Genomic DNA, 55,638 nt, shown 5'->3' on the forward strand with positions numbered 1-55,638 from the left:
GGCCGGATGCAGGAGCAAGCGGTTTTGCCTACTTTTCCCAAGAGAAAAGTAGGCCGCCGTAAAGGCGGAAGGGGCCGACAGCGTCGCCACATGGAATGGATAAGCTCGCAAGTCCAAGGACCATAGCCTCCCCAGGATTCCGTGAAGAACCAAAAAAAACCCTCCGCAGCTGGGGCTGCGAAGGGTTTGAAAATCCGCCGCATGGCGGGATGGGAAGTTGTGTCAGTGGGTGCTAAGGCCTGCAGCGCTCATGAACAGGCGCATCAACCAGGCCACCACCCCCAGGGCCACCACGCTGCCGCCCCAGATCAGGACCAACCAGCCCAGCCGTTGCCAGAGCGGTTTTTTCTCTTCATCGACACTGTGTTTGCCAGTCATGATCGGCCCTCCTAGTGGTAGCCATCTTCATGGGTCACCTTGCCGCGGAACACGTAGTAGCTCCAGAAGGTGTAGCCGAGGATGAACGGGATGATGAACAACGTCCCGACCAGCATGAAGCCCTGGCTTTGTGGCGGCGCGGCCGCCTCCCAGATCGACACCGAAGGCGGAATGATGTTCGGCCACAGGCTGATGCCCAGGCCGCTGTAGCCCAGGAAGATCAGCACCAGGGTCAGCAGGAACGGGGTGTAGTGGGCATTACGCGCCACCGCCCGGAGCAAGCCGTACAAGGTCACCAGTACCAGGATCGGCACCGGCAGGAACCAGAACAGGTTGGGCAGGGTGAACCAGCGCTCGGCGATTTCCGGATGGGCCAGCGGCGTCCAGATACTGACGATACCGGTCACCGCCAGCAGCACCAGCGCCAGCGGACGGGCCAGGTCATGCATCTGCAACTGCAGCTTGCCCTCGGTCTTCATGATCAGCCAGGTGCAGCCGAGCAAGGCGTAGGCGACGATCAGGCCCAGGCCGCAGAACAGGCTGAACGGCGTCAGCCAGTCCAGGGTGCCACCGACAAAGTTGCGGTCGACCACCTTGAAGCCTTCGATGAAGGCGCCCAGGGCCACACCCTGGAAGAAGGTGGCCGCCAGCGAACCGCCGATGAAGGCCTTGTCCCAGAGGTGACGCTTGTCGGCCTTGGCCTTGAAGCGGAATTCGAAGGCCACGCCGCGGAAAATCAGGCCCACCAGCATCAGCATCAACGGCAGGTACAGCGCCGAGAGCACCACCGCATAGGCCATCGGGAAGGCGCCGAACAAGGCCGCGCCACCCAGCACCAGCCAGGTTTCGTTACCGTCCCAGACCGGGGCGACGGTGTTCATCATGACATCGCGGTCCTGCTCGCCCTTGACGAAGGGGAAGAGAATGCCGATCCCCAGGTCGAAACCGTCCATGACCACGTACATCATGATGCCGAAGATAATGATCACGGCCCAGATCAGTGGAAGATCAATACCCATGACTCAGTTCCCCTTGCTCAGGCTGGCGTGTTCGCCGTCTTCAGGATGGTCGTCGGCAGCGGACAGCGGCCGTGCCGGGGTGCGTTTCTGGCCAGGACCACCGGGGTTGGTTTCCTCGCCTTCGCCGGTCTTCGGCCCTTTGCGCACCAGGCGCATCATGTAGCCGATGCCCGCACCGAACAGGGCGAAATAGACCACCACGAACATCACCAGGGTCACCCCCAGCTGGGTATAGCTATGGTTGGAGACACCGTCGGCGGTGCGCATCAGGCCATAGACCACCCAGGGCTGACGGCCGACTTCGGTGGTGAACCAGCCCGCCAGGATCGCGATCAGGCCGGAGGGGCCCATCCACAGGGTCAGGTACAGGAACGGGCGCGAGCTGTAGAGCTTGTCGCGCTTGCGCAGCCACAGGCTCCAGAGGCCGACCAGGATCATCAGCATGCCCAGGCCGACCATGATGCGAAACGACCAGAACACCACGGTGGAGTTGGGCCGGTCTTCCTTCGGGAACTCCTTCATCGCCGGGACCTGCTTGTCCAGGCTGTGGGTCAGGATGAGGCTGCCCAGGGCCGGAATTTCCAGCTTGAAGTGGGTGGTCTCGGCCTGCATGTCGGGGATGCCGAAGAGGATCAGCGGCGTCGGCTCGTCACCGACATTCTCCCAGTGGCCTTCGATGGCGGCGATTTTCACCGGCTGGTGCTTGAGGGTGTTCAGGCCATGGAAGTCACCGATCACAGCCTGGATCGGGGCGACGATCAGGGCCATCCACATAGCCATCGACAGCATCTTGCGGATCGCCGGGTTGTCACGCCCGCGCAGCAGGTGCCAGGCCGCCGAGGCGCCGACGAAGAACGCCGTGGCGACGAACGCGGCCGTGGCCATGTGCATCAGGCGGTACGGGAAGGACGGGTTGAAGATCACCGCGAACCAGTCCACCGGGACCACGACGCCGTTGACGATCTCGTAGCCCTGGGGTGTCTGCATCCAGCTGTTGGAGGCCAGGATCCAGAAGGTCGAAATGATCGTGCCGATGGCCACCATGACCGTGGCGAAGAAGTGCAGGCCGCGGCCGACACGGTTCCAGCCAAAGAGCATGACGCCGAGGAAACCGGCCTCCAGGAAGAACGCGGTGAGCACTTCATAGGTCAGCAGCGGCCCGGTGATGGAGCCGGCGAAATCGGAGAAGCGGCTCCAGTTGGTGCCGAACTGATAGGCCATGACCAGGCCGGAAACCACCCCCATGCCGAAGTTGACGGCAAAGATTTTCGACCAGAAATGGTAAAGGTCACGGTAGACACTGTTGTTGGTCTTGAGCCACAGCCCTTCGAGTACCGCCAGGTAACTCGCGAGGCCAATGGTGATGGCCGGGAACAGGATGTGAAAGGACACGGTAAACGCGAACTGAATTCGGGCGAGATCAAGGGCCTCTAATCCGAACATAGTGCTTCCTCTGTCAGGTAATCCGGCGTCAGGCCCTGGGCCTTGGCGCCAACTGCCCCCACGGTAGTCGAGTGCGGCTGATTGGAATTGTTCTGGAAACGTCACAGCGCAGGGAATTCGGCCGCATGGCCATACCGTTGCAAATGAAACTATTGATCCAGATCAACGGCTGCTTGAAAGGATAGTCCTGAAAGGCCCGCGCAGTTGTGTGGTTGATTGCCGCAGATCAGTTGTCGCCGATTTTAAGTGCCCCAAAACAGTGCGTTTACCGCACAACGGACAATCCCCCCTGCAACCTGTTGTTACAAGTTGATGATAATCTGCCTCGCCATCCCTTCGCCGAGGCTCTGTTGCGCCGATGTCAGACCAATCGCCGTTGCTGCTGCGCCACCACCGTCCCTTCCTCGCCTTCTGGCTCGCGCGGGTGTGTACCGCCAGCGGCTTCCAGATGCTGACCGTGGCCATCGGCTGGCACCTGTATCAGTTGACCGGCAATGTGCTCGACCTCGGTTTGGTGGGCCTGGTGGAGTTCGCCCCACGGGTGCTGTTCATGCTGCACACCGGCCACGTCGCCGACCGCTTCGACCGCCGCCGTGTCGCCGCCCTGTGCCAGAGCGCCCAGGCGCTGATCGCCGTGGCCCTGGTGGTCGGCAGCAGCACCGACAACGTCACGCGCGAGCTGATCTTCGTCCTCGCCTTCCTGCTCGGCAGCGCCCGCTCCTTTGAAATGCCGGCCACCCAGGCGCTGTTGCCCAACGTGGTGCCGTCCGAGCTGTTTCCCCGGGCCGTGGCCGCGTCGGCGTCGGCGATGCAGGCGGCAACCATCGTCGCTCCGGCCGTGGGCGGCTTTCTCTATGCCTTCGGCAGTACCTGGGTGTATGGCCTGACCGTGCTGCTGTACGTCTGCGCCTGCCTGCTGACCCTCAGCCTCAGCGTGCGCGCCCAGCGCCCGCAGCAGGGCCGCGCCAGCCTGGAGTCGCTACTGGCCGGCATCCGCTTCATCCGCAGCCGACCGGACATCCTCGGTGCGATTTCCCTGGACCTGTTCGCCGTGCTGCTGGGCGGTGCCACGGCCCTGCTGCCGGTGTTCGCCAAGGACATCCTGCTGACCGGCCCCTGGGGTCTGGGCCTGCTGCGCTCGGCACCGGCCGTGGGTGCGCTGCTGATGTCGGTGTGGCTGGCGCGCTTCCCGGTGGAGCGCAAGGTGGGACGAGTGATGTTCACCGCCGTGGGCATCTTCGGCGTGGCGACCATTGCCTTCGGCCTGTCGACCTCGTTCTGGTTTTCCCTGGCGGTGCTGGCAGTGCTCGGCGCGGCCGACATGATCAGCATGGTGATACGCGGTGCCTTCGTGCAGCTGGAGACCCCGGATGAAATGCGCGGCCGGGTCAGCGCGGTGAACGGGCTGTTCATCGGTGCCTCCAACCAGCTCGGCGAATTCGAGTCGGGGCTGACCGCGCACTGGTTCGGCACGGTGCCGGCGGTGGTACTGGGCGGGGTCGGCACCTTGGTGGTGACCGGGGTGTGGATCAAGCTGTTCCCGACCCTGGCGGCGCGGGATCATATGCACAGCAAGCCCCGGGGCTGACCTTCAGGGCGATCGGTGGGAGCGGGCTTGCCCCGCGATGCAAATGAAATCGCAGCACCGCATCGCGGGGCAAGCCCGCTCCCACAACTGCGGTCGGTCAAACCCGCAACGGCCCCGCCACCTGCGCCCTGGCCGCCTTGCCGGCCAATTGCTCCACCAGCGTCAGGGCAAAGTCCAGCGCAGCGCCCGAAGCCTGGGCGGTGATGCAGTTACCATCCACCACCACCGGCTGGTCGACATAATTGCACCCGGACAGGTGCTGGCTGACATCGGGATGGCAGGTCATGCGCCGCTGGCGCAACACACCAAAGGCCTGCAACGCCAAGGCCGGCGCCTCGGCAATGCCGGCAAACAGCTTCCCGGCCCGGGCCTGCTCGACCATCCGCTGCTGCAAGGGCTGGTGCGCGGCCATGTGCTTGGCACCGATGACACCGCCAGGCAGCACGATCAGCTCAAACGGCTGGGCGAGGATATCCACCAGCATGCCGTCGGCGGTCAGGCGCGTCCCGCGGGCGCAGGTGAGCATCCGTCGCCCTTCGATGCTGCCCACCACCACCTCTACCTTGGCGCGGCGCAACACGTCGATCAGGGTCACGCATTGCAGGTCGTCAACGCCTTCGGCAACTACGATCAGGGCTCTATGGCTCATGGGCGTTCTCCTGTGGCTGTCTTTCAAGCGTAGTTGATCGGGAAAAACGCCCTGAAACTGCGCACATCTTCTGTGTATCGAGACATTGATTACCCCTTGGCGAGCATGCTGGTATGATGCGCGGCTTTTTTCCGGCCCAATCAACTTGCACACCCACCGGTACGGTCTGTGCTTTGCTGAGGGGGTCGATACATTCACGGCGCCGGGGCGCGCCACGGGGAGCAGGCATGCTGGAAAGGCTGTTTCAACTAAAAGCACACGACACCAACGTGCGCACCGAGATTCTCGCGGGCGTCACGACCTTCCTGGCCATGGCCTACATTCTGTTCGTCAACCCGAGCATCCTCGGCGAGACCGGCATGGACAAGGGCGCGCTGTTCGTCGCCACCTGCCTGGCCGCGGCCATCGGCTCGACCACCATGGGCCTGATCGCCAACTACCCGATCGCCCTGGCACCGGGCATGGGCCTGAACGCCTTCTTCACCTACACCGTGGTCCTGCACATGGGCCACACCTGGCAGGTGGCCCTGGGCGCGGTGTTCATCTCGGCGGTGTGCTTCTTCCTGCTGTCGATCTTTCGCATCCGGGAGTGGATCGTCAACAGCATCCCGCTGCCGCTGCGCTCGGCGATTGCCGCCGGTATCGGCCTGTTCCTGGCGCTGATCGCCCTGCACAACGCAGGTATCGTCGTCGATAACAAGGCCACCCTGGTGGGCCTGGGCGACCTCAAGCAACCGGCACCGATCCTCGCCACCCTGGGCTTCTTCCTGATCGTCGCCCTGGAGTCGCTGAAGGTCCGTGGCGCCGTGCTGATCGGCATCCTGGCCGTCACTGGCGCTTCGATCGGCCTGGGCGTCACGCCGTTCGCCGGCGTGGTGTCGATGCCACCTTCGCTGGCCCCGACCTTCCTCGAACTGGACATCAAGGGTGCCCTGGATATCGGCCTGATCAGCGTGATCTTCGCCTTCCTGTTCGTCGACCTGTTCGACAACTCCGGCACCCTGATCGGCGTTGCCAAGCGCGCCGGCCTGATGCGCAAGGACGGCCACATGCCGAAAATGGGCCGGGCCCTGATCGCCGACAGTACCGCGGCCATGGCCGGTTCCCTGCTGGGTACCTCGACCACCACCAGCTATATCGAATCGGCGGCTGGCGTCAGTGCTGGCGGCCGTACCGGCCTGACTGCCATCGTGGTCGCCATCCTGTTCCTGCTGGCGCTGTTCTTCGCTCCACTGGCCGGCAGCGTACCCGCCTTCGCCACTGCACCGGCGCTGCTGTTCGTCGCCGTGCTGATGGCCTCGGGCCTGGCGGAAATAAACTGGGACGACATCACCGAAGCGGCCCCCGTCGTGGTGACCGCCCTGGCCATGCCGCTGACCTATTCGATCGCCAACGGCATCGCTTTCGGTTTCATTACCTGGACCGCGATCAAACTGATCTCCGGCCGTGGCCGTGACCTGAACGCGGCGCTGGTGATCCTGTCTGTCCTGTTCGTCATCAAGCTGGGCTGGTTCAACGCATGAGTGCTGTCTTCGACCCTTCGACCTACACCCAGCAACTCGACGCCAAGGCCGCGCGCCTGCGCGAGCTGCTGGCGCCTTTCGATGCCCCGGAACCTGCGCTGTTCGACTCGCCGCGCGAGCACTATCGCCTGCGCGCCGAGTTCCGCCTGTGGCGCGAGAACGAGCAACGCTTCTACGCAATGTTCGCGCCCGGCGAGAAGTACACGCCGATTCTGATCGAAGACTTCCCCATCGCCAGCCTGCGCATCAACGAACTGATGCCGCGCCTGAAGGCGGCCTGGCAGGCCAGTGCGGCGCTGAGCTTCAAGCTGTTCCAGGTGGAGTTCCTGACCACCCTGGCGGGCGATGCGATGATCACCCTGTGCTACCACCGTCCACTGGACGAGCACTGGGAAGCTGCCGCGCAGCAACTGGCCAGCGACCTGGGGGTCAGCGTCATCGGTCGCTCCAAGGGCAAGCGCGTGGTGATCGGCCGCGACTACGCGGTAGAAGAGCTACAAGTCGCCGGACGCAGCTTCCGCTACCGCCAGCCCGAAGGCGCCTTCACCCAGCCCAACGGCACGGTGAACCAGAAGATGCTCAACTGGGCCTATGAGGCGCTGGGCGAGCGCCAGGACGACCTGCTGGAGCTGTACTGCGGCAACGGCAACTTCACCCTGCCGCTGGCCACCCGGGTGCGCAAGGTGCTGGCCACCGAGATCAGCAAGACCTCGGTCAATGCCGCGCTGCACAACCTGGCCGACAACAACGTGGACAACGTGCGCCTGGTACGCCTGTCGGCCGAGGAACTGACCGAGGCGCTCAACGAGGTGCGGCCGTTCCGCCGCCTGGAAGACATCGACCTCAAGAGCTACCAGTTCGGCAGCGTCTTCGTCGACCCGCCCCGTGCCGGCATGGACCCGGACACCTGCGAGCTGACCCGGCGTTTCGACAACATCCTGTACATCTCCTGCAATCCGGAAACCCTGGCGGCCAACATCGCCCAGTTGCACGACACGCACCGTATCGAGCGCTGCGCGTTGTTCGACCAGTTCCCGTATACGCACCACATGGAGAGTGGGGTGTTGCTGGTTCGGCGGTAATCCCATCGCGGGGCAAGTCGAATCGTCGCACCGCCGCTCCTACACCCTGTAGGAGCGGGCTTGCCCCGCGATCGTCAGCAACGGCACCACCTGATCCTCATCGGTCAACGCCCCATGGTGTCCACGCCACTGGCTGGCATGCTTCTCCACCTCGCTGCGAATGATCCCGCCAGCACCGGTCGGCACCACGATCAAATCGCCAATCCGCGCCTCGGCCTGGCTCAACAGCACATCGCCAAACAACCCGGCGGCAATGGCCTGGGCCTTGGACAGCACCCGGTAGTCGTCACCCAAATGATTCTGCCAGCGCTCATGCACGCGATCCTGCTGCGTCGGCACATACAGATAGCGCGCGCGGATATCGCCAGCGATGGCGCGCACCCCCTCCTGCAACACCGGATCGAGATCGAAGTCGCGCACCCGGGCGCTGTCCAGCGCCAGCATGCCGTGATCGGCGATCACCATCAGTTGCACCTGCTCCGGTAGGCGGCAGGCAATGCTCTGGGCCAGTTGGTCGGCGATCTGCAGTTGCTTGATCCAGCCGTCCGAGCCCGGCCCGAACAGATGCCCGGCGAAATCCAGGTCGCCGAAATAGGCAAAACAGAAGGCCGGCCCCGAGCCCGTCAGCGCTGCGTTGATCAATTCGGGATAGGCGTCGTAGGCCGGCGCCGGAAGTATCCGTCCGGCCTTGTAGATCGCCTGGCTGAACGCGGAGCCGGCGTAGCGGCCGAGCATCACCGTGCTAATGGCGATGCCCTGTTTGCTGGCCACACTCCAGGCATCGGGAGGCACGATGAACGCGCCCGGCGCCGGTGCCGCGACCGGTTCTGCATCGGTCGCAAGCGCTGCCGTGGTCCAGGACAGCGGCGACAGTTCGCTGTGTGCATCCAGGGCAAAACTGCACCCGACAATACCATGGGCGCCACTGCCCAGGCCCGAGGCCACGGAGGCCAGGCTGGTGGCGGTGGTCGCCGGGAAGCCCACACGAAAATGTGAGTCCGGCTGCATCAACGAAGCCAGAAACGGCGCGTGCCGGGCATGGGCCTGCAACAGGTTCCAGCCCAGGCCATCGATCAGCAGCAGGCAGGTGGCCTGCGAGCGGTCGAGGTGGAAACTGTTGCGAAAACCCTGGCCACCGAGGGCAGCGAGGATCGACTGAGTGAGGCTGGCCAGGCCTGGCCAGGTTTCCCCCATCAACTGCGAATCGTTGAACGGCAATGCCATGTCTTGCTCCGTGATCAGGTGCCGAGCAACAGGTTTAGCACAGGGTGTGCGATCAGCGCACAGAAAAGCAGCACGAGCCCCCTGCGCCGATTGACCAAATTAACCAAACGGTACATTTTCATCTAAGGCTTCCTTTCAAGAACAACACTGGAGTTATCCGATGAACCCGGCCCCCTCCCCCGGCATCCTCGCCGGCCTGATCGGCGCAGGCATCCAGGCCTCCCGCACCCCGGCACTGCATGAACACGAAGGCCGTGCCCAGGGCCTGAACTACCTGTACCGGTTGATCGACCTGGACCAGCTCAAGCTCGACAGCAGCGCCCTGGAACAACTGCTCACCGCTGCCGAGACCATGGGCTACACCGGCCTGAACATCACTTTCCCGTGCAAGCAGGCGATCCTGCCGCTACTCGACGAGCTCTCGGACGAAGCCCGGGGCATTGGTGCGGTCAATACCGTGGTGCTCAAGGACGGCAAGCGCGTCGGCCACAACACCGACTGCCTGGGCTTTGCCGAAGGCTTTCGCCGGGGGCTGAGCGACGCGCCACGCAACCAGGTGGTGCAGATGGGCGCCGGCGGCGCCGGGGCGGCGGTGGCCCATGCGCTGCTGGCCGAAGGGGTTGGCCAACTGACCGTGTTCGATGTCGAACTGGCCCGCGCCCAGGCGCTGGTGGACAACCTCAACGCCCACTTCGAGGGCAGCCGCGCCCGCGTCGGCCATGAGCTGCAAAGCGCCCTGGCCAGCGCCGACGGCCTGGTCAACACCACGCCCATGGGCATGGCCAAACTGCCGGGGATGCCGGTGCCCAAGGCCTTGCTGCGGGCGCAGCTGTGGGTCGCGGAGATCGTCTACTTTCCGCTGGAAACCGAGTTGCTGCGTGAAGCCCGGGCACTGGGCTGCCGTACCTTGGATGGCTCGAACATGGCGGTGTTCCAGGCGGTGAAGGCGTTTGAACTGTTCAGCGGGCGCGAGGCGGATGCGGCGCGGATGCTGGCGCATTTCGGGCGCATGGGCAGCTGAAAAGCATCGCAGGGCTTATGGGAGCAACTGCCTTTGTGGGAGCTGGCGCAGCCTGCGATCGACTGCACAGCAGTCGCAATCCGGCCACCTCATTGAGTCAGATGCACTGAGGCGGTCTGGTTTTACGGCCGCTTCGCGCCCGATCGCAGCCTATCGGCAGCTCCCACAAAGTCCGAGGGCAATTTCAGGCCTGCAGATAGCGCAACACCGACTCGCAGATCATCTCCCGATGGCGGTCCTTGATCGCCTTGTCCTCGAACTCCACCTGGAAGATCTCGCCAAAGGTGTGCCGGTTCGAGACCCGATAGAAACAGAACGAACTGATCAACAGGTGCACATCCAGCGCCTCCAGGCCCTGGCGGAACACGCCCTCGTCGGCGCCACGCTTGAGCAACTCATCCAGCGCCATCAACACGGTCTTGTTCATCGAACGAATGGCCGAGGAGCGCTTCACATACTCGCCATGGTGCATGTTCTCGTTGCAGACGATGCGCACGAAATCGACATTGCGGTCATGGTGGTCGAAGGTGAATTCCACCAGCCGGCGTATGCCCTGGCGCGGCTCGAGCTCGGCCAGGTGCAGGCTGCTTTCGGTGCTGCGGATATCCCCGTAGAGCTTCTCCAGCACCTCTACATACAACTGCTCCTTGCTGTTGAAGTAGTAGTAGATCATGCGCTTGGAGGTGTGGGTGCGCTCGGCGATGGCATCGACCCGGGCACCGGCCAGGCCCTGCTGGACGAATTCGCTGATCGCCGCCTGCAGGATGTTCTCGCGGGTCTTTTCCGGGTTGTTCTTGCGGCCCTTGCGCAGCGCCGGTCCGGGCGCTGCGCCAAGTGCTGGGGTAGTCGTCATACGGGACTCTTGGCCAACGGTTAACCCGGTGATTATGAGCCCCGGGACTTGAGGAAGAAAGCCTGACTACAAACGCGCCGGCGCCGGCGACCCGCCCCGCGCCTTGGCCATGGCGGCCAGACGCACGGCCACGTTGGCCGCACCATAACCGCTGTAGCCATTGCGCCGCTGGATGATCTCGAAGAAGAAGCGCTCCTCGAACGGCTCGGTGTACACGTGGAACAGCTCGCCGCCCTGGGCATCGCGGTCGTAGAGCACGTTGTAGTAGGCCAGTTCGCTCAAGAACTCGTCGTTGAAATCGAAGCGCGCCGCCAGGTCATCGTAGTAGTTCAGCGGGATGTCCAGCAGGGCCACGCCGGACTCCTTGGCCTGCTTGACCGCGGCGAAGATGTCGGCGCAATCGAAGGCGATATGGTGCACGCCCGAGCCGCGATAGTGCGACAGCGCGTGGGCGATGGCGGTGTTGCGGTTCTCCGAGATATTCAGTGGCAGGCGGATCGAGCTGCAACGACTGCGCAGCGCCCGGCTCTTGACCAGGCCATAGGGGTCGGGCAGCACCACTTCGTCGTCGGCGGTGAAATCCAGCACGCTCTTGTAGAACAGCGCCCAGCTGTCCAGGCCGTCGGCCGGCAAGGCCAGGGCCATGTGGTCGATGCGCGTCAGCCCCAGGCTGTTGGCCGGTTGCTGCTGCAGGCTGAAGTCGGTGTCATAGATGGTCCGGCCTTCGGCGTCCTGGTCGACCAGGTAGATCAGGCTGCCGTCCGGTGCCCGCACCGCCGCCAGTTCACGCTCGTTGGGCCCGACCAGACCGCGGTAGGGTTGCCCCTGGTAGGCCACTGCCCGGGCCAGGGCCTGGGCGCTGTCCTTGACCCGGATGGCCGTGGCACACAGCGAAGGCCCATGGCTTTCGAAGAAGTTGTGGGCGAAGGAATAGGGTTCGGCATTGAGGATCAGGTTGATGTCACCCTGGCGCAGCAGGCTGACGTTCTTCGAGCGGTGTACGCCGGCACGGGCGAAGCCCAGGCGCTCCAGCCAGTTACCCAGCTTGGCGCCCAGGGCGTCGTCCACGGCGAATTCGAGAAACTCGATGCCATCGTAGGCGCTGGCTGCCGGTGGTGCGAACAGCAGTTCATCCTGCGCCAGCGGCACGCTCTGCTGGGCGAGGCGCTGGCGGGTCTTTTCCTCCAGGTACAGCAGCGAACGCAGGCCGTCAGCGGCATTGGCCCGGGGCGGCGCGGCGCGGAAGCCGTCGTTGAAGATCTCCAGCGACAGGGGCCCGTCATAGCCGCTGGCCAGGATCGGCGCAAGAAAGCCCGCCAGGTCGAATTCGCCCTGCCCCGGGAAGCAGCGGAAATGCCGGCTCCACTCCAGCACATCCATGGCCAGCAGGGGCGCGTCGGCCATCTGCACGAAGAAGATCTTGTCGCCAGGGACCTGGGCGATGCCCCGTGGGTCGCCCTTGAGCGACAAGGTGTGGAAGCTGTCGAGAATCATCCCGAGGCTGCGGTGGTCGGCGGCCTGGACGATGTCCCAGACCTGCTCCCAGGTGTTCACATGCCGGCCCCAGGCCAGGGCCTCGTAGCCGATGCGCAGGTCGCGGGCGCCGGCGCGCTCGGCCAGCAGACGCAGGTCGTCGACCAGCACCTGGCGCTCGCCGATGGCGTCGGCGGCGACGTTGCTGCACACCAGCACCAGATCGGTGCCCAGCTCCTGCATCAGGTCGAACTTGCGCTCGGCGCGGTCGAGGTTGCGGGCCAGGCGATCGCGGCGACAGCCCTCGAAGTCGCGAAACGGCTGGAACAGGGTGATTGCCAGGCCCAGGTCGGCGCAACGCTGGCGGATTTCCCGCGGGCTGCCGGCGTAGTACAGCAAGTCATTCTCGAAGATCTCGACACCCTCGAAGCCTGCGGCGGCAATGGCTTCGAGTTTTTCAGGCAGGGTACCGCTCAAGGACACGGTGGCAATCGAACGCTGCATTTTTCTGGCTCCGATGGGCAGGCAATTCCCGGATGCTGTGATTATTGGCGGCGAACAAAATTTGCTCAATTGAAAAGGTACTAACTGGTTAGTTTTGTGTTCGATTATCGCCCATAATAGCGCTCAACGAATTGACCCTTTTTTGACCACAGGCGCACCATTTCGACACCGGGCAGTGTTGCTCGAACGGCCAAAAGCCATTCGACCCCTGCCATTCACACGACAGCCGACACCCCGGCGTCCTGAGCGTTGCGTGACCCAAGGCTCGACCCATAAACATAAAAACGGGTACTCCTCCCATGATCCATTCGCACAGCACCCGCATGGCCCAGCCGCAGGCCAGCACCCCGCATGCCGGCATCGGCGACAAGATCCGTGGCGCCATGGCTGTCGGCAAGACCCGCTGGGTCATGCTGGCCCTGGTGTTCTTCGCCACCACCCTGAACTACATCGACCGCGCCGCCCTGGGCGTCATGCAGCCGATCCTGGCCAAGGAAATGAGCTGGACGGCGATGGATTACGCCAACATCAACTTCTGGTTCCAGGTCGGCTACGCCATCGGCTTCGTCCTCCAGGGCCGGTTGATCGACCGCATCGGCGTCAAGCGCGTGTTCTTCTGCGCCGTGCTGCTCTGGAGCCTGGCCACCGGCGCTCATGGCCTGGCCACCTCGGCGGTGGGCTTCATGGTCTGCCGCTTCATCCTCGGCCTGACCGAAGCAGCCAACTACCCGGCCTGCGTCAAGACCACCCGCCTGTGGTTCCCGGCCGGCGAGCGCGCGGTGGCCACCGGTATCTTCAATGCCGGCACCAACGTCGGCGCCATGTTCACCCCTATGCTGCTGCCACTGGTGCTGACGATCTGGGGCTGGCAGGCCGCGTTCCTCGGCATGGCGATGCTGGGCCTGGTGTGGGTGGTGTTCTGGGGCCTGAAGTACTTCAACCCCGAGAACCATCCGACGGTGAGCAAGGAAGAACTGGCCTACGTACAGAGTGAAGTGGAACCGGAACAGGCCCGCGTGCCGTTCTCGCGAATCCTGCGCATGCGCGGGACCTGGGCCTTCGCCCTGGCCTATTCGATCACCGCGCCGGTGTTCTGGTTCTACCTGTACTGGCTGCCACCGTTCCTCAACCAGCAATACAGCCTGGGCATCAGCGTCACCCAGATGGGCATTCCGCTGATCGTCATCTACGTCTGTGCCGACTTCGGCAGCGTCGGGGGCGGCATACTCTCGTCGTTCCTGATCGGCCGCGGCATGGCCCCGGTCAAGGCGCGCCTGTTGTCGATGCTGCTGTTCGCCTCGACCATCATCAGCGTGATCTTCGCCGCCGGCGCCAGCAGCCTGTGGGTCGCGGTACTGGCCATCTCCCTGGCGATCGCCGCGCACCAGGCCTGGACTGCCAATATCTGGAGCCTGGTGATGGACTACACGCCCAAGCACATGATGAGCACGGTGTTCGGCTTCGGCGGCATGTGCGCGGCCATTGGCGGGATGTTCATGACCCAGCTGGTCGGCTACATCCTGACCACCACCAATAACAACTACGCCTTGCTGTTCACCCTGATCCCGGCCATGTACTTCATTGCCCTGGTGTGGATGTACCTGATGGCCCCGCGCAAGGTACCTGAAGTCAAAGCCTAGGGCTTGCGCTGCAACCAGGCAGCGCCCAGCCCGCTGAGGCAGATCAGTGCAATACCGACCAGCCCGGCCATGTCCGGGCTGTGTCCGAACAGCACCAGGCCGAGTATCCCGGCAAACACGATCTGGCAGTAACTGAACGGCGCCAGCATGGCCGGCGGGGCATGGCGGAACGCCTGGGTCAGGAACAGGTGCGCGGTCATCCCGCAGGTGCCCAGCGCCACCGCCATCAGGCCGTGCACCAGCGTCGGGGTCTGCCAGAACATCGGCACGATGGCGCTCATCACCAAGGTGTTGAGCAGGCCGGTGAAAAAGTTGCTGGTGGTCGGGCTGTCGGTGCCACTGAGCTTGCGGGTCAGCAACTGGTAGAAGCAGAAGCACAGCGCCGAACCGAAGGGCAGCAACACCGCCGGTTTGAACAGCGCACCGCCGGGATGGATGATCACCGTCACCCCGACGAAACTCACCAGCACCGCCACCCACTGGCCACGGGTCACCTTCTCGCCCAATAGCGGCAGCGACAGCGCCGTCACCAGCAAGGGCGCGAGGAAGTTGACCGCCGTGGCTTCGGCCAATGGAATGTACTGCAAGGCCGTGGTGAACAGCAGGCTGGTGCCCAGCAGGCACAACGCACGCAACGCCTGCAGGCCGGGCCGGCGGGTACGCAGCACGCGCAAGCCCGACTGCGGCAGGAAGATCGCCATCATCAGCAGGGTATGCACCAGGTAACGGGCCCAGACCACCCAGAGAATCGGATAGAACCCGGCCAGGTACTTGGACAGGGCATCGTGGCTGGCGAATAGGAAGGTCGCCAGCACCACCAGCAGAATGCCCCGCAGTGGCTGGCTGGATTGGGTAAGCGCTGTGGGACGGGGCATGCAATCGGCTCGCGAGTTAGTGCTGCAGGAGCAGCTGACGGGTCTTATCAAGGGCCATCCGGGCCCGCTGCAGGGCGCTGACGCCCTGTTCATACAGGTGTCGCGTGGGGATTTCCAGGCTCAAGGGGATCGACGCCGGCAGGCTGCTCAGCAATCCTGCCAGGTCGCAATCGCCGTCACCGGGAAAACGCCGCTCGTTACGGGCCTGACGCAAGATCTCGGCCATGTCGTCGGGCCGCGGCCCGGCCACATCGCACAACTGAGCATACCGCAGGCGCGAAGGCGCGACCTGGCGCAGTTCCTCCAGCGACGAGGCCGAACGGTCGAAGTGGAAGGCATCGACCAGCACGCAGCCGTTGTCGCGCCCGGCGGCCTCGACGATGCGCAGGGCCTGGGTGAGGTTCCTGGCGTCGGTCCAGGGCATGAATTCCAGGTGCGGATGCAGGCCGTACTGCCCGGCCAGGTCGCACAGGGCGGTGAAGTTCTCGGTCAGGCGCTGCTCGTCGGGGTCATTGCCGGCCACCAGCAATTCACTTGCGCCGAATTCGGCGCCCACGGCCAGCAGCGCCTCGAAGTCGGCGACACGGGTTTCGGCCTTCAGGCGCAGGATCTCCACATCCAGCACCCGGATCCCGGTGTCGCGCAGGCGCGCGGCGGTACGCCGGCGCAGGTCGGCATCGCTCACCAGAGGGAAGTGATGCTCCTCGGGCGTGGCCGGCTCCAGGCGCAGGCCGACATGGCTGTAGCCGGCGCGGGCGGCGACTTCGACCATCTCTTCGGGAGAGAGCTCGAGGACGGTCAGGGCGGCCAGGGACAAGACGGGTTGACTCATGGGGATGATCTCAGCTTGTTTTTTATTATTTAGAACCTAGTTCCAATTTCAACGCAAGCTAAAAAATACCCCTCCCTGTAGGAGCGGGCTTGCCCCGCGATTGCGCTGTGTCAGTCACATCGAATCGCGGGGCAAGCCCGCTCCTACAGATTCAATCAGGAGAACAGTTCAGAAGCCGGGCTCGCCGCCGACAGCTCCGCCGCTGCCGCCAGCAGCACCGGCGCCAGCTCGTGCATGCGCGCCTCGCTCATCCGCGCACTGGGTCCGGCCACGCTGAGCACGCCGACCGCATGCCCGTCCAGCGGATGACGAACCACCGCCGCCAGTGCCGAAGTACCCACCGCCGAGCTTTCCACCACCCAGGCATAGCCGTGCTCGCGGGCCAGACGCAGGCGTTCGAGCAGTTCGGCATTGGAGGCCGGGGCGTTGGGGCCGAAGTCTTCGCGCCGGGCGATACCCTGGCGCTCCACCAGCACCAGGGCCTGGGCATCGCTCAGGCTCGACAGCCAGGCATGCCCGGAGGCGGTGTAGAACAGCGGCGCATCGCGGCCCATGTCGGGGTCGTAGCGCAGCCCCGAGCGGGCGCCCTGGGCCTTGGCGATCCAGGTCTGGCGATCGCCTTCGATCACCCCCAGGCGCACCAGCTCGCCGGTCTGCTGGGCCAACTGGTCGAGGATCGGCTGGACAATGTCGGCACCACTGCTGGCCAGGTAGCGAAAACCCATGGCCACCAGCCGGGTGCTCAAGTGGTAGCGGCTGCTTTCCGGGTTTTGCCGCACGTAGCCCAGGCGCATCAGCTCGGCGAGCATGCGATGGGTCGCGCTCTTGGGAATCTGCAGCTCTTCGGCCAGGGTCTGCAGGGCAACGCCCCGGGGCTCGCTGGTAAGGCGTTCAACGAGGTTGAACGCACGTTCTATCTGACTGCCGGCCATGGTCACGGTCCCTGAAAATTTTGCCGATTCTAAAGAGCCACGGGCAAAGCGCAAATCACTGTCCGATCTTCGCCCACTTTGTCGCCTGGCCGCTTGGCCCGGATGCGCCTCGAATCATAGAATATGGAATCTGGTTCCAGAATATAACAAAACCCATCGTTCGAGGAGACTGCGCCCATGGCTGCCGATACCCCTACGCCCTCCCCCCTGGACTGCGATGTCCTGGTCATCGGTTCCGGCGCTGCCGGCCTGTCCGCGGCAGTGACCGCCGCCTGGCACGGGCAAAAGGTCATCGTCGTGGAAAAGGATGCGCTGTTCGGCGGCGCCACGGCCTGGTCCGGCGGCTGGATGTGGGTGCCCTGCAATCCCCTGGCGCAACGGGCCGGGATCATCGAAGAACGCTCGGCGCCACGCACCTACCTGGAGCATGAACTGGGCGAGCGCTTCGACGCGCCGATGATCGATGCCTTTCTGCAGGCGGCGCCGCGCATGGTGTCGTTCTTCGAACGGCACACCGCGCTGCAGTTCGCCGATGGCAATGGCATTGCCGACATCCATGGCGACACCCCGGGTGCCGGCACCGGTGGACGCTCGGTGATCGCCGCGCCCTACGACGGTCGCCAAGCCGGCAAGCTGCTCAAGCGCCTGCGCAAGACCCTGCGCGAAACCTCGTTCATGGGCATGCCGATCATGGCCGGCAGCGACCTCACCGCCTTCCTCACCCTGACCCGCTCCTGGCGCTCGCTGCTGCATGTGGGCAAGCGCTTCAGCCGCCACCTGCTGGACCTGGCCATTCATGGCCGGGCCATGCAACTGGTCAATGGCGTGGCTCTGGTGGCGCGCCTGGCCAAATCGGCCGAGGATCTGGGCGTGCTGTTGTGGGAATCGGCACCGGCCAGGTCGCTGATCGAAGAACAAGGGCGTGTGTGTGGCGCCGTCATCGACACCGCCCGCGGCCCGGTGAGCATCCGTGCGCACAAGGCCGTGGTCCTGGCGGCGGGCGGTTTTGCCAACGACATCGAACGGCGCAAGGCGCTGTTCCCGCGTACGCCCACCGGCCATGAACACCTGGCCCTGCCGCCGCTGGGGGTCAACGGTGATGGCCTGCGCCTGGGCGAGAGCGTCGGCGGCCAGGTGGCCGACGACCTGCACAGCCCGGTGGCCTGGGCGCCTGTCTCGCGGGTGCCGCACCGTGACGGCAGCGTGGGCCATTTCCCGCACATCATCGAGCGCGGCAAGCCCGGCATCATCGGCGTGCTGGCCAACGGCAAGCGCTTCGTCAATGAAGCCAACGGATACTTCGACTATGTCAGCGCCATGGTGGCCCAGGCGCCGGGCAACAAGGTCGAGTCGTGGTTGATCTGCAGCCACGCCTTCCAGCGTCGCTACGGCCTGGGCATGTCCCGTCCGTTCCCGCTGCCGCTGCAGCCGTTCGTCAAATCCGGCTACTTGAAGACCGGCGCCACTATCGAAGCCCTGGCCCAGGCCTGCGGCATCGACCCGCAAGGGTTGAGCGCAACGCTCAGCGAATACAACCGGCACGCCCGCAACGGCGAAGACCCGCTGTTCGGACGCGGCTCAACGCCGTACAACCGCAAACAGGGCGACGCCCTGCACGGGCCCAACCCCTGTGTGGCACCGATCGAGCAGGGACCGTTCTATGCAGTGAAAGTCGAGCCGGGGTGCTTTGGCACCTTCGCCGGGCTGCGCACCAACGAGCATGCGCAGGTGCTCGACAGCCAGCGCCAGCCCATTGCCGGGCTGTATGCGGCAGGCACCGACATGGCCAGCATCATGGGCGGGTATTACCCGGCGGGTGGGATCAATCTGGGGCCGGCGGCGACCTTTGGCTACATCGCCGGGCGGCATATTGCCGGGGTGACGGATTACGAATGATCGCGGGGCAAGCCCGCTCCCACAGACCTGTAGGAGCGGGCTTGCCCCGCGATGGCCACACTACGATCAGAAGTCGAAGAACACTGTCTCGCCTTCACCCTGGATACGGATGTCAAAGCGATAGGCCAGCTTGCCGTCCACCTCGCACCGGGTCGCCACCAGGGTCTCGCGCCGCTGCGGCTGCTCGATCAGGTTGAGCACCGGGCACTGGGCATTTGCCTGGGCCTCGTCATCGAAATACAGGCGGGTCTGCAGGTGGATATTGATGCCACGGGCAAACAGGCTGACATTGATGTGCGGCGCCATCGGCACACCCGCGGCGTTGCGCACCACACCCGGCTTGACCGTGTGCAGGGTCCACTCACCGCTGTCGAAGGTGGTGGCCGTGCGGCCGAAGCTGTTGAACGGCCGCTCCAGGTCGAAGTCGCTCTGGTACTGGCCCTCGTGGTCGGCCTGCCAGAACTCCAGGAACGAATCGCGCACCAGGTGGCCGTTGCCGTCATAGACGTTGCCGAACACCAGGATGTGCTCGCCCGGCGCATCTTGGCGGGCCAGGCGGTTCCAGATTTCCTGGTCGCGGGTCGGGTTGCCGGCGGCCTCCAGGGCCAGGCCGATATGCACGTAGGGGCCGGCGGTCTGCGAAGGGGTTTCCGGCAGCAGTTGAATAGGCATGGTCACCTCCTCAGCGGTTTTCGAAGTGGGTCTTGCGCTGGCCGCGCAGCACGATGTCGAAGCGATAGGCCAGGCAGTCCATGGGGTTGGCGTTGCTCATGTCCAGGCGGGCGATCAGGCTCTGGATCGCCTCGGGGTTGGCAATCGACTTGACGATCGGGCACATCGGAATCAGCGGGTCGCCTTCGAAATACAGCTGGGTGATCAGGCGCGTGGCAATCGACGGACCGCTGATCGACACATGGATATGCGCCGGACGCCAGTCGTTCGGGCCATTGCGCCATGGGTATGGGCCCGGCTTGATGGTGCGGAAGCTGTAGAAGCCTTCGCTGTCGGTCAGGGCCCGGCCCACGCCGCCGAAGTTGGGGTCCAGCGGTGCCAGGTAGCGGTCGTTCTTGTGCCGGTAGCGACCACCGGCATTGGCCTGCCAGATTTCCACCAGGGTGTGCGGGATCGGCTTGCCGTACTGGTCGCAGACGCGGCCGGCAACGATGATCCGCTCACCGATGGGCAGCCCGCCGTTGTTGAAGTTGAGCAGCAGGTCGTGGTCGTTGGCGCCGAACTTCAAATGGGAAAAATCCGGGCCGGTGCTTTCGCTGATCGACTGCGGAATGCTCACCAGCGCCTGGCGCGGGGAACGGGCGATGGAGGTTTTGTAATCCGGGGTAAAGGCCTTGGGGTGCCAGTTGCGATCACGGATAGCGAAGCGACTGGTGTCTTGTGCAGACATGCCGTTCTCCTGTCTTGGAATTATGGGTGAACCTGGTCGTGGCAGGTGTGCTTGCAGTTTCGGGTATGCAGGCCCCGGTGAATATTGAAAAGAAACCACCAATACATAACCAAACGGTTATCCAGGCTTCAGTAATCTGACAGAGCGTCCCTGGCTGAACTAATCTTTTAGCTCACGTTTCCAGGCTTGGGAGAGCGCTCATGCAATGGCGAAAAGGCAGGCGTAGCGACAATGTGGTCGATGCCCGTGGCGAGGGCGGTGGCGGCATGCGCTTCGGCGGCGGCAAGGGCCTGAGCATCGGTGCGATCCTGTTGATCGTCGGCATCGGCTGGATCACCGGCCAGGACCCGTTGCAGATCCTCGGCCAGCTGGCCGGGCAGATGGGCCAGCAAAGCGCGCCGGTCAGCACCGGCACCGGCACCGGCAAGGCGCCACCGGTCAACGATGAACAGGCCGAATTCGTCGCCTCGATCCTGGGCGACACCGAGGACACCTGGCGGGCGATCTTCGCCCAGGGCGGGCGCCAGTACAAAGATCCGACCCTGACCCTGTTCAGCGGCCAGATCAATTCGGCTTGCGGCTTTGCCTCCTCGGCGGTGGGCCCCTTCTATTGCCCGGCCGACCAGAAGGTCTACCTGGACATGACCTTCTTCCGCGAAATGGAGCAACGTTTCGCCGCCGCCGGCGACTTCGCCCAGGCCTATGTCATCGCCCACGAAGTCGGCCACCACGTACAGACCCTGCTCGGCGTCTCGGCCAAGGTCCAGGCCGCACGCCAGCGCGGCGAACGCATGGAGGGCGACAACGGCCTGCTGGTGCGCCAGGAATTGCAGGCCGACTGCCTGGCCGGGGTCTGGGCCTACCAGGCGCAACAACGCCTGAACTGGCTGGAACCGGGCGACATCGAAGAAGCCCTGAACGCCGCCAACGCCATCGGCGATGACCGATTGCAACAGCAAGGCCAGGGCCGGGTAGTGCCCGACTCCTTCACCCACGGCACCTCGCAGCAGCGTGTGCGCTGGTTCAAGACCGGCTTTGCCAAGGGCGACATCAACCAGTGCGACACATTCACCGCCCGCGCCTTGTAATCCCTCCTGCCCGCCCACGGCAGCCCTGGTGGCCTGCCGTGGAAAAACCCGGTTACGACCGCTGATCATTTTTTGCTGAAAAAGCGTTTCAGCTACGGGCCGGGCCGCCGATAACCCGTGCTCACGTACATCGGCTGGCCATCAAGAACAACAATCTTCCAGCGATATGGATAACGACGCACTACGTTCCTGGAGGATTGCATGAACAGCTGGTTTGCCAACATCAGCGTCAACCTGAAACTCGGCCTGGGCTTCGGCCTGGTGCTGCTGCTCACCGGCCTGCTGGCCCTCACCGGCTGGAACAGCATGAGTGGCCTGATCGATCGCAGTAACTGGATGAGCGACATCACCCAGCTCAACAGTGACCTGACCAACCTGCGCATTACCCGCCTGCAGTACATGCTGACCAACGGCGACGATGCCACCGCCGGCACCGTGCAGGTCAAGCTCAACGCCTTCAGCGAACAGCAGCAGAAGCTGCTCAAGAGCTTCAAGAGCCCGGAAAACGTCAAGTTGCTCCAGGAACTGGGCCAGGTCATCGACGCCTACCAGGTGTCGATCAACAAGATGCGCAGCGGCTACAAGGCCAGCCTCGCCGCCCGCGACGGGATGAACCTGGCCGCCGCGCGCGCCATCGAACTGATCGAGGCGATCAACCGCGACATCCTCGCCCTGCCCGAAGGCAGCGCCAGCCGCCTGGAGCAGTTCCGCAGCGTCACCCAGGCCAAGGAGCAACTGTTGCTGGTGCGCCTGGCGGTGCGCAGCTACATCGCCGATATCAGCAGCGAATCCGAACAACTGGCGCTGCGCCAGCTCGATGCCGCCCTGGCCGAAATCGCCAGCCTCAATCGCCAGATGCCGGGCGAAGCGGCGCGCATCCAGCAGTTCGAAAGCGCCGTGCTGGCCTACCGCGATGCCGTGCGCCAGTTCCGCGATGCCACCGCCGACATCGCCGTCGCCCGCCAAGAGATGACCGTACAGGGAGCCAGCATCGTCAAGATCAGTGACACGCTGTACACCATCCAGCTCGAACGTCGCGACAGCGAAAGTGTCCAGGCCCGTACCCTGCAACTGACCGCCACCCTGCTGGCGCTGCTGGTCGGCGTGCTGGCCGCGGTGATCATCACCCGGCAGATCACCCGTCCGCTGCGCGAGACCCTGGCGGTGGTGGAGAAGATCGCCGCCGGCGACCTGACCCACGACCTGCGCGTCACCCGCCGCGATGAACTGGGCGTGCTGCAGCAAGGCATCCAGCGCATGGGCTCGACCCTGCGCGACCTGATCAGCGGCATCCGCGATGGCGTCACCCAGATCGCCAGCGCCGCCGAGGAACTGTCGGCGGTGACCGAGGAAACCAGCGCCGGGGTCAACAGCCAGAAAGTCGAGACCGACCAGGTCGCCACCGCCATGCACGAAATGGCCGCCACCGTGCAGGAAGTCGCGCGCAATGCCGAGCACGCCTCTGCGGCCGCCACCGATGCCGACACCCAGGCCCGTGCCGGTGATCAGGTAGTAGCCGAGGCGATCAGCCAGATCGAACGCCTGGCCGAAGAAGTGCACCGCTCCACCGAGGCCATGGGCGAGCTACAGAAGGAAAGCCAGAAGATCGGCAGTGTCATGGACGTGATCAAGTCGGTCGCCGAGCAGACCAACCTGCTGGCCCTGAATGCCGCGATCGAAGCGGCCCGTGCCGGTGAGGCCGGACGTGGTTTTGCCGTGGTCGCCGACGAGGTGCGCGGCCTGGCCCAGCGCACCCAGAAGTCCACCGAAGAGATCGAGGAACTGGTAGCCGGCCTGCAGAGCGGTACCCAGCAAGTGGCCAATGTGATGCTTGGCAGCCGCAACCTGACCGACAGCAGCGTCGAGCTGACCCGCAAGGCCGGTGCCTCGCTGGAGAGCATCACCCGCACGGTGTCGAATATCCAGTCGATGAACCAACAGATCGCCGCGGCGGCCGAACAGCAGAGCGCGGTGGCCGAGCAGATCAGCCGCAGCATCATCAATGTGCGCGATGTGTCGGAACAGACGGCGGCGGCCAGCGACGAGACGGCGGCCTCCAGTGTGGAACTGGCGCGGTTGGGCAACCAGTTGCAGACTATGGTCAGCCACTTCCGCGTTTAAACGCATCGCGGGGCAAGCCCGCTCCCACTGGTCCATGGTGCAATCCGGCCCCGTGGGAGCGGGCTTGCCCCGCGATCAGGTTGAAACCTTACTTGACGACCTGCCCCACCCCGCGCCCACGCGGATCGGAAGCCGTTTCCAGCGCCGCGCCATTGACCCGGATCGCCTGGATGTCACCCATCTCCCAGCCCTGGTCCTCCAGGGTGTAACCCATCTTCTTCAGCTCATCCGCGACCTTGCCGGTCAGCGGCGCATAGGCGTCGAAGTAGATGGTGTCCTTGGGCAGCAACTGGTGATGCACACGCTGCGCGGCCACGGCTTTTTCCAGCGGCAGGTTGTAGTCGTACAGGTTGTTCAGCACCTGGAAGATCGAGGTGAAGATCCGCGAACCACCCGGCGTACCCAGCACCAGGGTGACCTGGCCGTCACGGGTGACCAGGGTCGGGGCCATGGACGACAGCATGCGCTTGCCCGGCTCGATGGCGTTGGCATCGCCGCCCACTACACCGAAGGCGTTGGCCACGCCCGGCTTGGAACTGAAGTCGTCCATCTCGTCGTTGAGCAAAAAGCCCGCGCCCTTGACCACCACGCCGCTGCCGTAGTCCCAGTTCAGGGTGTAGGTGTTGCTGACCGCGTTACCCTGCTTGTCGACGATGGAGAAGTGGGTGGTCTGGTGCGGCTCCAGGCCCGGGCGCACCTTCTCGGTTGCGGAGATGGCGGTCGGGTTGACCTCCTGGGCGCGCTTGGCGATGTAGTCCTTGGCGATCAGCTTGTCCACCGGCACCTTGGAAAACGCCGGGTCGCCGAGGTAGTCGGCACGGTCGGCGAACACCCGCTTCTCGATTTCCGCCAGCAGGTGGATGTAGCGCGCCGAGTTCAGCTCGACGCCCTTGAAGTCGGCCGCGCGGTTTTCCTTGATGCCCAGCAACTGGGCCAGGGCCACGCCGCCGGAGCTTGGCAGCGGAGCGGTGTAGACCATATTGCCGCGCCACTCGATGCCCATCGGCTCGCGCCACACCGCCTTGTAGTCCTTGAGGTCGTCCTTGCTGATCAGGCCCTTGTCGGCCTGCATCTGGGCCACCAGCAGGTCGGCGGTCTTGCCCTGGTAGAACTCGCTCACGCCCTTGTCGGCGATGCGCTCCAGGGTCTGCGCCAGCTCCGGCTGCTTGAAGGTCTCGCCGACTTTCATGCTGCCGAAATAGTCGTTGAAGTTGGTGCTGTCCTTGAACAGGCCCAGGGCGTCTTCGCGGTACTGGTACTGTTTGGCGGCGATCTTGAAGCCGTTTTTCGCGTAGCCCACCGCCGGGGTGATCAGCTCGGCCCAGGGCAGCTTGCCGAATTTCTGATGCGCCTCCCACAAGCCCATCACCGTCCCCGGCACGCCGGCGGCGCGGGCGCCGACCAGGCTCAGGTTCTCGATGATCTCGCCCTTCTCGTCCAGGTACATGTTGCGACTGGCGGCCTTGGGCGCGATTTCGCGGTAGTCGAGGAAGTAGGGTTTGCCGTCCATGTACAGGGTCATGAAGCCGCCGCCGCCGATGTTGCCGGCTTCGGGGTAGGTCACCGCCAGGGTGAAGGCCGTGGCGACGGCGGCATCCACCGCGTTACCGCCCTTCTTGAGGATTTCGGCGGCCACCTGTGCACCATATTGATCGGGTGCGGCGACCGCGCCACCGTCCAGGGTTACGGCGTAGGCCGATGAACTGGCGGCTATCGCGGCACTCAGGGCCAGGGTTCGGAACATCACAACGCGCATGAGAGCTTCCTTGGTGTTGTTTTCGTTGAACAGCCATTAAGGCTTAAGTCCGACTAGTTATCAAACACCGTAGGAAAAATCGCCGCTGACAGGCAGGTCCTGTCGCCGCCGGAGCACTCAGCAGGCGTAGGCCGCCAGCTTCTGCTGGATGAAATCAAGGAAGCACTGGATACGCAGGGCCAGTTGCGAGTTGCGGTAGTACACCGCATTGATCGGCTGGCGGTAGCCGTTGTTGTGTTCGGGCAGCACCACCTGCAGGCGTCCGGCGCGGATATCGTCATGGGTCATGAAATGCGACAGGCAGACGATGCCCTCGCCGGCCAGGGCCAGCTCGCGCAAGGTGTCGCCGCTGGACGCCGCCAGGCTCGGGCGGATCAGCAAACGGTCGCCCTCGGCATGGCGCAGTGGCCAGTGGTTGAGGGTTTCGGTCTGGGTGAAGCCGAGCAGCGAATGCCCGTGCAGGTCCTCGACCCGTTCGGGCGTGCCGTGACGCGCCAGGTACGCGGGGCTGGCCAGGATATTCAGCGGGCTGCAACCCAGGGAGCGGGCGTGCAGGCTGGAGTCGGCCAGCTCGCCGATGCGGATGGCGACATCGGTGCTCTGCTCGATCAGGTCGATGATCAGGTCGTTGGTGTTGAGTTCCAGCTGGATCTGCGGGTACAGCGCGCGAAACTCGCCCACCCAGGGCACGATGGCATGCAGCATGAAGGGTGAGGCGGCGTTGATGCGCAAGCGCCCGGAGGGCGTCTGGTGATGCAGCGACAGGTGCTCTTCCAGGTCATCCATCTGCTGCAGGATCGACTTGGCCCGCTCGAAGAAAAACCGCCCTTCCTCGGTCAGGTCCATGCGCCGGGTGGTGCGGTTGAGCAAGGTGGTGCCCAGCTTGGCTTCCAGGCGCGACAGGGTCCGGCTGATCGCCGAAGGCGTCTGCCCGCCCTGCTCGGCGGCAGCGGAAATCGAGCCACACTCGATCACCGAGACGAACACCTGCAATTCATCGGACCTGGCTTTCACGGCTGTCCCCCGGGTGAGTGATAGCCGTGATAGATAGCCGCTTGGCGCGGCCAGTGCAAGGTTTCATCAAGCCTGGACCTGGAAAACCCGGGCCAGGTGCTGCTCGTAGGCGGCCACGGCGGCCTCGACGTTCGGACGCTTCATCACATCCACCGCCAGGTAGGTCGGCAAGCCGCTCATGCCGAGGAACTGGTTGGCCTTGTGGAACGGGAAGTACACCGCATCCACACCCTTGCCTTCGAAGAAGTCGCTGGGGTCGTCAAAGGCCTGCTGCGGGGCGTTCCAGGTCAGCGAGAGCATGTACTGCTTGCCCTGGATCAGGCCGCCGCTGCCGTACTTCTGCGACGCGTCGGAACGGGTCCGGCCATCGTTGGCGTAGAGGCTGCCGTGGCCGGCGGTGAAGACTTCGTCCAGGTACTGCTTGACCGTCCAGGGCGCGCCCATCCACCAGCCGGGCATCTGGTAGATGACCACGTCGGCCCAGAGGAATTTCTCCACTTCTTCGGCGTTGTCGTAGCCGCCATCGATGAAGGTGGTCTTGAGGTCGAAACCGGCGCGGTCGAGGAACGCCAGGGCAGCTTCGTGCAGGGTCTCGTTCAGGCGGCCGTCGGAGTGGGCGAATTTTTTGCCGCCGTTGAGCAACAGGATCTTCTTCATCACTTGCCTCATCTGTCGTTCGATCCTGGGTGGCGCCTGGCGCCGAGGGACCGGGGGAATGGGAATGGCGGCAAGGTTAAGGGTTGCAAGGGGCGGGAAAAACCAGCGCCCGGGCAAAAGGCTTTTGACTAAAAGGCACGAATTGAACAGACATTATTGAAATAAAATCACCGCCATCCCCACCGGAGACCGATCCCATGAGCGAACCCTACGGCTTCATCCTCAAAGCCAAGACCCGCCCGGAACAAGCCGAGGCTTTCGAGGCACTGTTTCGCGCCTACGTCGAACCGAGCCGCGCCGAGCCCGGTTGCATCGAGTACCACATGCTGCGCGACAAGGAAGACCCGAGCCTGTTCGTGTTCTACGAAATCTGGGCCAGCAAGGCGGCGCTGGACGAGCATTCGGCCCTGCCGCACATGCAGGCGTTCTTCGAGCGGCGCATGGACTACCTGGAGCGCGACTTCGATATCCAGTTGATCGACATGCTCAGCCCGTCCTCGGCTAGCCGTTGAGCAGCAGGTGCAGGCCGAGCAGGCCCAGGCCGATGAAGAAACAGCGCTTGAACAGCACGGCGCTGATGCGCTGACGCAACCACTGGCCGGCGAACATGCCCAGCAGGGCCGGCACCAGCACCAGCAGTGAGGCGCCGAGCGCCTCGGCGCCCAGTGCGTCCTGCCCGGCCAGCCCCAGGGCCAGGGCCAGGGTCGAGACCGTGAACGACAGGCCCAGGGCCTGGACCATCTGCTCACGGCCCAGGCCCAGGCTCTGCAGGTAGGGCACTGCCGGAATCACGAACACCCCGGTCGCGGCCGTCACCACCCCGGTGACCAGGCCGCACAAGGGCCCAAGCCAAAGCTCCTGGCCTGCCGCCAACCTGAACCCCGGGCCGCACAACCCATACAGCGCATACACCAGCAGCGCCCCACCCAGGGCACGGGCGGCCCACTGCCCGCTGTCTATCCCCAGCCAGCTGCTGCCGAGCAAGGTGCCAAGAAAGGTCATCACCAGCAGCGGCCACAAGCGTCGCAGCAAGGCGAACAGATGGCCGCCAGCGGCCAGTTGCCAGAGGTTGGTCAGGGTCGAGGGCACGATCAGCAACGCCGCTGCCTGTGCCGGCGACATAGCCAGGCCAAGCAGGCCCATGGCAACGGTCGGCAGGCCGAGGCCGATCACCCCCTTCACCGCGCCCGCCAGCAAGAAGGTCAGCACTACCAGTAAAGACAGCGCCGGCCCGATATCCTGATAAAAACTGAACAAGGTCGTCATGCCCCTATGCTGCGCGCGGCAGGACGGTCTGAAAATCTGCCATATACTGAGCCAGACTCTTGCCAGGACAGAGGCTCATGCATTTTGATCTGATCGACCTGCGACTGTTCCAGCACACCCTGGCGTGCGGCAACATCACCGCCGGGGCCCAGCGCAGCCACCTGTCGCTGCCGGCTGCCAGTGCACGGATCCGCGCCATGGAAGCGTCCCTGGGCATCCCCCTGCTCGAACGCAATCGCCGCGGCGTGCAGGCCACTCCGGCCGGCCAGGCCCTGCTGCAGCATGCACGGCTGATCGGCCAGCAGGTCGAGCGCCTGCAGTTCGACCTGGCCCAGTACGCCCAGGGCCTGCAGGGCCAGGTACGCCTGTTGTGCAATACCGCCGCCTTGAGCGAATACCTGCCCGAACTGCTGGCAGGCTTTCTCGCCGACTACCCGGCCATTGACCTCGATATCCAGGAGCTACCGAGCCTGCGTATCGTCCAGGCCATCACCCAGGGCGCGGCGGACATCGGTATCCTCTCCACCGCCGTCACCAGCGAACACCTGCAGACCCTGCCCTTTCGCGACGATCCCCTGGTGCTGATCATGCCCACGGACCATCCTCTCGCCATACGCACCAAGCTGCGCTTTGCCGATACCCTTGAACATGGCTACGTCGGCCTGTCAGCCGACAGCGCCCTGGCCCTGCACCTGGAAGAACAGGCGCTGCACTCGGGAAGGCGCATGCAGGTGCGGGTGCGAGCCGAGGGCTTTGACGGGGTCATGCGCATGGTCGCCCACGGTGCCGGACTGGGCGTGGTGCCACTGGCGGCGGCCCGGCGCTGGCAGGGTCCGCCGGCCTTGCACAAAATAGCACTGCAGGAACCCTGGGCCCGACGCCAGTTACTGCTGTGCGCCCGGGACTTCGCCAGCCTGCCCGGCCACGGCCGGGCGTTGGTCGAACGACTGACAGCCTGAATGACCGAGCCTCAGACCAGGGTCAGCAGACCACCGACGACAATTAGCTGCAGTGTCAGCGCAAAGGCCAGGATCACTGGCTTGAGCCCTGCCTTGCGCAGGTCGCACAGGCGGGTGCTGAAACCGAGCGCCCCCATCGCCGCCGCCAGCAGCAGGTCATCCACGCCCACCACCCACTGGCGCAGGTTGTGCGGCAGTGGCAACCAGGAATTGATCAGCATGCAGACCACGAAGCCCAGCACGAACACCGGCACCTTCACCCGCGCCGAGGCTTCGCGGTTGTCACCACTGCGCGCCAGCCACACGCCGATGCCGACCAGCACCGGCGCCAGCAGCAACACGCGGATGAGCTTTGCGACAATGGCCGCCTCGGCCGCTTGCGGGTCCATGGCCTGGCCAGCGGCGACCACCTGGGCGACTTCATGCAGGGTGGCGCCGGTGAACACGCCGAAACTGTGGCTGTCGCCCAGCAAGGTCGGCGCCAGGCTGAACACCCAGGGATACACCAGCATGCCGAAGGTGCCGAACAGCACGATGCAGGCCACGGCAATGGCGATCTGGTCGTTGCGCGCCTTGACCACGCCAGCGCTGGCGAGGATCGCCGCAGCGCCGCAGATGGCGTGACCGGCACCGATCAGGATCGCCGTCTGGCGTTCCAGGCGCAGCACCCGCACGCCCAGCCACACCGCCAGGGCCAGGGTGCTCAGGATCAGCAGCACATCGAGCAGGAACGCCTGCACGCCCAGCGCCTGCACCTGCTGCACGGTGAGGCGAAAGCCATACAGGGCGACGCCGATGCGCAGCAGCGGTTGCTTGCACAGCTGCACCCCGCTGGCCAGCCCGTCATGGACCCGCGCCGGGGTCAGGTTGCCCAGCACCAGGCCGAACAGCATGGCCAGCGTCAGGGCGCCAAGGCCGGTGCCGTGCAGCATCGGCGCGGCGGCCAGCCACAACGCGAAGGCGGCCAGGATGAAGCTGCCGGCAAGGCCGGGCAGCAGGTTGAAGGGTGAACGACGGCTTACCACGAGCATAAGCAGATCCCGGCCCGGACGGACCAACAGAAAATTCGGGGACACGAAAAAAATCCGCTGCCGAAGCAGCGGTAAAGGGGTGCAGCATCGATAAACGCGGGCTTACTTGCCGTAGCGACGCAGTGCGGCCGGGCTGTAGTAGTCCTTGGTGGTGGTCTCGTTGAAGACCATCTTCTGCTGGTACTCGTTGGTCATGAAGTTGGTGGTGTAGCGACCGGAGATCAGGTCATAGGTGGCGTCCATGGCCGGGAACGGCACGTCCACATCCGGCAACTGCATCGGGTAGTTCTCGTACATGCGCCACAACTCGCCACGGCTGTCGTACATTTCCGAGCTCGCCACCTGCCAGTTGTCCTCGTCGATGTAGAAGCGACGCTTGCCGTAGATGTGGCGGGTGCCCGGCTTGAGGGTGGCTTCGACCACCCACACGCGGTGCTTCTCGTAACGCACGTACTGGGCATCGAGGTAGTTGGGCTTGAGGATGTCGGCGTACTTGAGCGACTTGCTCGCCAGCTTGTAGCTGTTGTACGGGATCAGCCGCTCCTGCTTGCCGATCAGTTTCCAGTCGTAGCGATCCGGCGCACCGTTGAAGCCACCGACGCCGTCGCTGGTCAGCTGGCCATAGCTGTAGCGGGCGCTGGAGTCGTAGGCGACGGTCGGTGCCCGACGGACCCGGCGCTGGCCGGGGATGTACTGCCAGGCATCTCGCGCCGACAGCACCTGGTTGATCGGGTCGTGGACCATGGTGATTTCACCCGCCACCCGCGACGGGCTCAGGGCGCGGATCAGGCTGTAATAGAGCACGTTCTCATCCGCCTGCAGATCGCTGAAGGCGGCGCGCCAGTGCACCGACTGGGCATAGGTGATCAGGCTCGCGGAGCCGTTGGCTTCCACGGTTGCCGAGGCCATTTCGCGCTGCAGCGACGCCCCGACATAACGGGCCATGTGGTTCCACATCACTTCCAGCGGCTCGGTCGGCATCGGGAACGGCACACCGGCGTTGTAGCCCTTCAGGCCATAGCCGCCGTCGGCCAGGGTCACGCCGCCGGCGTTGGCGCGGGTGGCCTTGTTCACCTCATCCGGCATGCGCGCGGTGCGGTGGCTCGGGTAGACGTTCAGGGTGTAGGTGGGGAAGCGCTTGAGCATCGCCGCCTGGCCCGGGGTCAGCAGGTCCTTGTACTGCTCGGCGTTGGCGGCGCTGATTACCATCAGCGGTTTCTCGGCGGCGAACGGGTCGCTGTAGTTGCCGTTGGCACTGGCGGCCAGGCTGCCGGGCTTGAGGCCGCCGTCCCAGGCCGGGATGCTGCCGTCGGCGTTGGCCGCGCGCTCACCGCCCATGGGGTTGAGCGCGCCGTCGAGCTTGCCGGCGTCGCCGCCCTTGGCGAAGGCCGGCGCCTGCAGGCCGGCGGCCACCAGTGCGAACAACAGGGGGAGGGTCTTGAGGGTCGTTTTCATCAGAAGCTCACCTTTAGGTTGACCGACGCGAAGTCACGGTCGTCGAGGGTGGTGAAGTCGTTCGAGCCGAAGAAATCGTTGTAGGCAAACTCCAACGAGTAATCGTTGCGGTATTCGAACAGCACAGAGAGGCCCACAGCTTTCTGACCTTCCTGGAAGTTGGGGCCATAGCCATCCACGTCATGGCGGAAGTTGATGCTCGGGGTGACCACGGTCGAAGGCAGCAGGCCCTCGTAGCTCAGCGCGCCACGCAGGCGGTAGCCCCACGACCAGTCGGTGAAGAAGCCGCGGTTGTCGTTGCAGTTGTCCTGGTTGAGTTCCAGGATCCGGCCGGCATCGAGGTTGGCGGTGCCCGGGGCGGTGCAGAAGGTCGCAGGCTTGCTCGGGTCGAATGCCGCCGTGCTCAGCTCGCTGCGGCCATAGGCGCCGCTGCGGCCGAAGCGCTGGTCGCCAAGGTCGGCGATGTGGTTCACCGCGCCCTCCGCCGCCCAGGCGAAGCGCTGCGCGCCGAGCACGTTGGGGATGGTGTCGGTGGCGCCCAGGGAGAACTGGTACACCGGCATGCGCTGGTAGCCTTCGATCGGCGCCCCGGCGGCCGGGGCCACGCCCGGAGCGGTGAAGGGAGTGTTGGGGCTGCGCAGCAGGAACTGCACGGTGTCATTGCCGTTGAAGCCCAGCGGCTGGTTCGGCCGGTAGCTCAGCTCGCCGAACACCGCCGTGCCGCCGACCACGCCGCTGAGGCTGATGCCGTACAGGCGGATGTCTTCGGGGTAGACCGAGTTGTAGGACGCGGTGTTGAAGTTGGCCAGGCCTGCCTGGGTGGTGGCCGTGCCGTTGAACGAGGCAAAGCGGCTGTGGTAGTTGGCGTAATAGATACCCAGCTCGGCATCGTCGAGGTCTTCGAGCACCTTGCGCACGGCCAGGCCGTACTGCCCGGTGTCGCTGGCCCAGTCGGTCTGCCCGCGCGGGATGTAGGTACCGCTGCGCAGGGCGTTGGCCGTGGTGCGGTCGCCACTGACACCGGCGATGATCGGGCCGCAGCCTTCCGGGGCGAAGTCGGCGGCCTGGAAGAAGGTGCCGCAACCATCGAGCACCGAGGCGCGGAAGTTGAACTGGTAGAAGCCCTCAAGGCTCAGGGTGTCGCTCAGGCCGAAGTTGAACGAAAGCATCTCCACCGGCAGCTGGCCTTCCTTGAGCTCGACCCCGGGACGGTTGAACGCCGAGACGTCGAGGGGGTTGATGGCGTTGATGCCGTTCTGGAAGAACAGCGCCTCACCCCAGGTCAACACCTGCTTGCCGACCTTGACGTTGAGCGGTTTGCCCGCCAGTTGAAAATCCTTCCACAGGTAGGCATCGAGGGTCTCGAAGCCCTGGAACTTGGCCATGTCCGGCCAGCCGGAGTCGTCGAACTTCTTGAAGTCGCCGTCGCGGGTTTCCAGGGCGTGGTCGTACCAGTACTTGAAGCGGATGAACGCGCCCTGGCTGCCGTCGTTGAGGTCGAACTCGGTCAGGCCCTTGAACACCTGGGAAATCGGATCGTGCTTGTTGAAGTTCAACCGCCCATCGTCGCCGTTGGTGTCGATGCCATTGCCGGGCTTGCCGATGCTGCGCGCATCCGGCGCGTACACCAGGTCCGGGTCGGCATTGCGCAGGGCCCAGTTCGAACCCAGGCTCAGGGTGGTGTTGGTGGTCAGCGACCAGTCCTCGTTGACCTCGAAAGTCACGGCGCCTGCCGAAGGGCTGACGAGCGTCCCCAGGGCGACGCCTGCAGCCAGCAGGCAAGGCGCAAATCCTCCGTGCTGGCAGGTGGAGAAGGCGGTACGGCTCAACATGCATGTCACCTTTTGTTGTTTTTAATGGTGAAGGGCTCCCCGCACCGGGGCCTTGCGGCCCCAGTGTGAGTGGGCGTTGTGTGGCAGATCAGTCAGAAGTGTGAGTGCGCTCGCGCAGCAGCCGTGCCGGGATGCCCAGCAGCAGGACAGCGGCGCCGAACACCAGCAGGCCGGCAATCACATCGAAGGCGATGAACAGGCTGCCGGTCTGGGTCTTGATCGAGCCCACCAGCACCGGCGCGATCATCGCCGCGATACCGCCGAGGCTGCTGATCAGCGCGATACCACCGGCGGCGGCCGGGCCGCTGAGGTAGGCCGGCGGGATGGTCCAGAACAGCGGCACCGCCGACAGGCAGGCACCGGCGCCCAGGCTCATGAACAGCACCGACAACTCCAGGTTGCCCTGGAACAGGCCGAGCATGACGAAACTCGCCGCCCCCACCAGCATGGTCGAGGCCAGGTGCCAGCGACGCTCCAGGTGTTTGTCCGAGCTGCGCCCGAGCAGGTACATGGCGACCAGCGCGATGCAATACGGCAGGCTGCTGATCAGGCCGATGCGGCCGATGTCGCTGAGACCGAAGCTCTGGATCAGGCTCGGCATCCAGTAGGCCACGGTGTTGGTGCCCGAGTAGATGCAGAAGAACACCAGGCCCGCCAGCAGCACTCGCGGATCGCGCAGCAATTGGCGGAACGAGGTATGGGTAGTGCCCTTGGTGCTCTGGTCGGCCTCCAGCTGCGCCTGGACGATGGCTTTCTCGCGTTCGCTGAGCCAGGTGACGTCCTTCGGCTTGTCGGCCAGCCAGAACCAGGCGAGCAGGCCCAGCAGCACCGCCGGGATGCCTTCGATCACGAACAGCGCCTGCCAGTCGCGCAGCCCGGCCCAGCCGTGGAAATGGGTCATGATCCAGCCGGCCAGCGGGCCGCTGACGATCCCGGCGAAGATACCGGCCATGATGAAGATCGAGGTGATCCGGCCACGGCGCGACGCCGGGAACCAGTAGGTCAGGTAGAGGATCACGCCCGGAAAGAACCCGGCTTCGGCCACCCCCAGCAAAAAGCGCGCGATGTACAGGCCGGTGGCGGAGCTGACCAGGCTGGTGGCGATGGTCACCAGCCCCCACAGGACCATGATGCGCATGATGGTCAGGCGTGCGCCGACCCGCTGCATGTACAGGTTGCTCGGCACCTCGAACAACAGGTAGCCGACGAAGAACGCGGCCGCGCCCAGGCCGTAGGCGGCGTCGGTCAGCGCCAGGTCTTCGGCCATGCGCAGCTTGGCGAAAGAGATATTGATGCGGTCGATCGAGTTGATCACATAGGCGAAAAACAGGAACGGCAGCAAGCGCCAGGCAATCTTGCGAAACGTCTGCTGGACCTCATGGGCAGCAGCTTCGCCCGTCAGGCACTGGCCTCGTTCAACCACGCTAGTCATGACCTCTCCTCCTGCGAAAAACGCATTGGCATCGTTGTTCTTGTTGTTATGCACACGCCCGTGGCGCGGCTGGAATCACTGCGCAGCGCAAAACGCGCGCAGTTCCTCGTCCAGCATCGGCACCCCCAGCTCGCAGGCTTCGATGCCCTGCAGGCTGACAATCTTCAGCACTTCCAGCACCTGCTCGCGGCTCGCACCCAGTTGCAGCGCGGCCTGGATATGGCGGCGCGTGCCGTGGCCATACAGATGGGTGATGGCCGCATCGCCGGCGATGCACAGGAACTCGATCCACAGCGGCGGCAGGATGCCGTCCTTCCACAGGCCGAAGCCCATGGCGAGGAATTTCTCCAGGTACGCCGGATCCCACTGGTAGAGCTTGTCCCACAGCGGGTTGAACATCCCGTTGGCCCGCACCGCATCGCACACCGGCGTCGCCCCCGCCGCCACCGGCAGGTCGGCAATACCGGCGTTGGCCATCTCCTCGGCGAGGATCGGCACGCCCAGGGCGCAGGCATGGATACCGACCACGCTCGCCAGCTTGAACACTTCCAGGATCTCGGCACGGGTCGCGCCCAGGCGCAACGCGTCACGCACGTGGCGACGCACACCCGGGGCATACAGGTGGGTGGCGGTGACGTCGATGTTCAGGCGGATCAGTGCCACCAGTTTCGGATCGAGGACGTCATTGACCTGACTGTCCTCGACCAGCTTCATGAAGGTCTCGGTCCAGGGCGCATCCCATTCGGCCATGCGGTCCAGGCTTTCATCGACCAGGCCCGCGGCACGCAGGGCGTTGTAATTCGGGGTATCGCTCATTGTTGTTATTCCCGCTGCGAAAAAGGATCAGATCACGCCGCCGCCATTGGGGCTGAGCACCTGGCCGACCAGATAGTGCTCACCGGCGAGATAGAGCACGGTGCCGGCATATTCCTCGACCGTGCCGAAGCGGCCCAGCGGCACCCCTTGCCACAGGCGGTTGCGGGCGTCCTCGCCGATGGCGTCGAGGTAGGCATTGAACGCTGGCGTGGCGACGCCGCCCGGGGCCATGGCGTTGACGAAGATGTTGGCCCCCGCCACTTCATAGGCCACCGACTTGGTGAAGGCGATCACCGCGCCCTTGGTCGCGCAGTAGTGCGGGCTGTGCGCGCTCTTGCTCGACAGGCCGGCAATCGAGGCGATGTTGATGATCTTGCCGTCGCGCTGCGGTTCCATCAGCTTCAGGGCCGCACGGGTGCAATAGAACAGGCCGTGGACGTTGACGCCCCAGTAGCGATGCCACTCCTCGTCGCTGAGGGTGCTGGTGAACCCCAGCGAGCGACGTGGCTCGGGGCTGGACATGTAACGGTACAAGGCGTTGCGGCGCTGGGTATCGACGTCGCGGTTGGGCGTTAGCGCAGCGTTGTTGACCAGCACGTGCAGGGTGCCGAAACGTGCCACGACCTGCTCGAACATCGCGTCCACTTCCGCGCTGGACGACACATCGCAGCGCACCGCCAGGCACTCGGCGCCCAGCGCCTGGACCGCCTCGCGGGTTTGCGCCAGGGACTGCTCGCTGACATCGCAGACCACCAGCTTCGCCCCGGCCCTGGCCAGGGCAATCGCGCAGGCCTGGCCCAGGCCCGGACCCACGCCGGTCACCAGGGCGACTTTATTCTCAAGACTCATTGCACACCTCTTGGCAGTTGGGAACTGCAGGCGACCTTGTGGCCGCCCGCAGCCGCTCACGTCCGGCTCAGAACTGGCCGGGGACGGTAAAGCCGCGCTGACCCGGCTTGCGGTTCGGCGCCATGCCCAGCTTGGCCAGGGTTTCGTCGGTGCTGCCGTAGGTCTCGCCGATCTTGTAGATCTGGCGGGCTTCCTTGCCGGTGGCAATCTCACGCCCCAGTTCGCGGGCCAGACGCACGGTCTGCTCGATCTGCTGGACCGAGGTCATGCGCTCGCCCTTGCGGCCCCAGAGGGTATCTTCGATGCCGACCCGCACGTGCAGGCCCATGGCGATGGCCATGGCGTTCATCGGCAGCACCGCGCGCATGGCGCTTTCCATCGACAGCACCGAGCCTGGCGGGGTGCGCTTGACGAACTCGATCATGTCGGACGGATCCAGGCCCGCCGCGCCGCCACCGATGGCCACGTAGTTGAGGACCAGGGGACCGGTGTACAGGCCCTTGCGGATCAGGCGCTCGACGGTTTCCAGCTGGTGCACGTGGCCGAGCATGAAGTGCGGCTGGATGCCGGCGGCCTGCAGGCGCTTGAGGTGCTCGATGAAGAACGACGGACGCGCGTCCGAGACCATCTCCTGGTAGGCATTGAAGTAGGCGGGTTGCTCCAGGATGGTGCCGGCGATGTCATCGGCGGTCAGCAGCTCGCAGATGTTCATCTGGCTGGTGTTGATGGCGATGGTCACCTGGTCGGGCTTGGGCGACAGGTCGGCCAGCATGTGGCGGGTGTCGTAGTCCAGCCAGGTGGCCGCCTGGCCTTCGCTTTCCGGGGCGAAGGAAATCGAGCCGCCCACCTGCAGGACCATCTCCGGCACGGCCTCGCGCAGCAGGCCGAGCATTTCGTTGAACTTGCTCAGGCGCTTGGAGCCCTTGCCGTCTTCTTCGCGCACATGAACGTGCAGCACCGTGGCGCCGGCGTTGTAGCAGTCGATCGCCTTCTGGATCTGGTCGTCCATGCTCACCGGGATGTCGTCCGAATCGGCGGGAGTCCACTGCGGACCGTAGGGCGCGACCTGGATCACCAGTTTTTCCTGGTTCTCGGGGAACAAGCTGTCATCGAGGAAATGCATTGATACTTCTCCGTCCTATTTATGGTTATTGAACGAATGAGCGCACAGCAGCTCGCATGACTGAAAAGTTACTGGCTTGTGGGAAGCGGCTTTTATCATCCTGGCACCAGCTTTTATCATTTCGGCACATTTGCGCCGGCTGCGGATATGCGTCGCCCACGGCGCAGCCGGGCTGCAGGTGCAACCCACTGAGCAGGAAGAATTTCTACAGGGTCAGCCGGTGGCGCGGGCCAGGCTCGGTGCCGGTGTGGCTCCACCTGCCTTGCGCCACTCGCGCGGCGTGCAGGCGAACCAGCGCTTGAAGGCGCGGGTGAAGTTGCCCTGGGTCTCGTAGCCCAGGCGGCTGGCGACCTCGGCGATCGGCAGGTCCGGGTCGATCAACAGGCGAGTCGCCATTTCCTTGCGGGTCTGCTCCAGCAGTCGCTCGAAACTGGTCTGTTGCTCGCTGAGGTAGCGGTAGAGGGTGAAGCGGTGCACGGCGAAGAACTCGGCCACCCGCTCGGCCGTGCAGTCGCCCTCCAGCAGCAACGCCTCGATGACCTGGCACACCCGGCTGGCGAGGTCGGGACCTTCGCGGCCCTGCATTTCGTTCAGGTGGGTACGCAGGAAATCATCGAGCTGGCGGTCATGCCCGGCACGCGGCTGGTCCAGCAGCGACTGGGAAAACAGCACCTCATGCTGCGACTGGCCGAACCACACCGGACAGCGGAAAAACCCTTCATACAGCGCCGCCGAACGCGGCTTGCGATAGGCGATGCGCACCAGCGCCGGACGCCAGGCATGACCGACGATCAGCTCCATGATGGTGACGATGGCCGCGAGATAAGCAGTCAACAGCTGGTCGCTGCCGGGCACGTTGCCGACGATGCTCAGGCGCATGCCGGCATAGCCGCGCTCCTCCACCAGGCTCAGGTGCAGGCCGCGGTACCACAGCCCGCAGTAGCGGATCAGGCACTCGGTGGCAGCCCGCACCGTGGGCGCGTTGAGCACCAGAAAACGCAAGGGCCCGGCGTTCTGCAGGTTGGCCCGCTGGCCCAGCAACAGGCCCAGGTGATCGCAGCCGGACAGCGCCGCAGCGGCCTCGAGGATCTTGCCGTGAGTGATCACCGGCAGCGGGTGCAGGTGCTGCTTGAACGACTCGGGCTGGATGCCGAACCCGGCCAGCAGCGGCCAGGGATCGACACCGTGTTCCTGCAGCACCACCGGCAACGAGACGAGCGCACCCACCGGAATGGATTTGTCCGCCACCCGCGGGCTCGCTCGCTTCATTGCCGGACCTCCCGCGCGGGCGTCAGAACTGCTCGGGGTCGAAGGCCCTGAGGGTATCGGCGCCGCTACCGATACGCTGCAAGTGGATGGACGTTTCCGGCAGTATACGCGCGAAGAAGAACTGCGCGGTGTGCAGCTTGGCGCGGTAGAAGTCGGCCTCGGCCGTTTCTTGCGCCAGCTGCTGCCGGGCGATGCCGGCCATCTTCGCCCACTGCAGGCCGAACGCAACCAGCGCGGTCAGGTGCAGGAAGTCCACCGCCCCGGCGGCCGTGGCCGTCGCATCGGCACTGCCCATGTAGTCGACCGCCACCGCCAGGTCGGCCAGGGCCAGACGCAGCGCCTGCACCTCCTTGGAGCTGTCGTCCTGGCCCTGGCAGAAGTCCTCCACCAGCGCCAGGAAGCGGCGCATCGCCCGGCCGTCATCGAGCCTGAGCTTGCGCGTGGCCAGGTCCATGGCCTGGACGCCGTTGGTGCCTTCGTACAGCGGGGTGATGCGCGCATCGCGGACGAACTGCTCCATGCCCCACTCGCGGATATAGCCGTGCCCACCAAAGCACTGCATCGCAAGACCCGTGCATTCCACGCCCTTGTCGGTGCAGTAGGCCTTGATCATCGGCGTGAGCAAACCGAGCAGGTCGTTGGCGGCTTCGCGGGTTGCGGCGTCCGGGTGCTTGTGCGCCAGGTCGACCTGCAGCCCGGCCCAGTAGGTCAGCGCCCTGCCGCCTTCGACGAAGGCACGCTGGGTCAGCAGCATGCGCTGGACATCGGGGTGCATCACGATCGGATCGGCGGCCAGTTCCGGCGCCACCGCGCCACCGGGTGCCCGCCCCTGCAAGCGCTCGCGGGCATAGCGGGCGGCATTCTGGTAGGCCACCGAGGCCAGGCTCAGGCCCTGCACGCCAACGGCCAGGCGCGCCCCGTTCATCATCACGAACATCACCCGCAAGCCTTGATGGGGCTGGCCGATCAGGTAACCGCTGGCACCGTCGTAGTTCATCACGCAGGTCGGGTTGCCGTGGATGCCCATCTTCTCTTCCAGCGAACCGCAGCGCACGGCGTTGCGCGCGCCCAGCGAGCCATCGGCGTTGACCAGGAACTTGGGCACGATGAACAGGCTGATGCCCTTCACCCCAGGCGGTGCGTCCGGCAGGCGGGCCAGCACCAGGTGGACGATGTTCTCGGCCAGGTCATGCTCGCCGGCGGAGATGAAGATCTTGGTTCCGCTGATCCGGTAGCTGCCGTCGGCCTGGGGCTCGGCGCGGGTACGCAGCAGGCCCAGGTCGGTGCCGCAATGCGGCTCGGTGAGGTTCATGGTGCCGGTCCAGCGGCCCTCGATCATCGGCGGCAGGTACAGCGCTTTCTGCGCGTCGCTGCCGCCGTTGGCGATGGCGTTCGCCGCACCATGGCTGAGGCCGGCGAACATCGAGAAGGCCAGGTTGGCACTGGTCATGATTTCCCGCACGGCGATGCCCAGCAGGTGCGACAGGCCCTGGCCGCCGTACTCGGGCGAGGCGGTCAGGCCGGTCCAGCCGCTTTGCGCATACAGCTGGTAGGCCTCGCGAAAGCCCGGGGCGGTGGTCACTTCACCCTCGACCAGCGTACAGCCCTGGTGGTCGCCCACCGCGTTCAACGGCGCCAGCACGCCACTGGCCAGCTTGCCGGCCTCTTCGAGGATGGCCGCAGTGACATCCGGGGTCGCCTCGGCGAAGCCCGGCAGCGCGGCGTAGTCTTGTACCTGGAGCAGCTCGTCGAGGACGAACTGCATGTCCCGCAACGGCGCGTTATAGCTGGCCATGGTCATCTCCTTGCAGACGTTCGATCACTACTGCCAGCCCCTGGCCGACGCCGATGCACAGGCTGACCACGGCGTACCGGCCGCCACGGCGTTCCAGCTCACGCAGCGCGGTGAGTGCCAGGCGCGCACCGGAAGCGCCCAGCGGATGGCCGAGGGCGATGGCACCGCCGTTGGGGTTGACCCGTGGGTCGTCGGCACGCAGGTCGAGCAGATGCAGGCAGCCCAGCACTTGGGCGGCGAAGGCTTCGTTGATTTCAATCAGGTCCATGTCCGCCAGGGTCAGCCCCGCGCGTGCCAGCGCCTTGGGAATCGCCAGCGCCGGGCCGATGCCCATCACTCGCGGCTCGACGCCACTGGCCGCACCGGCGAGGATCCGCGCACGCGGCCGCACGCCATGGCGCTCGCCCAGCGCACGGCTGCCGATCAGCAGGGCCGCAGCACCATCGTTGATGCCGGAGGCGTTGCCAGCGGTCACCACGCCACCTTCGAACAGCGGCTTGAGCCTGGCCAGGTCTTCAACGGTGGCCTGCGGACGCGGGTGTTCATCGGCCACCACGCTGACCGTGCCCTTGCGACCGGCGGGTGCTTGCACCGGGAGAATCTCGCCCTCGAAGAAACCCTCGGCCAGCGCCTGTGCATAACGCTGCTGCGAAGCCAGGGCGAAGGCATCGGCCTGCTCGCGGCCGATGCGGTAGTCCTCGGCGACGTTGTCGGCGGTCTGCGGCATGGTGTCTTCACCGTACTGCGCATTGACCTTCGGATTGGGGAAGCGCGCACCGATGGTGCTGTCGAACAGCTTGGCCTCACGGCTGTAGGCGCTCTCGCTCTTGCCCAGCACAAAGGGCGCGCGGCTCATGCTCTCGACGCCGCCGGCCAGGTACAGCTCGCCCTCGCCACAGCTGACGGCACGGGCCGCATCCAGCACCGCGGCCAGGCCGCTGGCGCACAAGCGGTTGACCGTCTGCCCCGGCACGCTGACCGGCAGCCCCGCCGCCAGCAGCGCGTTGCGGGCGATGTTGCGGCTGTCTTCACCGGCCTGGTTGGTGCAACCGAGGATCACGTCCTCGATCTGTTCGGCGGGGAACGGCGAGCGTTGCACCAGGGCCTGGATCAGTTGGGCCGCCAGGTCGTCCGGGCGAACCGGCGCCAGGCCACCGCCGTGGCGGCCGAACGGGGTACGCAGGCCGTCGTAGATGTAAGCGTCGAGCATGTGTTGTTCCTTGTGCGGAGTCGGTGTCAGGAGTCGCTGGCGAGCAACGACAGGCCCAGGCGGGCGCGGCGCATCAACCAGGGGCTGGGGCGATAGCGCGGGTCGCGGTAGAAGTCGTGCAGGCGGTCGAGGATCTGCAGCAGCGTGTCGGCGCCCAGCGCATCGCCCCAGGCCAGCGGCCCGAGCGGATAGCCCAGGCCCAGGCGAATGGCGCTATCGATGTCCCGGGGGCTTGCCACGCCCTGTTGCGCCATGTCGCAGGCGATGTTGACGATGTGCGCCAGCACTCGCTGCGCCACGAAGCCGCCGCTGTCGCGGATCACGCTGACCGGCGTGCCGTCGGCGGCCAGCAAGGCGTGGGCGGCATCGCTCCAGCCCGGCGAGGTGACGGTGGTGGTCATCAGCACGCGGCGGCGCGTCAGCGGCAGCAGCGTGTCCAGCGCCAGGGTGCGCAGCGGGTCGAGGCCTTCGGCGATAGCGGCGTGGGTCGCATCGGTCCCCAGTGGCAATACCAGGCACAGCGATTCGGGGCCCGGCCGCGGCGCGGTATCGACGCGCGCGCCCAGCCGTTCGAGCCGCTCGACCACCGCCTCGCGAGCCTGCGGGCGGGCATTGCTGACCCACACCGTCGGCAGGGCCACGCAAGGGCTCGGCGCCTCGACGGGCACCTGCTGCACGCCATCGACATAGCGGTAGAAGCCCTGCCCGCTCTTGCGCCCGAGCAACCCGGCCTGCAGGCGCTGGCCGGTGATCAGGGTCGGGCGATAGCGCGGCTCCTGGTAATACTGGTCGTAGATCGATTCGGTCACCGGGTGGGAGACGTCCAGCCCGGTGAGGTCGAACAGCTCGCACGGCCCCATGCGAAAGCCGGCCTGCTCGCGCAGGATGCGATCGAGGGTCAGCGGGTCGGTCACGGATTCGCTGAGCACGCGCATGGCCTCGGTGCCGTAGCCCCGGCCACCATGGTTGACGATAAAGCCCGGGGTGTCCTGGGCGCGCACGGCGGTATGGCCCATGCGCTCGCCCAGGGCCAGCAGGGTCGGCCCGACCCAGGCCTCGCTCTTGAGTCCGTCGATCACCTCGACGATCTTCATCAGCGGCACCGGGTTGAAGAAGTGGAAACCACCGACCCGGCCCGGCACCCGGCACTGGGCGGCAATGGCGGTGACCGACAGCGACGAGGTGTTGCTGGCCAGCAGGCAATCGTCGGCGACCACGGCTTCGAGGTCGGCGAGCAAGACCCGCTTGATCGCCAGGTTCTCGACGATGGCTTCCACCACCAGTTGCGCGTCGGCCAGCTCGGCCAGGGAACCGGCCGCGATCAGGTTGTCACCTGCGGCCTGGACCTGCTGTTCGCTCAGCTTGCCTTTGCCCGCGAGCTTTTCCAGGGTCGCCAGAATGCTGTCGCGGGCCGCCTGGGCGGCGCCCGGACGGTTGTCGAAAAGCTGGACACTGACGCCGGCCTGTGCGGCGATCTGGGCGATGCCGGCGCCCATGACCCCGGCCCCCACCACCGCCATGCGCCTGATTTCACGTGCGCTCATGCTCAGCTCCCTGTGTAGGCCGGTGTGCGTTTGTCGAGGAAGGCACGCATGCCCTCCTTCTGATCCGCCGAATCGAACAGCAGCTGGAAGGCCTTGCGCTCGAGCATCAGGGCGGTATCCAGCGAGGCATCCTGGCCGGCCAGCAACACTTCCTTGATCTGCATGACCGCCAGCGGTGGCATGCCGGCGATCTGCCGGGCCAGCTCCAGCGCCCGTTCCTGCACCTGCTCGTCGTCCACCACCTCGCTGGCCAGGCCCATGCGCAGCGCTTCTTCGGCGCTGACCGGCGTGCCGGTGAGCAACAGGCGCATGGCCTGGAACTTGCCGACCGCCCGGGTCAGGCGCTGGGTGCCGCCGGCGCCGGGCATGATGCCGACACGGATTTCCGGCTGGCCGAAGCTGGCGCTGCGGCCGGCGACGATCAGGTCGGCATGCATGGCCAGCTCGCAACCGCCGCCCAGGGCGAAACCATTGACCGCAGCGATCACCGGTTTCGGACACTGGGCAATGGCTGCCCACAACCGTTGGGTCTGGCGCAGGAGCATGTCGATGGCGCCGCGCTCGACCATGTCGCGAATATCGGCGCCGGCAGCGAACACCTGGTCGCCGCCGGTCAACAGGATGCAGCGCACCTCAGGGTCCGTGCCCAGACGGTGGAAATGCTCGGCCAGTTGCTCACGCACCGCCTGGTTCAGCGCATTGCGCGCCTCCGGCCGGTTCAGGTGCACCCGCGCCACGCCCGGCAAAGGGCGGTCGACCCATGTTTCGCTCATAGCTGCCTCTTATTATTGTTCCGCATAGCGAAACAGTGTTTTGCATTTAAATTCAGCCTACGCAACTTCTCCGGCGATTTGCAATCCCGAAAAATCCATAGGTGACGAATGCGGTTTTTGAGGCTGACCTTACTAGTTCCGCTGTGCGAAACTACGTTTTGATTTGTTGACTATCGCTTTTTGCCTGTGCCAGCATCCGGCCCGGCGATCGGCGACCCCGTTTCCGACGCATGAGGATCGACCATGAGCAAGCGCAATCTCTTCGACACCGAACTCGACCAGCAGGCCCTGGAGCAGGACCGCCAGTTCGTCACGGCCCTGGCCCGTGGCCTGGAGTTGCTGCGCTGCTTCCGTCCCGGCGAACGCCTGCTAGGCAACCAGGAGCTGGTGCAGCGCAGCGGCCTGCCGAAGGCCACGGTGTCGCGCCTGACCTACACCCTGGTGCGCCTGGGCTACCTGCAGTACATCGCCAGCCTGGGCAAATACGCGCTGGACACCGGCGTGCTCGCCCTGGGCTACGCCCACCTCAGCGGCCTGGATATCCGCCGCCAGGCCAGGCCACTGATGACCGAACTCGCCGAACAGACCCAGAGCTCGGTCTCGCTGGGTGCCCGCGATCGCCTGAGCATGGTCTACATCGACAACTGCCAGGGCAGCGGCCCGCTGACCCTGCGCCTGGACATCGGTTCGCGCATTCCCCTGGCGACCACCGCCATGGGCCGCGCCTACCTCGCCGCCATACCAGAGGCCGAGCGCGACCTGCTGCTCGACCAACTGCGCGCCCGCGACTCGGAGCACTGGCCGGCCCTGCGCGAACAACTGGAAAAAGCCTTCCGCCAGTATCAGGACCAGGGGTTCTGCCTGTCCTGCGGCGACTGGCAGAAAGACATCAACGCCGTCGGCGTTCCACTGATCAAACCCGACGGCTCCGGTGTCGTCGCCTTCAGCTGCGGTGGCCCGGCATTCGCCTTGCGCCAGCACATGCTGGAAGACGACCTGGGGCCGCGTCTTTCGCACATGGTGCGCAATGTCGAAGCCAGTCTGGGCCGACAATTCCAATAAGAGGTCTGCATGATCAACGATCAGGAAACACTCAACCTGTTGCTCGACAACCTGTCGCGCTTCGTCCGTGAACGCCTGGTGCCCGCCGAGGCCGAGGTCGCCGAAAACGACCGTATTCCCCAGGACATCGTCGACGAGATGCGCGCCCTGGGCCTGTTCGGCCTGTGCATCCCGCAGGAATACGACGGCCTGGGCCTGAGCATGGAAGAGGAAGTCCTGGTCGCCTTCGAGCTGGGCAAGACCTCGCCCGCCTTCCGCTCCCTGATCGGCACCAACAACGGCATCGGCTCCCAGGGCCTGATCATCGACGGCACCGAGGCGCAGAAGCAGCACTACCTGCCACGAATGGCCGCCGGTGAACTGATCGGCTCGTTCGCCCTCACCGAACCCGGCGCCGGCTCCGACGCCGCCTCCCTGCGCACCCGCGCCGTGCGCGAGGGTGACCACTACGTGCTCAACGGCACCAAGCGCTTCATCACCAACGCCCCGCAGGCCGGCATCTTCACCGTGATGGCCCGCACCAGCACCGAGATCAAGGGCGCCGGCGGCATTTCCGCGTTCATCGTCGAGGCCGGCACGCCGGGCGTGTCGCTGGGCAAGATCGACCAGAAGATGGGCCAGAAAGGCGCGCACACCTGCGATGTGATCTTCGAGAACTGCCGCATCCCGGTCGCCAACCTGATCGGCGGCGTCGAGGGCGTCGGCTTCAAGACCGCCATGAAAGTCCTCGACAAGGGCCGCCTGCACATTGCCGCGATCTGCGTCGGTGCCGCCGAGCGCATGCTCAGCGATGCCCTGAACTACGCGCTGGAGCGCCAGCAGTTCGGCCAGCCGCTGGCCGAGTTCCAGCTGATCCAGGCCATGCTCGCCGACAGCCAGGCCGACATCTACGCCGCCCGCTGCATGGTCATCGATGCCGCGCGCAAGCGCGACCTCAAGCAGGATGTGTCCATGGAGGCCTCGTGCTGCAAGATGTTCGCCTCGGAAATGTGCGGCCGCGTGGCCGATCGCGCCGTGCAGATCTTCGGCGGCGCCGGCTACGTCAGCGAATACGGCATCGAGCGGTTCTACCGCGATGTGCGCCTGTTCCGCATCTACGAAGGCACCACGCAGATCCAGCAACTGGTGATCGCCCGTAACCTGATTCGTCGCGCGGAGCAGAACTGACATGCTGACCCGTGAACACGTACTGGCCGGCCTGCCCGAGCGCCTGCACCAGATCATCGAGCGCCATCCCCACAGCCATGACGATGCGCCAGCCCTGCACGAGGGCGGGTTGACCCTCAGCTACGGCGAACTGCGCGGGGCGGTCAGCCGCCTGGCCGCGCAGTTCGAAGCCGATGGTATCCGCAGCGGCGACCGGGTCATGCTGGTGGCCGAGAACTGTGCCCTGCAGGTCGCCGCCCTCCTCGCCCTCAGCCGCCTGGACGCCTGGTCGGTGGTGGTCAATGCGCGGCTGTCGGCCGCGGAGATCGACAACATCTGCACCCACAGCGGCGCCCGCCGGGTGCTGTTCGCCAGCACCGTGTCGAAGGAGGCCGCCGCCCATGCCGAGCGCGCCGGTGCCGAACCGCGCAGCACGGAGCGGCTGGGCAGCTACCACCTCGGCCCGTTGAACACGGATTGCCAACCCGAGCCGGTCGAACACGACCCGGCGCGCCAGGTGGCGGCGATGATCTACACCACCGGCACCACCGGCGCGCCCAAGGGCGTCATGCTGACCCACCGCAATCTCTTGTACATCGCCCACTCCGCCAGCCTGCTGCGCCAGCTGTGCAATGCCGACCGGGTCTACGCGGTGCTGCCGATTTCCCATGTCTATGGCCTGTCGGCCGTGTGCCTGGCCAGCCTGTTCGCCGGCGCGGCACTGCAGCTGGAAGCACGCTTCGACCCGCAGGAACTGGCCCGCGCCCTGCGCGAAGACGGCGTGACCCTGATGCAGGGCGTGCCGGCCATGTACGCACGGCTGCTGGAACTGGCCGACGCCGGCCAGATCGAACTGCAGGCGCCACACCTGCGCTTCATGTACGCCGGCGGCTCGCCGCTGGACATGACCCTCAAGACCGCCGTCGAGCAACGCTTCGGCATCGCCCTGCACAACGGTTATGGCCTGACCGAAAGTTCGCCTACGGTCAGCCAGACGCGCATCGACGAACCACGCGGCGACACCTCTGTCGGCCGGCCGATTCCCGGGCTGGAAATTCTCCTGATGAACAACGGGCGCACCGCTGCCGTTGCCCAGGGCGAAGTTGGCGAACTCTGGGTACGCGGTCCCAACGTGATGAAAGGTTATTACCGGGCCCCGGACAAGACCGAGGAAGTGCTGACCGTGGACGGCTGGCTGAACACCGGCGACATGGCGCGCCAGGACAGCGACGGTGCGCTGTTCATCGTCGGGCGCAGCAAGGAGCTGATCATCCGTTCCGGCTTCAACGTCTACCCGCCTGAAGTCGAGGCGGCCCTGGTGGCTTTCCCCGGCGTGGTGATGACCGCCGTGGTCGGTCGTCCGGTGGAAGGTAACGAAGAGGTGGTGGCGTTCCTCCAGGTGGCGGATCGCAGCGCCTTCGATGTCGCGGCCCTGCGGGCCTTCCTCGCCGAACGCCTGTCGCCCTACAAACGCCCGAGCCACATCTGCGTGCTGGACAGCCTGCCTGCCGCGGCGACCGGCAAAGTCCTCAAGGCCGAGCTGAAGAAACTGGCCGAAGCCCTCTGACCTTATCCCGCCGCAGGAGCTTCAGGTGAAACCAGTGATCGAGATCCCGGCAGCTCGCCTGCCGGCCGAAGGCCAGCGGGTGCTACTTCGTCATGAGGACAAGTCGGTGCTGCTGTTCAATGTCGCCGGCACCCTGCATGCCATCGACGACAGTTGCCCGCACAGCGGTGCCTCGCTGCTTGCCGGCAAGCTGCAGGGCAGCCTGTTGCAGTGCCCCGCCCACGGGCTGCGCTTCGACCTCGCCAGGGGTTGCCCGCACAGCGCCACAGGACTGGAGGTGAAACGCTATGGAATCGAACGGCTAGGTGAGGTGTACGCCATAGACCTGTCCTGAACCTGGGCAATGTTGCCCCGGGCTACGTCGGGCTGATTGAGCCGGCTCGACGTACCGTTTGCGGCGCCTGGCCAATGGTGCGCAGGAAGGCGCGCCGCATCCGCTCGCGGTCAGCGAAGCCCGTCTCCCTGGCAATGACTTCGATCGGATGAGTACTGTCCTCAAGGAGCATGCGCGCCGCTTCGACCCGTAGATGCTCCACGGCCTTGGCCGGCGACTGGCCGGTTTGCGCGGTGAATGTCCGGCTGAACTGGCGCGGGCTCAGGTGAGCGATTTCGGCCAGTTCCTCCACACTCAGGACGCTCTTCAGGTTGCGACGGGCGTACTCCAGCGCCGCCTGGATTCGATCGGACTTCGGCTCCATCTCCAGCAGTACCGAAAACTGCGATTGCCCCCCCGCACGGCGGTGGTAGACCACCAGCTTGCGGGCGACGGTGCGCGCGGTATCGAGGCCGTGGTCCTTCTCGATCATCGCCAGCGCCAGGTCGATGCTGGCCGTCATGCCCGCCGATGTCCACACCGGGCCGTCGATGATGTAGATCCTGTCCAGCTCGACCTTGACCTTGGGGAATCGCTCCTGCAGCTCCTTGGCGAACAACCAGTGCGTGGTGGCCCGGCGACCGTCGAGCACCCCGCTTTGCGCCAGCACGAACGCGCCAGTGCAAGGACCTGCCACCCGTCGGGAAGACGCCATCGACTGCTGCACGAAGCGGACAAGCCCTGGCGTGACCTGCTCGATCGTGGTGCTGGCACCGAACATCACAGTATCGAACGTGCGGCTGCCGAAGGCCTGGGTTTCCACGCGAAACCCGGCGGATGAGAGTACCAGTCCTCCCGCCTCGGACAGCAAGGTGACCTCATAGGCCGGTTTGCCGAGGACCAGGTTGGCGATTTCGAACGCGGTGATCGCCGTGAACCCCATGACCTGGAAGCCGGGAAAGATGACAAAGCCAATGCTGTGCATGATGTTTTCACCATGTCCTAAAAGGTGTCTTATATGTCATTCAGGACAACCTAACAAGGTAATAGGATCGTTTCCAGACAGAGCGCACGACCCTCGTCGCGCCGTCCCACTGGAGACACTGCCATGACTACGAACAAAGGTACTGCACTGATCACCGGCGCCTCTTCCGGCATCGGGGCGATCTATGCCGACCGACTCAGCCGCCAGGGCTATGACCTGATTCTGGTCGCGCGCAACGGCGAACGCCTGCATGCCCTGGCCAAGCGCCTGACCGATGAAACAGGACGCTCCATCGAGGTGGTGGTCGCCGACCTTGGCACCAGGACCGACCTGAAGCGCGTCGAAGATATCCTGCGCAGCGATGCCAGCATCACGCTGCTGGTGAACAACGCAGGCCTGGGCGCAACCGACCCCCTGCTCGAGTCGGATATCGATGCACTACAACCGATGATCGACCTCAACGTGACCGCACTGACGCGGCTGACCTATGCCGCCGTGCCGGGTTTCGTGGCCCGCGACGCGGGCACGCTGATCAACATCGCCTCGATCGTCGCCATCGCGCCGGAGCTGCTGAACGGTGTGTATGGCGCGTCCAAGGCGTTCGTCCTCGCCCTCAGCCAGTCGCTGCGCCAGGAACTGGCGAGCAGCAACGTCAGGGTCCAGGCGGTGCTTCCCGGCGCCACGGCCACCGACTTCTGGGCCATTGCCGGAAAACCCGTCGACCAGCTGCCCGGCGCGATCGTCATGCAGGCCGACGACATGGTCGACGCGGCCCTTGCCGGGCTCGCGCAGGGTGAGTTCATCACCATCCCGGCCCTGCCGGACAGTGCTGATCTGGATGCCTACGAAGCCGCGCGGCAGCAGCTGCTGCCGAACCTGTCGCTGAGTACGCCAGCGTCCCGCTATCGGCACTGATTGATGCATGGGCGCAGCGCACAGCTGGAGCTGAACGTTGCGCCCATGCGTACACAGGGATACACAGCGGCCCGTGGCAGACACATTCGAGACAAGCCCTCCTGTGACCATGGCGTCACCGACAGCACCCCCGCTCTGCCGGCTGAAATCACTTCACAGGAGATTGCCCATGACTAGCGCCCTCACCTTCGCCCTCAACCCGATCAAGCACAGCTTCAGGCAACTCGACCGCCTTGGCGCCTGGAGCGCCGACCTTCCGCTGCGCCTGTTCCTCGCCTGGGAGTTCTTCGAATCCGGCCTGGAGAAATGGAACGGCGAAAACTGGTTCGAGCAGATCCAGGGCGCCTTTCCGTTCCCCTTCGACCAGCTCCCGGCCAGCCTGAACTGGCAGCTTTCGATGTGGATCGAGCTGATCGCCCCGGTGCTGCTGTTGCTCGGCCTGGGTACGCGCCTGGCGACCCTGGCGCTGATCGTGGTGACCCTGGTGGCCATCGCTGCCGTGCACTGGCCGGCGCACTGGTCGAGCCTGACCGAACTGGCCATGGGTTACGCCATCACCGACAAGGGCTTCGGCAACTACAAGCTGCCGCTGATCTACCTGGTGGCGGCGCTTCCCCTGCTGTTCAGGGGGGCCGGACACCTGAGCCTGGATGCACTGTTGCGCAGGAAAGCCTGACCGGGCCGTTTGTAATTACCCTTTATTAAAAAACCGCGCCCCTGCAAAGGAGCGCGGTTTTTTAATGGTCAGGTACGACTCAGGGAATGTCGAAGGTCACTTCGATATTGCCGCGAGTGGCCTTGGAGTAAGGGCAAAGCTGGTGCGCGGCCTCCACCAGGCGGGCCTTGTCCGCAGCCTCCAGCCCCGGCAGTTCCACGGTCAGCCTGGCCGCCAGGGCAAAGCCACCATCATGGGTATTGCCCAGCGAGATCTCGGCAGCCACGGCCACGTCCTCGGGAACGTGAAGCGCCAGCGTCTGCGCGGCGCGGCGCATGGCGCCGATGAAGCAGGCCGACCAGCCGACCCCCAGCAACTGCTCGGGGTTGGTGCCTGGGCGTCCGGATCCGGGCGGGCTCAGGCGCAGCTTCAACCAGCCATCGGAAGACACACCGTTGCCATCACGGCCACCCGAGGTACGGGTGCGCCCGGTGTAGAGCGTTTTTTCCAGTACTGCGGTCATCACTTTTCTCCTTGGGGAGGTACGAATGCCGGGGGGGGCCGGCGTCGGTATACGCGTCACACCCGGGTGCCGAGCAGCACACCCTGCGCGCGCAGGTTTTCCAGCAGGGCCAGGCCCTGTGGCAGAAGGGTCGCGCTGTCGACAGCGACAGCTTCGGCCAGGCGCTCCAGGTGCTGGCGGCCCGTGCTTTGCTGCGCCTGCAGCGAACCCAGCAGGGCATGGGCCAAGGGTGCCAAACGAGAGAAACGCACCTTCAGGTCGGCATCACGCCGGACCAGCAGCAGGCTCGGTTGCGCTGGTGCCTGGTGCGGTTGGTAATCAGGTCCGATGTCGCTCACCGGCCATTGGTAAGCCAACGGCCAGGCCAGCGGCGACAACAGGGGAATGCCGTCGAGCAGATCGCCTTCGGGATCATGCGGCGGGGCGCTGCGGTCACTGAGCAGCAAGGCCCCCTCCACCCATTCGTAATGCGCAAGCTCGGCCAGCCAGGGTGGCAGGTCGTGGGCAACGCTTGCGCCCTGTTCGAGGAAGGCGACGAATTCGCCGGCAAGCTCAGTGAACAGCGGCGTTTGGCTTCGGTAGTCGGCGTAGAAGACCTCCACCAGTGCCCGCCAGCGTGGCGGGCCGAGGCTGGAGCGGATCACCGGAAAGCTGCCCGCCAGCAGCGACTCGACGTTGCCGAAGAACAGCTGACGGTACACGGCCAGGCGGCGTGCCTCGATGCCCGGCGGCGGTGCATGGCGCTGCGGGTCGCGTACATGGCCGGCCATGCGCATCAATTGTTCGTGCAGGGCTTCAGGCATGACGCACCTCCGGCAGGCTCACGGCGCTGCGTTGGCGCCAGCGGATCGCTTCGACTTCGGCCAGCAACTCAGCCAGTGGCGGGAAGTTGAAATCCCGCTCCAGCAAGGTTGGCAACGGCCCGAAACGCCGGTAGGCCTGCTCCAGCAAACCCCAGACATCCGCCTTGACCGACGCGCCGTGGGTATCGATCTTCAGGTCCGGCGCTTCGTCGTAATGACCGGCCACGTGCAGGTAGACCACCCGTTGCGCCGGCAGCGCAGCGAGGTAGGCGGTGGTGTCGTAGCCGTGGTTGATGGCATTGACGAAGAGGTTGTTGACGTCCAGCAGCAGGTCGCAGTCGGCCTCCTCCAGCACTGCACGGAGGAAGTCGATCTCGCTCAGGGCCTGGTAGGGCGCGGCGTAGTACGAGATGTTCTCCACCGCAATGCGCCGCCCCAGGGCATCCTGGGTCTGGCGAATGCGGGCAGCGACATGCCGTACCGCCTCCTCGGTGAAAGGCAGCGGCAGCAGGTCGTAGAGTTGGCCGTCGTCGGCGCTGTAGCTCAGGTGCTCGCTGAACAGCGCCACCTCGTGGCGATCGAGGAACTCCCGGGTACGGCGCAACAGTTCGCGGTCAAGCGCAGCGGGGCCGCCCAGGGACAGCGACAGGCCATGGCACGACAGCGGGAAGCGCTCGGCAAGGCGGGCAAGGCCTTCGCCATAGTGACCGCCGACCGCGATCCAGTTGTCAGGGGCGCATTCGAGGAAATCCACGGCCGTGGCGTCCATCGCCAGCAGCTCGGGCATCAAGGCTCGGCGCAAGCCGAGGCCTGCGCCCTGCAGAGTGGAAACAGCAGTCATGAGTGATCTCCAGGGTTCAGGTGCCCTCCCGGGCTAGAGGCGCAGGGAGGGCGAGCGGACGCGGGTCGAACTCATTCCTTGGCCTGGCTCAGGCGGGTGAACAGTTCCGTGGGGACTTTCTTGCCGTTGGCGATGTACTGGTTGGTCCTGAAGGTGTAGACCTCGCCCTCGGAGAGGAAGCCGTCCTTGTTCGTGTCCATCGCCTGGAACTCCACACCGCCATTGGGTGCCACGGCCAGCAGCTCCTTGAGCGAAACCCGGCCGTCATCGTCGGTGTCGGTACGGGCGAAGGAGGCGTCGCCACACTTGCCTTCACCGCACTTGCCCTCGGCGGTGGTGGCCTTGCTGGTGGTGCTGGCCGCCTCGCTGGCGCCGCATTTGCCTTCGCCACACTTGCCTTCCCCGGCCTTGTCGGCAGAAGCCAACTGGTAGCCCTGGGGCAGAGCCTCCACGGCGAAGGCGGACGAGGTCAGGTTCAAGCCGCCGATCAGGGCGACGGCGGCCAGGCCAAGGCTGGTTTTGTTCGAGATCGATTTACGGGACATGGTGTGACTCCGGATGCTGTGTGTGGTCATGCCACAAGGGCGAATGAATCCCGGGAGGTCGATGGGTCGGTCCTCGTTCGGGTGAAGCCATTTCGCCTCAGGCATGTATCACTGGCGTATCCGCGGATGACCGCATTTGTATGCCAGTTCGCGGAAAGCAGCTGCGGATACACTCTGATACCTGAGCCGGTTCCGGGCACAGGCGTGGATCGAGTGATGGACGTCGGGCCCAGACAAAGCCGGCGCAAGGATCGGGCCTATGGTGACGGACCTTTGTGCCGATCCTCAGGAGTGGATATGTCCGATTTCATCACCGTACTGCGCGACACCTGCCCTACCCCCGTGCTGGACGCGACCAAGTGGAAACGCATCGGCGGCGACCCGCACACCGTCAACCTCAACGCCTACCTGTCCAAGGACGGCAGCAAGATCATGGGCACCTGGATCTGCACGCCGGGCAAGTTCGAGGTCAATTACGAGAAGTGGGAGTACTGCCATTTTCTCGATGGCTACTGCGTGATCACCCCGGAGGGTGAGCAGCCGATCCACTTGAGGGCCGGTGATGTGTTCGTCATCGAACCGGGGATGAAAGGCACCTGGGAGGTGGTGGAGACGGTGCGCAAGTATTTCGTCTTTGCCTGAGGACGCAACTGTCCTGGCTGGGTGGGAGCGGGCTTGACCCGCGATTCGATGTGACTGACGGCACGCAATCGCGGGGCAAGCCCGCTCCCACCGAGCAGTAGGTGCTTTGCAAAAAATATCGCGACGCCTGCTTCTCACCCACCCGGTGCGCGTTACAGCTGGGTGAGAAGCCGGCGCCGCGATACCGTCCGCCTCGTTACTCGGGTTTGCGATATCCCTCGACAATCGCCGAGAAATCCTTGCCGCCATCACCGCGCAGGCTCATGGCCTGGTACAGCTGCTGGGCCACCGCGCCAAGGATCACCGGCTGGTGCGCCTGGCGCGCAGCTTCGGTGGCCAGGCCCAGGTCCTTGAGCATCAGCTCGGCACCGAAGCCGCCGGTGTAGCCACGCGAGGCCGGTGCCGTCTCGATGATGCCCGGCCACGGGTTGTAGGTGTCCGAACTCCAGCAACGCCCGGTAGAACTGTTGATGATCCCGGCCAGCACCTTGGTGTCGATGCCCAGGGCATTGCCCAGGGCCATGGCCTCGGACACACCGATCATCGAGATGCCCAGCAGCAGGTTGTTGCAGATCTTGGCGATCTGCCCGGTACCCACCGCACCGCAATGCACGATGTTGCGGCCCATCTGCGCCAGCACCGGCTGCAGGGTGGCGAACAGCGCGTCGCTGGCCCCGACCATGAAGGTCAGGGTGCCCGCCGCCGCACCGCCGGTGCCGCCGGACACCGGCGCATCGGCCAGGTCCACGCCTTGCTTGGCCGCTGCGGCCGACACATCACGTGCGGTCTGCGGGTCGATGGTGCTGCAGTCGACCACCGGGGTACCGGCGCGCACGCCCGCCAGCACACCGTCTTCGCTCAGGTACACGCTGCGCACATGAGCCGCGGCCGGCAGCATGGTGATGACCAGGTCGCTCTGCTGCGCAGCCTCGCGCGGCGAGCTGCTGACCTGCCCGCCCAGCTCGGCGAGCTCGGCCAGCACGGTCTTGTTCAGGTCGAACAGGTTCAGTTGATGCCCGGCCTTGATCAGGTTGCGCGCCATGGGCGCGCCCATGTTGCCCAGGCCGATGAATGCGATACGCATGGTGAGCTCCTTAGCGCAGGCTGATGGTGGTGTTCACGCCATCGTTGACGCTGTCATCATCGAACCAGCGGCTGGTGACGGTCTTGGTCTGAGTGTAGAACTGCACCACCTGCTTGCCGTATGGGCCCAGGTCGCCGAGCTTGGAGCCACGGGAACCGGTGAAGCTGAAGAACGGGACCGGTACCGGAATCGGGATGTTGATACCGACCTGGCCGACATCGATCTCGGTCTGG

General features: G+C 65.2%; 52 protein-coding genes (1 of these 52 only partly in view). 17 read left to right on the forward strand and 35 right to left on the reverse strand.

The features are described 5' to 3' along the window. Positions 1-222: 222 nt before the first annotated feature. Genes M2D63_RS19520 through M2D63_RS19530 form a run of 3 tightly spaced genes read right to left on the reverse strand, consistent with a single transcriptional unit; the run spans position 223 to position 2,840 of the window. Complete coding sequence (locus tag M2D63_RS19520; protein ID WP_285864636.1) at positions 223-378, reverse strand: DUF2474 domain-containing protein; 156 nt, start codon at positions 376-378, stop codon at positions 223-225. Between the two features lie 11 nt (positions 379-389). Continuing rightward, the gene (gene cydB / locus M2D63_RS19525) at positions 390-1,397 is read right to left on the reverse strand and encodes a cytochrome d ubiquinol oxidase subunit II (protein ID WP_285864637.1); all 1,008 of its coding nucleotides are present in this window, start codon (positions 1,395-1,397) and stop codon (positions 390-392) included. Between the two features lie 3 nt (positions 1,398-1,400). After that, complete coding sequence (locus tag M2D63_RS19530) at positions 1,401-2,840, reverse strand: cytochrome ubiquinol oxidase subunit I (RefSeq protein ID WP_285864638.1); 1,440 nt, start codon at positions 2,838-2,840, stop codon at positions 1,401-1,403. Between the two features lie 358 nt (positions 2,841-3,198). Between M2D63_RS19530 and M2D63_RS19535 the strand changes: the two genes are divergently transcribed. After that, a complete protein-coding gene (locus tag M2D63_RS19535; RefSeq protein WP_285864639.1) occupies positions 3,199-4,428 on the forward strand; it encodes an MFS transporter in 1,230 nt (409 codons plus the stop codon). Positions 4,429-4,525: 97 nt separating this feature from the next. On the opposite strand, the gene M2D63_RS19540 is transcribed toward M2D63_RS19535, so the two are convergent. Continuing rightward, complete coding sequence (locus M2D63_RS19540; protein ID WP_285864640.1) at positions 4,526-5,077, reverse strand: DJ-1 family glyoxalase III; 552 nt, start codon at positions 5,075-5,077, stop codon at positions 4,526-4,528. 227 nt (positions 5,078-5,304) lie between these two features. Here M2D63_RS19540 and M2D63_RS19545 point away from each other — a divergent pair, with 227 nt between their 5' ends. Then, positions 5,305-6,600 (forward strand): NCS2 family permease, encoded by a 1,296-nt coding sequence (locus M2D63_RS19545; RefSeq protein WP_285864641.1) that lies wholly within the window; start codon positions 5,305-5,307, stop codon positions 6,598-6,600. Beyond that, the gene (gene trmA, locus M2D63_RS19550) at positions 6,597-7,682 is read left to right on the forward strand and encodes a tRNA (uridine(54)-C5)-methyltransferase TrmA (protein ID WP_285864642.1); all 1,086 of its coding nucleotides are present in this window, start codon (positions 6,597-6,599) and stop codon (positions 7,680-7,682) included. The genes M2D63_RS19545 and trmA overlap by 4 nt, the downstream gene beginning before the upstream one ends. A gap of 39 nt (positions 7,683-7,721) precedes the next feature. On the opposite strand, the gene M2D63_RS19555 is transcribed toward trmA, so the two are convergent. Continuing rightward, on the reverse strand, positions 7,722-8,906 hold the full coding sequence (locus M2D63_RS19555) for an alkaline phosphatase family protein (protein WP_285864643.1): 1,185 nt from the start codon (positions 8,904-8,906) through the stop codon (positions 7,722-7,724). Positions 8,907-9,066: 160 nt separating this feature from the next. Between M2D63_RS19555 and M2D63_RS19560 the strand changes: the two genes are divergently transcribed. After that, positions 9,067-9,927, forward strand: a complete 861-nt coding sequence (locus tag M2D63_RS19560) for a shikimate dehydrogenase (RefSeq protein ID WP_285864644.1) — start codon at positions 9,067-9,069, stop codon at positions 9,925-9,927. A 184-nt stretch (positions 9,928-10,111) separates the two neighbouring features. Here M2D63_RS19560 and M2D63_RS19565 read toward each other — a convergent pair whose 3' ends face one another. Beyond that, on the reverse strand, positions 10,112-10,780 hold the full coding sequence (locus M2D63_RS19565) for a TetR/AcrR family transcriptional regulator (protein WP_285864645.1): 669 nt from the start codon (positions 10,778-10,780) through the stop codon (positions 10,112-10,114). Between the two features lie 66 nt (positions 10,781-10,846). Next, complete coding sequence (gene quiC, locus M2D63_RS19570; protein WP_285864646.1) at positions 10,847-12,757, reverse strand: 3-dehydroshikimate dehydratase QuiC; 1,911 nt, start codon at positions 12,755-12,757, stop codon at positions 10,847-10,849. A gap of 299 nt (positions 12,758-13,056) precedes the next feature. On the opposite strand from quiC, the gene M2D63_RS19575 reads away from it, so the two are divergent. Next, a complete protein-coding gene (locus M2D63_RS19575) occupies positions 13,057-14,397 on the forward strand; it encodes an MFS transporter (protein ID WP_285864647.1) in 1,341 nt (446 codons plus the stop codon). On the opposite strand, the gene M2D63_RS19580 is transcribed toward M2D63_RS19575, so the two are convergent. The 3 genes from M2D63_RS19580 to M2D63_RS19590 all read right to left on the reverse strand — a co-directional run bounded on the left by M2D63_RS19580 (position 14,394) and on the right by M2D63_RS19590 (position 17,036). Next, positions 14,394-15,272, reverse strand: a complete 879-nt coding sequence (locus M2D63_RS19580; RefSeq protein ID WP_285864648.1) for a DMT family transporter — start codon at positions 15,270-15,272, stop codon at positions 14,394-14,396. The genes M2D63_RS19575 and M2D63_RS19580 overlap by 4 nt on opposite strands. Positions 15,273-15,288: 16 nt before the next feature. After that, positions 15,289-16,104 carry a sugar phosphate isomerase/epimerase gene (locus M2D63_RS19585; protein WP_285864649.1) on the reverse strand — a complete coding sequence of 272 codons (816 nt, stop codon included), beginning with the start codon at positions 16,102-16,104 and terminating at the stop codon, positions 15,289-15,291. Between the two features lie 155 nt (positions 16,105-16,259). Beyond that, positions 16,260-17,036: an IclR family transcriptional regulator gene (locus M2D63_RS19590; protein WP_285864650.1), complete on the reverse strand. Its 777-nt coding sequence runs from the start codon at positions 17,034-17,036 to the stop codon at positions 16,260-16,262. 177 nt (positions 17,037-17,213) lie between these two features. Here M2D63_RS19590 and M2D63_RS19595 point away from each other — a divergent pair, with 177 nt between their 5' ends. Continuing rightward, positions 17,214-18,932, forward strand: coding sequence for an FAD-dependent oxidoreductase (locus M2D63_RS19595; RefSeq protein ID WP_285864651.1), 1,719 nt, complete (start codon positions 17,214-17,216; stop codon positions 18,930-18,932). A gap of 66 nt (positions 18,933-18,998) precedes the next feature. On the opposite strand, the gene pcaG is transcribed toward M2D63_RS19595, so the two are convergent. Further along, positions 18,999-19,604, reverse strand: coding sequence for a protocatechuate 3,4-dioxygenase subunit alpha (gene pcaG / locus M2D63_RS19600; protein ID WP_285864652.1), 606 nt, complete (start codon positions 19,602-19,604; stop codon positions 18,999-19,001). Positions 19,605-19,614: 10 nt separating this feature from the next. Beyond that, a complete protein-coding gene (gene pcaH, locus M2D63_RS19605; RefSeq protein WP_285864653.1) occupies positions 19,615-20,334 on the reverse strand; it encodes a protocatechuate 3,4-dioxygenase subunit beta in 720 nt (239 codons plus the stop codon). Between the two features lie 200 nt (positions 20,335-20,534). Between pcaH and M2D63_RS19610 the strand changes: the two genes are divergently transcribed. Next, positions 20,535-21,422 (forward strand): neutral zinc metallopeptidase, encoded by an 888-nt coding sequence (locus tag M2D63_RS19610; protein ID WP_285864654.1) that lies wholly within the window; start codon positions 20,535-20,537, stop codon positions 21,420-21,422. A gap of 201 nt (positions 21,423-21,623) precedes the next feature. After that, entirely contained in the window at positions 21,624-23,543 is a 1,920-nt protein-coding gene (locus M2D63_RS19615) for a methyl-accepting chemotaxis protein (protein ID WP_285864655.1), read from the forward strand. A gap of 88 nt (positions 23,544-23,631) precedes the next feature. On the opposite strand, the gene ggt is transcribed toward M2D63_RS19615, so the two are convergent. The 3 genes from ggt to M2D63_RS19630 form a co-directional block, all read right to left on the reverse strand. Continuing rightward, positions 23,632-25,299, reverse strand: coding sequence for a gamma-glutamyltransferase (ggt, locus tag M2D63_RS19620; protein ID WP_285864656.1), 1,668 nt, complete (start codon positions 25,297-25,299; stop codon positions 23,632-23,634). A gap of 117 nt (positions 25,300-25,416) precedes the next feature. Further along, positions 25,417-26,313: a LysR family transcriptional regulator gene (locus tag M2D63_RS19625; RefSeq protein WP_285864657.1), complete on the reverse strand. Its 897-nt coding sequence runs from the start codon at positions 26,311-26,313 to the stop codon at positions 25,417-25,419. Between the two features lie 66 nt (positions 26,314-26,379). Continuing rightward, positions 26,380-26,970 carry an NAD(P)H-dependent oxidoreductase gene (locus tag M2D63_RS19630; protein WP_285864658.1) on the reverse strand — a complete coding sequence of 197 codons (591 nt, stop codon included), beginning with the start codon at positions 26,968-26,970 and terminating at the stop codon, positions 26,380-26,382. A gap of 197 nt (positions 26,971-27,167) precedes the next feature. On the opposite strand from M2D63_RS19630, the gene M2D63_RS19635 reads away from it, so the two are divergent. Then, positions 27,168-27,482, forward strand: a complete 315-nt coding sequence (locus tag M2D63_RS19635) for a putative quinol monooxygenase (RefSeq protein ID WP_285864659.1) — start codon at positions 27,168-27,170, stop codon at positions 27,480-27,482. Here the strand turns inward: M2D63_RS19635 and M2D63_RS19640 are convergent. Beyond that, positions 27,472-28,236: a sulfite exporter TauE/SafE family protein gene (locus tag M2D63_RS19640; RefSeq protein ID WP_285864660.1), complete on the reverse strand. Its 765-nt coding sequence runs from the start codon at positions 28,234-28,236 to the stop codon at positions 27,472-27,474. The genes M2D63_RS19635 and M2D63_RS19640 overlap by 11 nt on opposite strands. 77 nt (positions 28,237-28,313) lie before the next feature. Between M2D63_RS19640 and M2D63_RS19645 the strand changes: the two genes are divergently transcribed. Beyond that, positions 28,314-29,195, forward strand: coding sequence for a LysR substrate-binding domain-containing protein (locus M2D63_RS19645; protein WP_285864661.1), 882 nt, complete (start codon positions 28,314-28,316; stop codon positions 29,193-29,195). A gap of 11 nt (positions 29,196-29,206) precedes the next feature. Here M2D63_RS19645 and M2D63_RS19650 read toward each other — a convergent pair whose 3' ends face one another. From M2D63_RS19650 to M2D63_RS19705, 12 genes are all read right to left on the reverse strand, one after another. After that, positions 29,207-30,226 (reverse strand): YeiH family protein, encoded by a 1,020-nt coding sequence (locus M2D63_RS19650; RefSeq protein ID WP_285864662.1) that lies wholly within the window; start codon positions 30,224-30,226, stop codon positions 29,207-29,209. A 102-nt stretch (positions 30,227-30,328) separates the two neighbouring features. Continuing rightward, a complete protein-coding gene (locus M2D63_RS19655; RefSeq protein ID WP_285864663.1) occupies positions 30,329-31,681 on the reverse strand; it encodes a DUF1329 domain-containing protein in 1,353 nt (450 codons plus the stop codon). Beyond that, the gene (locus M2D63_RS19660) at positions 31,681-33,513 is read right to left on the reverse strand and encodes a DUF1302 domain-containing protein (protein WP_285864664.1); all 1,833 of its coding nucleotides are present in this window, start codon (positions 33,511-33,513) and stop codon (positions 31,681-31,683) included. Before M2D63_RS19660 ends, M2D63_RS19655 begins: the two co-directional genes overlap by 1 nt. 88 nt (positions 33,514-33,601) lie before the next feature. Further along, positions 33,602-34,945, reverse strand: a complete 1,344-nt coding sequence (locus tag M2D63_RS19665) for an MFS transporter (protein ID WP_285864665.1) — start codon at positions 34,943-34,945, stop codon at positions 33,602-33,604. A 75-nt stretch (positions 34,946-35,020) separates the two neighbouring features. Further along, entirely contained in the window at positions 35,021-35,761 is a 741-nt protein-coding gene (locus M2D63_RS19670; RefSeq protein ID WP_285864666.1) for a carboxymuconolactone decarboxylase family protein, read from the reverse strand. Positions 35,762-35,788: 27 nt separating this feature from the next. Further along, positions 35,789-36,610 (reverse strand): SDR family NAD(P)-dependent oxidoreductase, encoded by an 822-nt coding sequence (locus M2D63_RS19675; RefSeq protein WP_285864667.1) that lies wholly within the window; start codon positions 36,608-36,610, stop codon positions 35,789-35,791. A gap of 67 nt (positions 36,611-36,677) precedes the next feature. Next, positions 36,678-37,733: a 3-keto-5-aminohexanoate cleavage protein gene (locus M2D63_RS19680; RefSeq protein ID WP_285864668.1), complete on the reverse strand. Its 1,056-nt coding sequence runs from the start codon at positions 37,731-37,733 to the stop codon at positions 36,678-36,680. A 213-nt stretch (positions 37,734-37,946) separates the two neighbouring features. Beyond that, a complete protein-coding gene (locus M2D63_RS19685; protein WP_285864669.1) occupies positions 37,947-39,002 on the reverse strand; it encodes an AraC family transcriptional regulator in 1,056 nt (351 codons plus the stop codon). Between the two features lie 22 nt (positions 39,003-39,024). Further along, positions 39,025-40,797 (reverse strand): acyl-CoA dehydrogenase C-terminal domain-containing protein, encoded by a 1,773-nt coding sequence (locus M2D63_RS19690; protein ID WP_285864670.1) that lies wholly within the window; start codon positions 40,795-40,797, stop codon positions 39,025-39,027. Next, on the reverse strand, positions 40,784-42,007 hold the full coding sequence (locus M2D63_RS19695) for a 3-oxoadipyl-CoA thiolase (protein ID WP_285864671.1): 1,224 nt from the start codon (positions 42,005-42,007) through the stop codon (positions 40,784-40,786). Before M2D63_RS19695 ends, M2D63_RS19690 begins: the two co-directional genes overlap by 14 nt. A gap of 26 nt (positions 42,008-42,033) precedes the next feature. Continuing rightward, positions 42,034-43,551 carry a 3-hydroxyacyl-CoA dehydrogenase gene (locus tag M2D63_RS19700; protein ID WP_285864672.1) on the reverse strand — a complete coding sequence of 506 codons (1,518 nt, stop codon included), beginning with the start codon at positions 43,549-43,551 and terminating at the stop codon, positions 42,034-42,036. Positions 43,552-43,553: 2 nt separating this feature from the next. Continuing rightward, positions 43,554-44,324: an enoyl-CoA hydratase gene (locus tag M2D63_RS19705; RefSeq protein ID WP_285864673.1), complete on the reverse strand. Its 771-nt coding sequence runs from the start codon at positions 44,322-44,324 to the stop codon at positions 43,554-43,556. Between the two features lie 243 nt (positions 44,325-44,567). On the opposite strand from M2D63_RS19705, the gene M2D63_RS19710 reads away from it, so the two are divergent. From M2D63_RS19710 to M2D63_RS19725, 4 genes are read left to right on the forward strand one after another with little or no spacing between them, the layout of a single operon-like run. Continuing rightward, entirely contained in the window at positions 44,568-45,386 is an 819-nt protein-coding gene (locus M2D63_RS19710) for an IclR family transcriptional regulator (RefSeq protein ID WP_285864674.1), read from the forward strand. A 9-nt stretch (positions 45,387-45,395) separates the two neighbouring features. Then, the gene (locus tag M2D63_RS19715) at positions 45,396-46,553 is read left to right on the forward strand and encodes an acyl-CoA dehydrogenase family protein (protein ID WP_285864675.1); all 1,158 of its coding nucleotides are present in this window, start codon (positions 45,396-45,398) and stop codon (positions 46,551-46,553) included. 1 nt (position 46,554) lies between these two features. Continuing rightward, entirely contained in the window at positions 46,555-48,099 is a 1,545-nt protein-coding gene (locus tag M2D63_RS19720; RefSeq protein WP_285864676.1) for a class I adenylate-forming enzyme family protein, read from the forward strand. A 25-nt stretch (positions 48,100-48,124) separates the two neighbouring features. Beyond that, complete coding sequence (locus M2D63_RS19725) at positions 48,125-48,433, forward strand: Rieske (2Fe-2S) protein (RefSeq protein WP_285864677.1); 309 nt, start codon at positions 48,125-48,127, stop codon at positions 48,431-48,433. A gap of 22 nt (positions 48,434-48,455) precedes the next feature. Here the strand turns inward: M2D63_RS19725 and M2D63_RS19730 are convergent, their stop codons facing one another. Next, positions 48,456-49,397 (reverse strand): GlxA family transcriptional regulator, encoded by a 942-nt coding sequence (locus M2D63_RS19730; RefSeq protein WP_285864678.1) that lies wholly within the window; start codon positions 49,395-49,397, stop codon positions 48,456-48,458. A gap of 123 nt (positions 49,398-49,520) precedes the next feature. On the opposite strand from M2D63_RS19730, the gene M2D63_RS19735 reads away from it, so the two are divergent. Then, complete coding sequence (locus M2D63_RS19735) at positions 49,521-50,312, forward strand: SDR family oxidoreductase (RefSeq protein WP_285864679.1); 792 nt, start codon at positions 49,521-49,523, stop codon at positions 50,310-50,312. A 169-nt stretch (positions 50,313-50,481) separates the two neighbouring features. Beyond that, positions 50,482-50,988 (forward strand): DoxX family protein, encoded by a 507-nt coding sequence (locus M2D63_RS19740; protein WP_285864680.1) that lies wholly within the window; start codon positions 50,482-50,484, stop codon positions 50,986-50,988. Positions 50,989-51,067: 79 nt separating this feature from the next. Here the strand turns inward: M2D63_RS19740 and M2D63_RS19745 are convergent, their stop codons facing one another. From M2D63_RS19745 to M2D63_RS19760, 4 genes are all read right to left on the reverse strand, one after another. Further along, the gene (locus M2D63_RS19745; protein WP_285864681.1) at positions 51,068-51,490 is read right to left on the reverse strand and encodes an organic hydroperoxide resistance protein; all 423 of its coding nucleotides are present in this window, start codon (positions 51,488-51,490) and stop codon (positions 51,068-51,070) included. Positions 51,491-51,546: 56 nt separating this feature from the next. Further along, positions 51,547-52,293 carry a DUF2063 domain-containing protein gene (locus M2D63_RS19750; RefSeq protein ID WP_285864682.1) on the reverse strand — a complete coding sequence of 249 codons (747 nt, stop codon included), beginning with the start codon at positions 52,291-52,293 and terminating at the stop codon, positions 51,547-51,549. Further along, the gene (locus M2D63_RS19755; protein ID WP_285864683.1) at positions 52,286-53,134 is read right to left on the reverse strand and encodes a DUF692 domain-containing protein; all 849 of its coding nucleotides are present in this window, start codon (positions 53,132-53,134) and stop codon (positions 52,286-52,288) included. The genes M2D63_RS19750 and M2D63_RS19755 overlap by 8 nt, the downstream gene beginning before the upstream one ends. Before the next feature lie 71 nt (positions 53,135-53,205). After that, a complete protein-coding gene (locus M2D63_RS19760; RefSeq protein ID WP_285864684.1) occupies positions 53,206-53,679 on the reverse strand; it encodes a hypothetical protein in 474 nt (157 codons plus the stop codon). A 297-nt stretch (positions 53,680-53,976) separates the two neighbouring features. Here M2D63_RS19760 and M2D63_RS19765 point away from each other — a divergent pair, with 297 nt between their 5' ends. Beyond that, positions 53,977-54,321 carry a cupin domain-containing protein gene (locus M2D63_RS19765; RefSeq protein ID WP_285864685.1) on the forward strand — a complete coding sequence of 115 codons (345 nt, stop codon included), beginning with the start codon at positions 53,977-53,979 and terminating at the stop codon, positions 54,319-54,321. 196 nt (positions 54,322-54,517) lie between these two features. Here the strand turns inward: M2D63_RS19765 and mmsB are convergent, their stop codons facing one another. Both mmsB and M2D63_RS19775 read right to left on the reverse strand, forming a co-directional pair. Next, a complete protein-coding gene (gene mmsB, locus M2D63_RS19770) occupies positions 54,518-55,405 on the reverse strand; it encodes a 3-hydroxyisobutyrate dehydrogenase (RefSeq protein ID WP_285864686.1) in 888 nt (295 codons plus the stop codon). Between the two features lie 10 nt (positions 55,406-55,415). After that, positions 55,416-55,638 carry the 3' portion of a CoA-acylating methylmalonate-semialdehyde dehydrogenase gene (locus M2D63_RS19775; RefSeq protein ID WP_285864687.1) on the reverse strand. Its footprint extends 1,304 nt past the window's final position, so only the last 223 of its 1,527 coding nucleotides appear in the window; the start codon falls outside the window, past its right edge; it ends in the stop codon at positions 55,416-55,418.

The organism is Pseudomonas sp. BJa5 (assembly GCF_030272875.2).
In the GTDB taxonomy this organism is placed as follows: domain Bacteria; phylum Pseudomonadota; class Gammaproteobacteria; order Pseudomonadales; family Pseudomonadaceae; genus Aquipseudomonas.

What these genes read in the sequence shown, in the direction of transcription:
- M2D63_RS19520 (WP_285864636.1), bottom strand. Translation starts at nt 378, where the DNA reads ATGACTGGCAAACACAGTGTCGATGAAGAGAAAAAACCGCTCTGGCAA.
- cydB (WP_285864637.1), bottom strand. Translation starts at nt 1,397, where the DNA reads ATGGGTATTGATCTTCCACTGATCTGGGCCGTGATCATTATCTTCGGC.
- M2D63_RS19530 (WP_285864638.1), bottom strand. Translation starts at nt 2,840, where the DNA reads ATGTTCGGATTAGAGGCCCTTGATCTCGCCCGAATTCAGTTCGCGTTT.
- M2D63_RS19535 (WP_285864639.1), top strand. Translation starts at nt 3,199, where the DNA reads ATGTCAGACCAATCGCCGTTGCTGCTGCGCCACCACCGTCCCTTCCTC.
- M2D63_RS19540 (WP_285864640.1), bottom strand. Translation starts at nt 5,077, where the DNA reads ATGAGCCATAGAGCCCTGATCGTAGTTGCCGAAGGCGTTGACGACCTG.
- M2D63_RS19545 (WP_285864641.1), top strand. Translation starts at nt 5,305, where the DNA reads ATGCTGGAAAGGCTGTTTCAACTAAAAGCACACGACACCAACGTGCGC.
- trmA (WP_285864642.1), top strand. Translation starts at nt 6,597, where the DNA reads ATGAGTGCTGTCTTCGACCCTTCGACCTACACCCAGCAACTCGACGCC.
- M2D63_RS19555 (WP_285864643.1), bottom strand. Translation starts at nt 8,906, where the DNA reads ATGGCATTGCCGTTCAACGATTCGCAGTTGATGGGGGAAACCTGGCCA.
- M2D63_RS19560 (WP_285864644.1), top strand. Translation starts at nt 9,067, where the DNA reads ATGAACCCGGCCCCCTCCCCCGGCATCCTCGCCGGCCTGATCGGCGCA.
- M2D63_RS19565 (WP_285864645.1), bottom strand. Translation starts at nt 10,780, where the DNA reads ATGACGACTACCCCAGCACTTGGCGCAGCGCCCGGACCGGCGCTGCGC.
- quiC (WP_285864646.1), bottom strand. Translation starts at nt 12,757, where the DNA reads ATGCAGCGTTCGATTGCCACCGTGTCCTTGAGCGGTACCCTGCCTGAA.
- M2D63_RS19575 (WP_285864647.1), top strand. Translation starts at nt 13,057, where the DNA reads ATGATCCATTCGCACAGCACCCGCATGGCCCAGCCGCAGGCCAGCACC.
- M2D63_RS19580 (WP_285864648.1), bottom strand. Translation starts at nt 15,272, where the DNA reads ATGCCCCGTCCCACAGCGCTTACCCAATCCAGCCAGCCACTGCGGGGC.
- M2D63_RS19585 (WP_285864649.1), bottom strand. Translation starts at nt 16,104, where the DNA reads ATGAGTCAACCCGTCTTGTCCCTGGCCGCCCTGACCGTCCTCGAGCTC.
- M2D63_RS19590 (WP_285864650.1), bottom strand. Translation starts at nt 17,036, where the DNA reads ATGGCCGGCAGTCAGATAGAACGTGCGTTCAACCTCGTTGAACGCCTT.
- M2D63_RS19595 (WP_285864651.1), top strand. Translation starts at nt 17,214, where the DNA reads ATGGCTGCCGATACCCCTACGCCCTCCCCCCTGGACTGCGATGTCCTG.
- pcaG (WP_285864652.1), bottom strand. Translation starts at nt 19,604, where the DNA reads ATGCCTATTCAACTGCTGCCGGAAACCCCTTCGCAGACCGCCGGCCCC.
- pcaH (WP_285864653.1), bottom strand. Translation starts at nt 20,334, where the DNA reads ATGTCTGCACAAGACACCAGTCGCTTCGCTATCCGTGATCGCAACTGG.
- M2D63_RS19610 (WP_285864654.1), top strand. Translation starts at nt 20,535, where the DNA reads ATGCAATGGCGAAAAGGCAGGCGTAGCGACAATGTGGTCGATGCCCGT.
- M2D63_RS19615 (WP_285864655.1), top strand. Translation starts at nt 21,624, where the DNA reads ATGAACAGCTGGTTTGCCAACATCAGCGTCAACCTGAAACTCGGCCTG.
- ggt (WP_285864656.1), bottom strand. Translation starts at nt 25,299, where the DNA reads ATGCGCGTTGTGATGTTCCGAACCCTGGCCCTGAGTGCCGCGATAGCC.
- M2D63_RS19630 (WP_285864658.1), bottom strand. Translation starts at nt 26,970, where the DNA reads ATGAAGAAGATCCTGTTGCTCAACGGCGGCAAAAAATTCGCCCACTCC.
- M2D63_RS19635 (WP_285864659.1), top strand. Translation starts at nt 27,168, where the DNA reads ATGAGCGAACCCTACGGCTTCATCCTCAAAGCCAAGACCCGCCCGGAA.
- M2D63_RS19640 (WP_285864660.1), bottom strand. Translation starts at nt 28,236, where the DNA reads ATGACGACCTTGTTCAGTTTTTATCAGGATATCGGGCCGGCGCTGTCT.
- M2D63_RS19645 (WP_285864661.1), top strand. Translation starts at nt 28,314, where the DNA reads ATGCATTTTGATCTGATCGACCTGCGACTGTTCCAGCACACCCTGGCG.
- M2D63_RS19650 (WP_285864662.1), bottom strand. Translation starts at nt 30,226, where the DNA reads ATGCTCGTGGTAAGCCGTCGTTCACCCTTCAACCTGCTGCCCGGCCTT.
- M2D63_RS19655 (WP_285864663.1), bottom strand. Translation starts at nt 31,681, where the DNA reads ATGAAAACGACCCTCAAGACCCTCCCCCTGTTGTTCGCACTGGTGGCC.
- M2D63_RS19660 (WP_285864664.1), bottom strand. Translation starts at nt 33,513, where the DNA reads ATGTTGAGCCGTACCGCCTTCTCCACCTGCCAGCACGGAGGATTTGCG.
- M2D63_RS19665 (WP_285864665.1), bottom strand. Translation starts at nt 34,945, where the DNA reads ATGACTAGCGTGGTTGAACGAGGCCAGTGCCTGACGGGCGAAGCTGCT.
- M2D63_RS19670 (WP_285864666.1), bottom strand. Translation starts at nt 35,761, where the DNA reads ATGAGCGATACCCCGAATTACAACGCCCTGCGTGCCGCGGGCCTGGTC.
- M2D63_RS19675 (WP_285864667.1), bottom strand. Translation starts at nt 36,610, where the DNA reads ATGAGTCTTGAGAATAAAGTCGCCCTGGTGACCGGCGTGGGTCCGGGC.
- M2D63_RS19680 (WP_285864668.1), bottom strand. Translation starts at nt 37,733, where the DNA reads ATGCATTTCCTCGATGACAGCTTGTTCCCCGAGAACCAGGAAAAACTG.
- M2D63_RS19685 (WP_285864669.1), bottom strand. Translation starts at nt 39,002, where the DNA reads ATGAAGCGAGCGAGCCCGCGGGTGGCGGACAAATCCATTCCGGTGGGT.
- M2D63_RS19690 (WP_285864670.1), bottom strand. Translation starts at nt 40,797, where the DNA reads ATGGCCAGCTATAACGCGCCGTTGCGGGACATGCAGTTCGTCCTCGAC.
- M2D63_RS19695 (WP_285864671.1), bottom strand. Translation starts at nt 42,007, where the DNA reads ATGCTCGACGCTTACATCTACGACGGCCTGCGTACCCCGTTCGGCCGC.
- M2D63_RS19700 (WP_285864672.1), bottom strand. Translation starts at nt 43,551, where the DNA reads ATGAGCGCACGTGAAATCAGGCGCATGGCGGTGGTGGGGGCCGGGGTC.
- M2D63_RS19705 (WP_285864673.1), bottom strand. Translation starts at nt 44,324, where the DNA reads ATGAGCGAAACATGGGTCGACCGCCCTTTGCCGGGCGTGGCGCGGGTG.
- M2D63_RS19710 (WP_285864674.1), top strand. Translation starts at nt 44,568, where the DNA reads ATGAGCAAGCGCAATCTCTTCGACACCGAACTCGACCAGCAGGCCCTG.
- M2D63_RS19715 (WP_285864675.1), top strand. Translation starts at nt 45,396, where the DNA reads ATGATCAACGATCAGGAAACACTCAACCTGTTGCTCGACAACCTGTCG.
- M2D63_RS19720 (WP_285864676.1), top strand. Translation starts at nt 46,555, where the DNA reads ATGCTGACCCGTGAACACGTACTGGCCGGCCTGCCCGAGCGCCTGCAC.
- M2D63_RS19730 (WP_285864678.1), bottom strand. Translation starts at nt 49,397, where the DNA reads ATGCACAGCATTGGCTTTGTCATCTTTCCCGGCTTCCAGGTCATGGGG.
- M2D63_RS19735 (WP_285864679.1), top strand. Translation starts at nt 49,521, where the DNA reads ATGACTACGAACAAAGGTACTGCACTGATCACCGGCGCCTCTTCCGGC.
- M2D63_RS19740 (WP_285864680.1), top strand. Translation starts at nt 50,482, where the DNA reads ATGACTAGCGCCCTCACCTTCGCCCTCAACCCGATCAAGCACAGCTTC.
- M2D63_RS19745 (WP_285864681.1), bottom strand. Translation starts at nt 51,490, where the DNA reads ATGACCGCAGTACTGGAAAAAACGCTCTACACCGGGCGCACCCGTACC.
- M2D63_RS19750 (WP_285864682.1), bottom strand. Translation starts at nt 52,293, where the DNA reads ATGCCTGAAGCCCTGCACGAACAATTGATGCGCATGGCCGGCCATGTA.
- M2D63_RS19755 (WP_285864683.1), bottom strand. Translation starts at nt 53,134, where the DNA reads ATGACTGCTGTTTCCACTCTGCAGGGCGCAGGCCTCGGCTTGCGCCGA.
- M2D63_RS19760 (WP_285864684.1), bottom strand. Translation starts at nt 53,679, where the DNA reads ATGTCCCGTAAATCGATCTCGAACAAAACCAGCCTTGGCCTGGCCGCC.
- M2D63_RS19765 (WP_285864685.1), top strand. Translation starts at nt 53,977, where the DNA reads ATGTCCGATTTCATCACCGTACTGCGCGACACCTGCCCTACCCCCGTG.
- mmsB (WP_285864686.1), bottom strand. Translation starts at nt 55,405, where the DNA reads ATGCGTATCGCATTCATCGGCCTGGGCAACATGGGCGCGCCCATGGCG.